This is a genomic window from Rurimicrobium arvi (assembly GCF_039540495.1).
GTDB lineage: Bacteria > Bacteroidota > Bacteroidia > Chitinophagales > Chitinophagaceae > Rurimicrobium > Rurimicrobium arvi.
This window is the reverse complement of record NZ_BAABEZ010000001.1, coordinates 288358-346028: the sequence shown is the minus strand read 5'-3', so window position 1 is coordinate 346028 and position 57671 is coordinate 288358. Positions and strand designations below refer to the sequence as shown.

44 protein-coding genes, 2 tRNA genes and 1 pseudogene (2 of these 47 only partly in view) are annotated in these 57671 nt (G+C 48.8%); 19 read left to right on the top strand and 28 right to left on the bottom strand.

Annotation, left to right across the window (positions count from 1 at the left end; all coding sequences use genetic code 11):
• The 4 genes from ABD846_RS01465 to ABD846_RS01450 all read right to left on the bottom strand — a co-directional run.
• On the bottom strand, positions 1–1484 hold the beginning of the coding sequence (locus ABD846_RS01465) for an Ig-like domain-containing protein (RefSeq protein ID WP_344821939.1). 6679 nt of this gene lie to the left of the window's left edge; only the first 1484 of its 8163 coding nucleotides appear in the window; the start codon lies at positions 1482–1484; the stop codon falls past the left edge of the window.
• Positions 1485–1889: 405 nt separating this feature from the next.
• Positions 1890–2942: a fatty acid desaturase family protein gene (locus ABD846_RS01460; protein WP_344821937.1), complete on the bottom strand. Its 1053-nt coding sequence runs from the start codon at positions 2940–2942 to the stop codon at positions 1890–1892.
• A gap of 144 nt (positions 2943–3086) precedes the next feature.
• A complete protein-coding gene (locus ABD846_RS01455) occupies positions 3087–3524 on the bottom strand; it encodes a cold-shock protein (protein WP_344821935.1) in 438 nt (145 codons plus the stop codon).
• A 3-nt stretch (positions 3525–3527) separates the two neighbouring features.
• Entirely contained in the window at positions 3528–4655 is a 1128-nt protein-coding gene (locus ABD846_RS01450) for a DEAD/DEAH box helicase (RefSeq protein ID WP_344821933.1), read from the bottom strand.
• A gap of 419 nt (positions 4656–5074) precedes the next feature.
• On the opposite strand from ABD846_RS01450, the gene ABD846_RS01445 reads away from it, so the two are divergent.
• Positions 5075–12316 (top strand): Ig-like domain-containing protein, encoded by a 7242-nt coding sequence (locus ABD846_RS01445; RefSeq protein ID WP_344821931.1) that lies wholly within the window; start codon positions 5075–5077, stop codon positions 12314–12316.
• A gap of 169 nt (positions 12317–12485) precedes the next feature.
• A complete protein-coding gene (gene map, locus ABD846_RS01440) occupies positions 12486–13250 on the top strand; it encodes a type I methionyl aminopeptidase (RefSeq protein ID WP_344821929.1) in 765 nt (254 codons plus the stop codon).
• Here the strand turns inward: map and ABD846_RS01435 are convergent.
• From ABD846_RS01435 to ABD846_RS01420, 4 genes are all read right to left on the bottom strand, one after another.
• Positions 13247–13624, bottom strand: coding sequence for a hypothetical protein (locus tag ABD846_RS01435; RefSeq protein WP_344821927.1), 378 nt, complete (start codon positions 13622–13624; stop codon positions 13247–13249). The genes map and ABD846_RS01435 overlap by 4 nt on opposite strands.
• A 214-nt stretch (positions 13625–13838) precedes the next feature.
• Positions 13839–14570, bottom strand: coding sequence for an alpha/beta fold hydrolase (locus ABD846_RS01430; RefSeq protein ID WP_344821925.1), 732 nt, complete (start codon positions 14568–14570; stop codon positions 13839–13841).
• Positions 14571–14645: 75 nt separating this feature from the next.
• Positions 14646–15290, bottom strand: coding sequence for a Crp/Fnr family transcriptional regulator (locus tag ABD846_RS01425; protein ID WP_344821923.1), 645 nt, complete (start codon positions 15288–15290; stop codon positions 14646–14648).
• 153 nt (positions 15291–15443) lie between these two features.
• Entirely contained in the window at positions 15444–17219 is a 1776-nt protein-coding gene (locus ABD846_RS01420; RefSeq protein ID WP_344821921.1) for a tail fiber domain-containing protein, read from the bottom strand.
• Between the two features lie 307 nt (positions 17220–17526).
• Between ABD846_RS01420 and ABD846_RS01415 the strand changes: the two genes are divergently transcribed.
• Positions 17527–19134, top strand: a complete 1608-nt coding sequence (locus ABD846_RS01415) for a sensor histidine kinase (protein WP_344821919.1) — start codon at positions 17527–17529, stop codon at positions 19132–19134.
• 275 nt (positions 19135–19409) lie between these two features.
• Here the strand turns inward: ABD846_RS01415 and ABD846_RS01410 are convergent, their stop codons facing one another.
• Positions 19410–20522: an HNH endonuclease gene (locus ABD846_RS01410; protein WP_344821917.1), complete on the bottom strand. Its 1113-nt coding sequence runs from the start codon at positions 20520–20522 to the stop codon at positions 19410–19412.
• 144 nt (positions 20523–20666) lie between these two features.
• Between ABD846_RS01410 and ABD846_RS01405 the strand changes: the two genes are divergently transcribed.
• The gene (locus ABD846_RS01405; protein ID WP_344821915.1) at positions 20667–21653 is read left to right on the top strand and encodes an AlbA family DNA-binding domain-containing protein; all 987 of its coding nucleotides are present in this window, start codon (positions 20667–20669) and stop codon (positions 21651–21653) included.
• A 393-nt stretch (positions 21654–22046) separates the two neighbouring features.
• Here the strand turns inward: ABD846_RS01405 and ABD846_RS01400 are convergent.
• The 8 genes and pseudogenes from ABD846_RS01400 to ABD846_RS01365 form a co-directional block, all read right to left on the bottom strand.
• Positions 22047–22178, bottom strand: a pseudogene (locus ABD846_RS01400) (DUF3871 family protein); the annotation flags it as partial.
• A 213-nt stretch (positions 22179–22391) separates the two neighbouring features.
• Positions 22392–22465: transfer RNA gene (locus ABD846_RS01395), tRNA-Pro, on the bottom strand.
• A gap of 52 nt (positions 22466–22517) precedes the next feature.
• Positions 22518–22606 (bottom strand) — tRNA-Ser (locus tag ABD846_RS01390).
• A 79-nt stretch (positions 22607–22685) separates the two neighbouring features.
• Complete coding sequence (locus ABD846_RS01385; RefSeq protein WP_344821913.1) at positions 22686–23525, bottom strand: CvfB family protein; 840 nt, start codon at positions 23523–23525, stop codon at positions 22686–22688.
• 47 nt (positions 23526–23572) lie between these two features.
• Positions 23573–26182 carry an alanine--tRNA ligase gene (alaS, locus tag ABD846_RS01380; protein WP_344821911.1) on the bottom strand — a complete coding sequence of 870 codons (2610 nt, stop codon included), beginning with the start codon at positions 26180–26182 and terminating at the stop codon, positions 23573–23575.
• Positions 26183–26224: 42 nt separating this feature from the next.
• Positions 26225–26458: a hypothetical protein gene (locus tag ABD846_RS01375; protein ID WP_344821909.1), complete on the bottom strand. Its 234-nt coding sequence runs from the start codon at positions 26456–26458 to the stop codon at positions 26225–26227.
• 87 nt (positions 26459–26545) lie between these two features.
• Positions 26546–27922, bottom strand: coding sequence for an RIP metalloprotease RseP (gene rseP / locus ABD846_RS01370; RefSeq protein WP_344821907.1), 1377 nt, complete (start codon positions 27920–27922; stop codon positions 26546–26548).
• Positions 27923–27941: 19 nt separating this feature from the next.
• Entirely contained in the window at positions 27942–29195 is a 1254-nt protein-coding gene (locus ABD846_RS01365; protein WP_344821905.1) for a 1-deoxy-D-xylulose-5-phosphate reductoisomerase, read from the bottom strand.
• A gap of 158 nt (positions 29196–29353) precedes the next feature.
• Here ABD846_RS01365 and ABD846_RS01360 point away from each other — a divergent pair, with 158 nt between their 5' ends.
• From ABD846_RS01360 to prmA, 3 genes are all read left to right on the top strand, one after another.
• Positions 29354–30358, top strand: a complete 1005-nt coding sequence (locus ABD846_RS01360) for an NAD(P)/FAD-dependent oxidoreductase (RefSeq protein WP_344821903.1) — start codon at positions 29354–29356, stop codon at positions 30356–30358.
• Between the two features lie 12 nt (positions 30359–30370).
• Complete coding sequence (locus ABD846_RS01355; RefSeq protein WP_344821901.1) at positions 30371–30700, top strand: 2Fe-2S iron-sulfur cluster-binding protein; 330 nt, start codon at positions 30371–30373, stop codon at positions 30698–30700.
• A gap of 81 nt (positions 30701–30781) precedes the next feature.
• The gene (gene prmA, locus ABD846_RS01350; protein ID WP_344821899.1) at positions 30782–31594 is read left to right on the top strand and encodes a 50S ribosomal protein L11 methyltransferase; all 813 of its coding nucleotides are present in this window, start codon (positions 30782–30784) and stop codon (positions 31592–31594) included.
• Here prmA and mutL read toward each other — a convergent pair.
• Positions 31591–33450 carry a DNA mismatch repair endonuclease MutL gene (gene mutL, locus ABD846_RS01345; RefSeq protein ID WP_344821897.1) on the bottom strand — a complete coding sequence of 620 codons (1860 nt, stop codon included), beginning with the start codon at positions 33448–33450 and terminating at the stop codon, positions 31591–31593. The genes prmA and mutL overlap by 4 nt on opposite strands.
• 168 nt (positions 33451–33618) lie before the next feature.
• Here mutL and ytxJ point away from each other — a divergent pair, with 168 nt between their 5' ends.
• From ytxJ to ABD846_RS01325, 4 genes are all read left to right on the top strand, one after another.
• Positions 33619–33945 (top strand): bacillithiol system redox-active protein YtxJ, encoded by a 327-nt coding sequence (gene ytxJ / locus ABD846_RS01340; RefSeq protein WP_344821895.1) that lies wholly within the window; start codon positions 33619–33621, stop codon positions 33943–33945.
• A 63-nt stretch (positions 33946–34008) separates the two neighbouring features.
• Positions 34009–36309 (top strand): ATP-dependent helicase, encoded by a 2301-nt coding sequence (locus tag ABD846_RS01335; RefSeq protein ID WP_344821893.1) that lies wholly within the window; start codon positions 34009–34011, stop codon positions 36307–36309.
• Between the two features lie 90 nt (positions 36310–36399).
• A complete protein-coding gene (locus ABD846_RS01330) occupies positions 36400–37167 on the top strand; it encodes an alpha/beta fold hydrolase (protein ID WP_344821891.1) in 768 nt (255 codons plus the stop codon).
• Between the two features lie 77 nt (positions 37168–37244).
• A complete protein-coding gene (locus tag ABD846_RS01325) occupies positions 37245–37907 on the top strand; it encodes a CBS domain-containing protein (protein ID WP_344821889.1) in 663 nt (220 codons plus the stop codon).
• 74 nt (positions 37908–37981) lie between these two features.
• Here the strand turns inward: ABD846_RS01325 and ABD846_RS01320 are convergent, their stop codons facing one another.
• On the bottom strand, positions 37982–38152 hold the full coding sequence (locus tag ABD846_RS01320; protein WP_344821887.1) for a phosphatidate cytidylyltransferase: 171 nt from the start codon (positions 38150–38152) through the stop codon (positions 37982–37984).
• A 210-nt stretch (positions 38153–38362) separates the two neighbouring features.
• On the opposite strand from ABD846_RS01320, the gene ABD846_RS01315 reads away from it, so the two are divergent.
• The 3 genes from ABD846_RS01315 to ABD846_RS01305 all read left to right on the top strand — a co-directional run bounded on the left by ABD846_RS01315 (position 38363) and on the right by ABD846_RS01305 (position 43275).
• A complete protein-coding gene (locus ABD846_RS01315) occupies positions 38363–40738 on the top strand; it encodes a sodium-translocating pyrophosphatase (protein WP_344821885.1) in 2376 nt (791 codons plus the stop codon).
• A 65-nt stretch (positions 40739–40803) separates the two neighbouring features.
• Positions 40804–41574 (top strand): TIGR02757 family protein, encoded by a 771-nt coding sequence (locus ABD846_RS01310; RefSeq protein WP_344821883.1) that lies wholly within the window; start codon positions 40804–40806, stop codon positions 41572–41574.
• Between the two features lie 246 nt (positions 41575–41820).
• A complete protein-coding gene (locus ABD846_RS01305) occupies positions 41821–43275 on the top strand; it encodes a T9SS type A sorting domain-containing protein (protein WP_344821881.1) in 1455 nt (484 codons plus the stop codon).
• A gap of 89 nt (positions 43276–43364) precedes the next feature.
• Here ABD846_RS01305 and ABD846_RS01300 read toward each other — a convergent pair whose 3' ends face one another.
• Entirely contained in the window at positions 43365–44336 is a 972-nt protein-coding gene (locus ABD846_RS01300; protein ID WP_344821879.1) for a tetratricopeptide repeat protein, read from the bottom strand.
• A 155-nt stretch (positions 44337–44491) separates the two neighbouring features.
• The gene (locus ABD846_RS01295) at positions 44492–45466 is read right to left on the bottom strand and encodes a GlxA family transcriptional regulator (RefSeq protein WP_344821877.1); all 975 of its coding nucleotides are present in this window, start codon (positions 45464–45466) and stop codon (positions 44492–44494) included.
• Between the two features lie 115 nt (positions 45467–45581).
• Between ABD846_RS01295 and ABD846_RS01290 the strand changes: the two genes are divergently transcribed.
• Complete coding sequence (locus tag ABD846_RS01290) at positions 45582–45908, top strand: VOC family protein (RefSeq protein ID WP_344821875.1); 327 nt, start codon at positions 45582–45584, stop codon at positions 45906–45908.
• Positions 45909–46050: 142 nt separating this feature from the next.
• On the opposite strand, the gene ABD846_RS01285 is transcribed toward ABD846_RS01290, so the two are convergent.
• Positions 46051–47103 (bottom strand): agmatinase family protein, encoded by a 1053-nt coding sequence (locus tag ABD846_RS01285; RefSeq protein ID WP_344821873.1) that lies wholly within the window; start codon positions 47101–47103, stop codon positions 46051–46053.
• A 152-nt stretch (positions 47104–47255) separates the two neighbouring features.
• On the opposite strand from ABD846_RS01285, the gene ABD846_RS01280 reads away from it, so the two are divergent.
• From ABD846_RS01280 to ABD846_RS01265, 4 genes are all read left to right on the top strand, one after another.
• Positions 47256–47651 (top strand): cytochrome c maturation protein CcmE domain-containing protein, encoded by a 396-nt coding sequence (locus ABD846_RS01280; RefSeq protein ID WP_344821871.1) that lies wholly within the window; start codon positions 47256–47258, stop codon positions 47649–47651.
• A gap of 20 nt (positions 47652–47671) precedes the next feature.
• Entirely contained in the window at positions 47672–50146 is a 2475-nt protein-coding gene (gene ccsA, locus ABD846_RS01275) for a cytochrome c biogenesis protein CcsA (RefSeq protein WP_344821869.1), read from the top strand.
• A gap of 206 nt (positions 50147–50352) precedes the next feature.
• Positions 50353–51060: an SIMPL domain-containing protein gene (locus ABD846_RS01270; RefSeq protein ID WP_344821867.1), complete on the top strand. Its 708-nt coding sequence runs from the start codon at positions 50353–50355 to the stop codon at positions 51058–51060.
• Between the two features lie 102 nt (positions 51061–51162).
• Positions 51163–51888 (top strand): CPBP family intramembrane glutamic endopeptidase, encoded by a 726-nt coding sequence (locus ABD846_RS01265; protein ID WP_344821864.1) that lies wholly within the window; start codon positions 51163–51165, stop codon positions 51886–51888.
• 12 nt (positions 51889–51900) lie between these two features.
• Here ABD846_RS01265 and ABD846_RS01260 read toward each other — a convergent pair whose 3' ends face one another.
• The 6 genes from ABD846_RS01260 to metH form a co-directional block, all read right to left on the bottom strand.
• Positions 51901–52956, bottom strand: a complete 1056-nt coding sequence (locus tag ABD846_RS01260) for a sensor histidine kinase (RefSeq protein WP_344821862.1) — start codon at positions 52954–52956, stop codon at positions 51901–51903.
• Between the two features lie 13 nt (positions 52957–52969).
• On the bottom strand, positions 52970–53659 hold the full coding sequence (locus ABD846_RS01255) for a response regulator transcription factor (protein ID WP_344821860.1): 690 nt from the start codon (positions 53657–53659) through the stop codon (positions 52970–52972).
• A 98-nt stretch (positions 53660–53757) separates the two neighbouring features.
• Positions 53758–54138, bottom strand: a complete 381-nt coding sequence (locus ABD846_RS01250) for a c-type cytochrome (protein WP_344821858.1) — start codon at positions 54136–54138, stop codon at positions 53758–53760.
• A 76-nt stretch (positions 54139–54214) separates the two neighbouring features.
• A complete protein-coding gene (gene lepB, locus ABD846_RS01245) occupies positions 54215–55405 on the bottom strand; it encodes a signal peptidase I (RefSeq protein ID WP_344821856.1) in 1191 nt (396 codons plus the stop codon).
• An 88-nt stretch (positions 55406–55493) separates the two neighbouring features.
• Positions 55494–56117: a hypothetical protein gene (locus tag ABD846_RS01240; RefSeq protein WP_344821854.1), complete on the bottom strand. Its 624-nt coding sequence runs from the start codon at positions 56115–56117 to the stop codon at positions 55494–55496.
• A 15-nt stretch (positions 56118–56132) separates the two neighbouring features.
• On the bottom strand, positions 56133–57671 hold the 3' portion of the coding sequence (gene metH / locus ABD846_RS01235) for a methionine synthase (RefSeq protein ID WP_344821852.1). It continues 1152 nt past the right edge of the window; the window shows 1539 of its 2691 coding nt (coding positions 1153–2691); its start codon lies off the right edge, out of view; it ends in the stop codon at positions 56133–56135.

The window sequence follows — 57671 nt, the reverse complement described above, 5'->3', positions numbered from 1 at the left end:
TCCTCCGCCTGACCATAAGTATAAGGACCACAGGCGTAATCTGAGGGGGTAGCCGAGTAAAACACAGAAACCACACGCATGCGCAGATAAGCGCAGGTAACAGCCGTTGCGGGAATGGTGATACTACCGCTGTGCGTCTCGGGAATACTTGTTCCGTTATGACTGAACACCTGTTCTCCTGCATCTGCAAAATCGCCGTCATTATTATAGTCGATAAATACGCGTACGTTTTGCTTGTTCAGTTCTGTGTTTACACTGATCGTATATGTATTACCTCTCCGTACACTGCTTTGCTGGGTGTAAGCATGATCTGCATAAGCGGCCTGCTCTGCGTATGCATCTCCGGTCCATACATTCATCCCGTTAAAGCTCACCATTACAGGACCCACATTGGCAATGGAAGAACTGGTAGGAGTGCAGGATACAGTTGTGATCGAACCGGAAGGACTGAGCAGACCGGCGGAAGTCTTATAGCCCACCCGTTCATTATCCAGCGTATTGAGCATACGTGTGCGCTGCCCTGCCGTAAAACGGTCAGGAGGGCATTCAGTATAATCCATGATATTATACTGCGTATAATTATAAGATCTTCCGGTACAGGAGTTGTAATCTGTTGGCGGACACCAGGTGGAGGGAAATGCAGAAGACTCACGGATATGAGGTTCCGTGTCGCAGATCAGATCGCCGGTGGTGGAGCAGGAAGTTGTGGAAGGACAGGTTGTGCCGCCTGCATCTCCTTCAAATGTATGATAGAGACCGAATGCATGTCCCAATTCATGAGACACAGTAGTTGATCCGGCGGTCACTTCGGCTGCAACCACAATCATTCCATCCTGCGAAGGGCTTCCCGGAAAATAGGCATATCCGGCGATACCACCACCGGAATACAGGTCGTTTCCGTCAATCTTGTTGACACAATAGATGTTATAATAGTCTGCAGGAGACCAACGGCTCAGAGATTTTATTGTGTTGTCGCTTACGCCGGAGCTTAAGCTGACATTCACGCCCCAGGAGGAGTAACCGGAAAGCGAACTTGCATCCACCCGTATGATACCGTTCGTCGATGCACCTGCAGGTGTTCTCCTGGCCAAAACGAATTTCAGCGGTATCCTGCAGCCTCCGTGTGTGGTGTCCGGGAACGGTGAAGCGGCTGCGTAGGAAGCGTTCAGATACGCGATCATCTGCGCGATCTTGGTGCTGTCCGGATTATACAGAGAGCCGACGCTTCCGCCTGTGTGAATCACATGAACAACGGTGGGAATTTCATACACATATCCGGCACTCGTGTAAGTAAGCATCGCTCCGGAAGCAAGAGCTGCATAGCTGGTCCATCTTGCATCCAGCCTGCGGACGGAACTGTCGTAAGATTTATTAAGTGATAGTTGGTTTTTGTGCATCACTTCGAAGGCACAACTGCCGCGATGCTGCCCGAAGGCAAGCGCACAAAAAAAGACCGGAAGCAAACCAAGTAACAGTTTTCTCATAGTAATCTGTATCGAATGAATGATTGTGTTGTATTCTTTCCCTGAGGAAAATCCCATTCATATCCCGGTATAAGCTATTGGTCAGGCACACTTCCGGCTGTCAGAAGCGTTGTGTGTAAACGAAGCAGTAAATTGTGCCATTACGGGGACTTTAACAGATCACCTGCCCCCATCTTTAGTAGTGATTATTGCACTGTAACGGAAGAATAGTAAGTGTACCCGGTATTTTGCAGGGGGAAAAAGTTCCCGTCTTTCCAAATTCAGACGGAAATGATGCACTGCAGGTGCTTTGTGCTATGATCACCTGGTTACAAAAAACCGGGTATACAGTTATGCTCCACATGTGCTGATACATACGGAGACAACCGTAAATTCACATTACGGTATACAACTAAATAAAACGAATTAGTCCTGCGACTCCGAACGGGAGCGGTAATACTGTTTGAGGAATTGCTTACGCGAATCGTGGTAGTGCGTTACTCCTCCCAGTTTATGTAAGAGGTAAATGTAGCAATATGCGAGGTCGAGCTGATAGGGCAGAAATCCCGAACGGGCGCTTCCCGGGAACAGATGATGGTTATTGTGCCATTCGCCTGCAACATAACCTGGCCAGATCTGGTTGATTGAAAGATCGTCCTTATTAAAATCAACACCCTCGGTATGTTTCAGTTTGCCTTTTCCGTGCCCTTCATAATTAAAGGTACGCACGCCGATAGTCCATACAAAAGCGGAACCGAAAATGCAGCAGACCAAAGCCATGCCGCGGTGGTCGAATCCATACTCTCCGATCAGGTAAAATACGGTTCCCCAGAACGACCAGTTCAGTACCCAGCTGAGCAACACTCTTGCCGGGTGATCTACTGATCCCCATTTACGGTACTGTTCGTAAGTGTTTGCACGTACACCGGAATGCTTCAGCAAAGCAGCGACCTTCTGGTAATCACTTTCGGAAAGATTGCGGTTGATCGGCTGATGTACGGCATCGGCCAGAAAACAATACCAGAAACCACAGGTGGCGTTGTAGGGGTCTCCGGGCTGATCGGACTTTGCATGATGCACGTGATGCGACACGGCATAAATTTCCTCGAACACCGTCTTGATCACAAGATGCTGGGTGAGCACCCGCCAGAACGCATTTTTGAATGTATACGCTTTATGAGTGCAATACCGGTGATACCAGATGGTACCATGCGTCCCCATAAGGATCATGCTGTAAACAAAACCGACGATCAGCAGCGGCCACTCGAAATAACGGAATATAAACAGCAGCAGGAACGGCAGCAGGCAAAGCAACTGAAACCAGCTTGTGAATGTCATCCAGTTCTTTACCGACCGGAATATATTCAACCGTTTCAGGAATTCGCTGAATATCTGTTTCCTCGACGGACACACGGGTTGTCCGTTCTGATCCTTCCAGCCATAGGAAGGAGGTTCGAGTATGTGATCAAAAAGATGCATGATGTATAATTAGTGATGTTGTGCCCGGTCTATGCCTGTTATACCTGCACAGACCGGGGTATTTTTTGACGGAACCGTGCTGATTCCGCTTCAGTTGCAAGATACACAGATGTCATTTAACTACATAACATCTCTAAGCCCTGCTTATTTGTACTTCCGCACATTCACGGCAATCATACCGCGTGCAGATTTTTCTTTATTGAACAAAACCCTGTCTTTTTCAGTGATCGGCTGGGCGAGCTGATTGGCATGCACGAAGATATTTTCGCGGGTTTTATCATCTGTGATAAAACCATACCCCTTAGCATCGTTGAAAAACGATACGGTTCCTTTTCTTTCCGGGTTTTCTTCCTCAACGGGCGCTGCCCCCAGGATGATATCCTCCGCGAGAATTTCCTTTTTGTTGCTCATGTCGGGCGGTACGGAACTCAGGTTTCCGTTCTCGTCCACGTAAGCCAGCATATCGTCCAGGGATTTCCCTTTTTCTTTACCGGCCTTGCGTTCCCGCATTTTCTCGACCTTCTCTTTTTTCTGTTTTGCTTTCTTTTGTGCTATTTCCTTTTTGGAAAACGATTGACTCATATATTATACCTCTGTTAATGTTATTTTACCCTCCGGCAATTGTTTGCCGATCAGTTTCTGAATACCTTTCAACGATTTCATTTCTTCCGTATCACAGAGCGAAATCGCCTCTCCGCTAAGTCCTGCCCTACCCGTACGACCGATGCGGTGTACGTAGGTTTCCGGTACTTCCGGCAACTCATAATTTACTACGCGTGGCAGTTCATCAATATCAATTCCTCTCGCTGCGATATCCGTCGCCACCAATACAAAGATGCGACTGTTCTTGAAATCTTCCAGCGCTTTCTGTCTCGCGGACTGACTTTTACTTCCGTGAATGGCTGCCGCCTGTATGCCTGCCCTGCCCAATTGCTTAACCAGCCTGTCTGCCCCGTGACGCGTACGCGTGAACACGAGCGAACGGGAACGGGTGTTGGCATGAAGCAATTGCGCCAGTAAACCTGCCTTTTCCTTTTTGTCTACAAAATAAACGGATTGCTTTACCGTATCGGCCGTGGAAGAAACCGGATTAACGGAAATCTCTTCGGGATTACGCAAAAAAGCATTCGCCAGTTTGCGGATATCTTCAGGTATCGTAGCGGAGAAAAGCAGCGTCTGCCGTTTCACAGGGAGTTTCGCAACAATCTTTTTCACATCATTTACAAAACCCATATCCAGCATACGGTCCGCTTCGTCCAGTACCAGTATCCGCAGATCGGACAAGTGCACATACCCCTGCTGCATCAGGTCGAGCAGCCGGCCGGGAGTAGCGATAAGAATATCAATTCCTTTCTGCAATGCTGCAACCTGGGGAACCTGGGACACACCGCCGAAGATCGATTTTATCTTCAGGGTAAGATTCTTTCCGTATGTGAGGCAATTTTCTTCTATCTGCAATGCCAGCTCGCGGGTAGGTGTGAGTACGAGGGCCTTAATGTTATTGTCGTTCTTAGGTTCCAGCTGTAACAATTCCAGCATCGGAATTGCAAAAGCGGCTGTTTTGCCGGTTCCGGTCTGCGCGCAGGCAAACACATCGCGTTTGTTGAGCACCGGTGGAATTGCTTTTGATTGTATAGGTGTCGGACTTGTGTAACCTGCAGCTTCTATTGCTGCTAATACCGGTTGTGACAATCCTAACTGATTAAATTTCATACTGTTTTTAACTGCCGTTGTACGGCTGGTTTGTTTATTGTACTGACGCCGTACACCGTAAAGATACACGGACGATAAGTATTGTTGATCAAATACTCCTTACCAATAAAAAGCTGATACACGGGGGAAAAACGTAAAACGGGACAGCCGGGGGGCGAAACTGAACGATAAAAAAGTGATTCCGTTGATTTCAGGACATACAAAGGCAGGAGCCTGTAATGACGTAAAGTTACGATTAAAAGACCACTTATGAAATTTATTTTAAGATCTCGTGAATAACTGTTTTTCAATACTTCACAAGACAAGTACCTACCGCGTTGATATTATTGCATTAATGAAAATTAAAAATCGGTTTTCATCTCATTATAATTTACATTTGTGATTGAAATATTAACAATTTCAATAAGGAACTCCTATTTATGAAAAGAAAATTACCAGCCATTCTGGCGATGGTATGCACTTTCTTATTGTGCCATACCATGCTGAGCGCGCAAACGATCAGCACCATTGCGGGAAGCTCAAGTTCGGGATATGCAGGGGACGGCGGTGCGGCTACCGCTGCATCATTGAACCTGCCTGCAGGTATGGCTACCGACGCAGCGGGCAATATCTATTTTGCCGATTATCTGAATAACGTGATCCGCAGGGTCGATGCCACAACCGGCATTATCACCACAGTTGCCGGATCAGGATCAGCAGGTTTCAGCGGCGACGGAGCTGCGGCCACTTCGGCCAAGATGTACCAGGTAACCGGTGTTACGGTAGATCAATCGACCGGAGACCTGTACATTTCAGACCGGGGGAATCACCGGATCCGTAAAGTAACCGCTTCCACAGGTGTGATCAGCACCATTGCCGGTACGGGTACAGCATCGCATACCGGCGACGGCGGCGCAGCCACTTCAGCCACACTGTACCTGCCTACCGATGTAAGACTGGATAACACCAATACCGTTCTGTACATCGCCTGTTTAGACAATACCGTGCGCAAAATAAACCTGAGCACAGGCATTATCACAAATGTTGCAGGTACGTCCTTCAGCTCTGGTTCCAGTGGAGACGGAGGCGCTGCAACAGCGGCTTTATTAGGTACGCCCTACATTGGTATTGATTACAGCAACAACCTGTATATATCTGATATCGGCGCGAACGTGATCCGCAAAATAGATGCGTCAACGGGCATTATTTCGAAAATAGCCGGGACAGGCACCGGTGCACACTCCGGTGACGGGGGAGCTGCAACCGCTGCATCTATCTATGCTCCGGTAGGCATATCCTTTGATGCATCGGGCAACTTATACTTTTCAGAAAACCAGGGCAATACAATCCGCAAGATAGATGCTTCAGGTATCATCACCACAATAGCCGGAACCGGCACCATGGGCTTCAGCGGAGACGGCGGCGCTCCGACTTCCGCACAGATAAATTATCCCTGGGGCACTGCGCTTCAGAATGGCAAACTGGTATTCAGCGATGGCAATAACGACCGTCTCAGGGCATTTGACGTATGTCGCTCCGTGATATTTGTGGACAGTTCTGTTGCTGTTTCAGGAACCGGCTACAGCTGGAGCAGTCCTTTCAAAACATTGAGTCAGGCGCTTGACACGGCTAACGCAGGCTCCTGTCCGGTGCAGATATGGGTTAAGAAAGGTACTTATTATCCTATGGCAGGAACAGCTGTGGCCTCCAGCCGGGACAGTTCCTTCCGTATCTATCGCAACTATATAAAAGTCTATGGCGGATTTGCGGGAACGGAAACGTCGCTGAGTGCACGCTCCGTAAGCGCCAATCCTACCATTCTTTCCGGTGACATCGGTGTGAGCGGCGACAGCAGCGACAACTGCTACCACGTTATCGCGCTGATGAGTACTGCAAGCTTCACACTGGATACAAATACCGTACTCGACGGCTTTACCGTACAAAGCGGTAACTGTAACGGCAGCACTTCTTTTTCGTCTCACGGCGCACTCTGCCAGCAGTTTGACGGAGCAGGAATCTATATCACTGCAAACGGCACGGGCGCAAACGCAAGTCCGCTCATTGCCAACTGTACCAGTAAACTGCACGCGGGCAATAACGGGGGCGGTATTTACTGCGGGGCTTACAACAGTTCCCTGTGTTATGCCGTTATCCGCAACTCCACATTTACCAATAATAAGACTTCCAATGTTGGAGGCGGGGTATGTACTTACTCAAACGGTGGTACATCTTCTCCTTCCTTCTATAATTGTACAATCTCCGGCAATATTGCTACGAGCAAAGGTGGCGGTGCTTATTCCGACGGCGGCAGTCCGCTGTACCGGAGCTGTACCTTCAGCAGCAACCGCATTACGGCTACGGGCGGAACAGACTATGGCGGCGCTTATTGCGGATTCGGAGCCAGCAGCAACCCGGACTTCGAAGTATGTACGTTCAGCAGTAACAGCAGTACTTCCTATGGCGGTGCGGTGATCGGTTACGGTACACAAAGCATCACGATCGACAGCTGTACATTTACCAGCAACAGCAGCGCCTATGGTGGCGGAGCGAGCATATTCCCTTCCACCACCGCGAATATCAGCAACACAACCTTTACGTCGAACACGGGAAGCACCGGAGCCGGTATCGAGCTGTATTATTCTGCAACTGCCAATGTAGACAATTGCGTTTTCCAGAACGGAAGTGTAAGCGCTTACGGATCGGCACTGAGAACCAACTCCACTTCAACATTTAACGTAACACGCTCCCGTTTCCTGAACGGCACGGGTGGCGCTGTAGGTGCGGTAGACAATGGAAGCGGTACCTGTAATTTCACAAACTGCGTATTTTCCGGTAACAGCACGAGCCAGGTAGGTGGTGTCATCAACAACAACTCGGGCAACGCCACCTTCACACAGTGTGTATTGACAGGCAACAGTACCACCACAACAACCAACTCGGGCGGTGGCGCCATACACGTAACCACGGGAACCGTTACGCTGAACAACAGCACGCTGTACAACAACACCACGGCCAGTACCGCAATACCCAACGGCAACGCCGTGGCGGTAGATGCAAGCGGAACGGCCATATTCAACAATACGATCGTTTGGGGCACTGCAGCTCAGCAGATCGGCGGAACCGGCACCACGACCTATAACAACAGCCTTGCTAAAGGTCTTTCCCTGACTGCACCCAGTCTCAGCAGTAATCCTCAGTTCATCAACCCGTCCGATCCGGATGGTACGGACAACACCTGGGGTACAAGCGATGACGGTCTGCACCTGACTCCCTGTTCTCCCTGTCTGAATACCGGTGACAATACGCTGGTACCGGGCACACTTACTGCAGATTATGCCTCCGCCACCCGCATTCAAAACACAACGGTGGATATGGGTGCATACGAGCACGCTTTTGCTGCACAGGGCATTCCTGATGTAACGATCACCGCGGGCGCAAACCCGATCTGTGCGGGTGCCAATGTCACCTTCAGCTATACAGCCGTATGGCCCGGCGCATCGCCTTCGTTTGCCTGGTATAAAAACGGCACACTCGTTTCATCTGCTGCCAGTTATTCCAGCACCGGCATCAGCAACAACGATACAGTGTGGGTAATAATGACAAACAACGATTGCGGACTCAGCGATACGTCCAACCGCATCGTGATGAAAACAAACGGCGGCAGGATTTACGTAGACAGCGCAGTAGCGGTAAGCGGAACGGGTTCTTCCTGGTCTTCTCCGTTCAAAACGCTCACGGAAGCGCTTACGCTCGCTAACAATACACCATCCACCTGCGCAACCGAAATCTGGGTAAGAAAAGGAACTTATTACCCGGGTACGGTACGTGACAGTTCTTTCCGTATCACACGCAACAACATTAAAGTATATGGTGGATTTGCCGGAACGGAGACCGCACTGAGCGCACGCTCGGTGAGCGGTAACCCGACACTGCTTTCGGCAGATATCGGTACAGCAGGTGATTCCACCGACAACAACTACCATGTAATGACGATCATCGGCTCTTCCAGCCAGCAGATCGACACGAACACAGTAGTTGACGGATTCACGATCTGTTACGGTAATGGCCGTTTCAGCGGATCCTTCACTTACAACGGAACAACGTTCAACAGACAAGACGGATCAGGCATCCTGATCTACGGCGGTGGCAGCGGTAACATGTGTTCTCCGCTGATCGCCAATTGTACGATCACCCGTAACGCTGCCAACTTCGGCGGTGGTATCTACGCAGCTGGATTTACCTCCGGCAGTTCGGGTCCGGTACTGCGCAACAACCAGTTTATTTCCAACACTGCTGCCAACAACGGTGGTGGCTTATTTACCAATGCTCAGGTTTCCGGCAGCAGCACCGCTACTATTGTGAGCTGTACATTCTCCGGCAACAAAGCAAGTAACGGAGGCGGTATTTACTTCCAGGGAAGCGGCGGAACGCTTTCTTCTTCTGTAAGCGGATCCACTTTCCAGAACAACAGCGCAAGTGCTGCAGGAGGCGCCGTGCAGAACAACGGCAACAGTACGATCACATACAGCAACAACGTTTTCAGCAGCAATACCGCGCCAAGTGGCGCCGCTTTGTACAATAGCAGTTCTGCGACGATCACGTACACGAGCTGCCGGATGAGCAGTAACACTGCAACTACAAATGGCGGCGGAGCGTACACAAGTTCGGGAACAGCCAACTACTCACTTTGTGTGTTCAACAGCAATACCGCCAGCGATGCAACAAGCGGGGAAGGCGGAGCGATGTTTATCAATGGAGGAACATCCACACTTACCAACTGCGTACTGGCTGCAAACAGCGCGGCAGGTACGGGCGGCGATGGCGGCGGTGCCATTAAAGTAGCAGCAGGAACCGTGAACCTGCAGAGCTCGACCCTTGCAGGAAACAGTTCGGCGAGCACTGTCAAAACCGACGCTAATACCGTAAGTACGCTGTCGGGTTCCACGACTAACATCCTGAATACGATCATCTGGGGTAGCGCCGCGGCACATGTAAATACCGCCGGAACTGTCAACTTTACAAATGCACTCGTAAAAGGAGCAACGCTCACCGCACCCAGCCTGAGCGCGAATCCCAAATTCACAAATGAAGCGGTTCCGGCCGGAGCGGATGGCATATGGCTGACAACCGATGATGGTCTGAACCTGCTGCCCTGTTCGCCTGCGATCAACGTAGCAAGTGCAGCCGCACCGTCTACAGACATACTGAACCGTGCACGCGTAAGCTTACCCGATATGGGAGCTTACGAAGAGCAGGGAGCTCCGCTGCCGGTTGCGCCAACCGTGACAAGCCCTGTTACCTATTGTCAGGGAGCTACCGCTATTGCGCTTACCGCTACAAAAACTTCCTCAACTGATACGCTGAAATGGTATGACGCCTCCATGACTTTACTGTCGGGTGCTCCTACCCCATCCACTGCAACTGCAGGCACCATCACTTATTATGTATCTCAGACAAACGTAAGCGGTTGTGAGGGAGCGAAGGCTACCATCAATGTTGTTGTCAATCCGAAACCGGCGGCACCGACCGTTACCACACCTGTCACTTATTGTGCGGGAACAACGGCAACAGCGTTAACCGCTACAGTGAGCGGAGCAGGAGATACACTCAAATGGTATAATTCGTCGGCAACGCTGCTGAGCGGAGCTCCAACACCGTCTACCGCAACAGCCGGAACCTTTACCTGGTCTGTGAGTGAGAAGAACGGCTTCGGCTGCGAAAGCAATAAAACAACGATCACTGTCAACGTAAACCCCACACCGGTCGCACCGACCGCCACTACTCCGGTGGTCTATTGCCAGGGAGCAACAGCCAGCGCATTGTCCGCGGTGCTTTCCGCAGGAAGCGATACGCTGAAATGGTATGATGCCTCATCTGCTCCGTTGAGCGCAGCACCTACCCCATCCACAGCAACTGCCGGCACGTACACCTGGTATGTATCGCAGAAAACGAGCCTGGGTTGTGAAGGACCGAAAAGAACCATTACGGTAACAGTGAACCCCACCCCTGCTATCCCTGTCGCCACCACTCCGATCACCTATTGCCAGAATGCCGTTGCTTCCGTACTTACGGCAACAGCTTCCGGTACGGGAGACACGCTGAAATGGTACGACTCTTCGCCCGCATTGCTGGGCGGAGCTCCGACACCATCCACTGCAACATCGGGAACATTTACCTGGTCTGTAAGTGAAAAGAACAGCTTCGGCTGCGAAAGCGCTAAAAAGACAATCACGGTAGTGGTAAACCCGACACCAACTGCCCCGGTAGCGGTCACTCCGGTTATTTACTGCCAGGATGATGTGGCTGTCGCACTTTCGGCTACCAAGGCCTCTGCGACCGATACTCTGAAATGGTACAACAGCAGTTCCGTAGCCCTTGGCACCACTGCTCCTACTCCGGTGACCACAACTGCCGGCACTTACACATGGCTGGTAAGCGATAAGACGTCTCTGGGATGTGAGAGTCCGAAGACTACTATCACCGTAACCGTGAATCCGAAACCGCTTGCACCAACTGTGGTCACCCCGATCAACCTTTGCGTGGGTATTGCGGCCTCACCACTTACGGCAACAGGCACTAATCTGAAATGGTATGTAACGGCCACCGGAGGAAGTGCTGCACCTTCTGTAACCCCTCCGACCGGAACAACCGGTACACTTACCTACTATGTAAGCCAGACAAACAGTTTCGGCTGTGAAGGGCCAAGAGCCAGCCTGACCGTAAACGTGCGTCCTTCGCCCGTAGTGACCATCGCAGCAAGGTCTATGCCGGCAATGGTATTCTGCGTGGGCGACAGCATGGTGCTGCAGGCAACATCTGCAACTGCCATTTCCTACCAGTGGCAGAAAGGAAGTACTCCGCTGCCGGGCGCGACGCGCGATACATTCACCGTAAGCGCTACAGCTACCTACGGCGTAATTGTAAAAGACATGTACGGATGTGCGGATACAGAAAGTGTATATGTTATGGAAAATCCATTGCCGAAACCGGCTTTGTCTCCTACAGAAGTATTGTTCTGTCCTGGCACAACCGTAATGCTGTATGCAAGTCCTAAAACCAGCGGCTACCGCTACGATTGGTATAAAGACAATGTGTTGATGGGTCTGGATACGGCTACTTACAATGTTCCTGTAGGATTACCGGGTGTTTACCAGGTAACGATCAAAGACATTTACACCTGTGTGACCAAAACAAACCTGTCTTACGTAAGCACATATCCTGCTATGACGAAACCGGAAATTGTACAGACGGGCATTTCCCTGAAAACGAAGATCGCGTACTCCGCTTATCAATGGTACCGTAATTACAAAGCGATTCCGGGAGCAAATACCCGCACCTATAACATGAGCTTCGACGGCATCTATTATGTGGTGGTACAGGACGAGAATGGTTGTGAAGGGGTATCAGATACCATTCAGTCGAATGTGCTGAAAGTAGACGAACAGTCGTTGTCATCTATCCGCCTTTATCCGAATCCGACACAAAACAGCGTGCATATCGATGCAACTGCTAAAGTGAATGTGCTGGTGTCGGATATGGCAGGACGTCAGGTACTGCAACTGAAAGAGGTGAACGAAGTGGATCTGAGTTCATTTACCGACGGTATGTACCTGTTCCGCATCAGCGATAAAGAGGGCAGATTGCTCCTCATCGAAAAAGTAAATAAAGTGAGCGGACAGTAAAAATCACTGCGTCATTTATAGTAACAGTCCGGTTCCTCAGGAGCCGGACTGTTTATTTTTACAGGAGGCAGATGACCCGGCTCCTGCATCAGCCATGAATAAACAACGTACTTTTGTTACCGCAATAACGCATCAATAGCGATCCCCGTGGATCACAAACAATACAACCATGTCGATAACATCTGAAGCGGAACTGGAAGGAATGAAGAAAGTAAGTGAGGCGGTCGCAGGCACTTTAAAAGCGATGTGCGCTTACGCGGAACCCGGTATGACCACGAAACAACTGGATGAATACGGTGCAAAAATACTGTCGGAATACGGGGCGAACTCTGCTCCATTTCTCACCTATGGATTTCCCGGCTGGACCTGCATCAGTGTCAACAATGAATTCTGTCATGGTATCCCGTCAGACAAACGCGTACTTCAGGAAGGAGATCTCATTAATATTGATGTTTCTGCGGAACTCGGCGGGTATTGGTCGGACAATGGCAATTCCTTTGTGCTTGGTACCGACATTCACCGGCATAGTAAGCTGGTAGAGGCTTCTCGGGAAATACTGCATAAGGCCATCCATCGTATACACGGCGGTGTGCGCATCTCTGAGATAGGACACCTGATCGAAACCGAGGCAAAAAAGCGAGGGTACAAGGTGGTCAAAAATCTTACCGGACACGGCGTCGGACGGAGTCTGCACGAAGAACCTGCAGAAATCACCAATTACCGTGATCCGTTCAATCTGACGCGATTCAGAAAAAATTCGGTAGTGGCGGTCGAAACTTTTATCACCACTGCATCTACCTATGCAGAAACCCTGAAAGACGGATGGACAATGGTGGGGAATCGTGGTGGATTTATGGCACAGCACGAACATACGATCATGGTAACAGACGGCGTACCATTGATCCTTACCGCCGGCAACGGAGTCTGGAACTAAAGGTTGGAAACCCGCTTCCTTCTTGCAACGAGAAAAAAGATGGTTGCAATCAACAGCAATCCACAGCTGAAAACCGGTGTCACGACGAAGATCTGCGTCACGCTCACTGCTGCCATTACTCCGCTGTACTTAACGTAAAAAATGAGTGCAGCGGTCATTATATAAATGCCGAAAGCAGCCGTGAGTATGCTGTACGCTATCAACATCTTCCAATTCCTGAAAAAAAGCGGCAGTAAAAACGGGAGATTGAACAATAACTGGCGGGCGGTTAAGTGACCATGGCCCAGGTCAGTCAATATATCATAAGCGCCCAATGCCGCCAGCGCAAACAATGCGAGGCGGAACGCTGTTTCGGATTGCAGAGTCGTAAGCATACGGTTCATGATTGATGCATCGGAATAGAAGCGTTAAAATAACGCGATAATAATACATAACCATAAAAGCGGATTTTCATTGTGGCAGCATACCGTTTTTAAAGAACATGCCGCAAAAATATACATTACGATACACGTCTGCACCAACGCTACCCTGTTTACAACACGGGAGCGTAATACATTTACGCTCCCGTGTTATGATGTCATCGGTGTGTTATTGCACTGAAGCAATATCCAGCAGCACTGCCGCAAGTTTTTCCGGCTGTGAGAAATTCGGGGTGTGGCTTGCGTTCAGCAAATAAGAGCGCTTTACTTTCCCGGTGTACATCGCTCTCTGAACGGACAAAGGAATCGCATGATCCTCCGTACACTCAATGTAGAATTTGGGGATCGCACCAAATACAGCATCGCTGACTTCGAGCTGATACGTAAGCGGAGCCGCGGGTTCGGGCACGATGTATGCTTTGGCCTGATCGAATGCTTCGCGGGGAATATCATGTGCAAAAGCATGATGCATTTCCTGCTCGCTTACAAATGCGTAGGTCTTATCTTCCGACAGGTAAAAATGATCCACAGCACTCGATCCTTCGACACCCTGTACTGCAGAAAGGAAGGATGCTCCCTGCGGCAACAGGAAAGCGGTGAGGAATACCAGCTTTCTCACTTTCTCCGGGCGCAATTCGGCAACACGGCTCACCGTAATGCCGTTAAAGCTGTGCCCGACCAGTATTACCGGTTCGTCAAGGGAGTCGAGCAAGGTTGTGATCGCTGCCACATAATGTTCCATAACGATTGCAGCTGCCGGTGTGGCATCACTTCCATGTCCTGGCAGATCAGGTGCAAACACTTTGTGTCCGTTCCCGGTTAATAAACGGGCTGTAGCATCCCATTGCCATCCGCCTAACCAGGCTGCATGCACTAATACAAACGTTTCTTTTTTTTCCATTGCTGATGATTTTTCTTTTGAAATGATTGATGAGCGAAAGTAGCAGCGGCCGGTATGGCAAACCTGTACCTTTAGTTACAGGTCAGGAAAATTCCGCAGTAATTCGATGGCTTTAAAACGGAGCTGTACCATGCCTGCAGTCTCAAACTGCTTGAGTATTTTAGAGATCACTTCTCTGGTGGTACCGAGTTCCTTGGCGAGCTGGCTATGGGATAAGCAGATCGTACGCGAGCCGTTCTGAACCGCCATAGCCCTGAGGTATGCAGAGAGGCGCTTATCTACTGTACTGAAAGCTAAATTTTTGTAGGAAAGCAGCAGGTCTTCATAACTGGAGATGAAAGAAGCTGTGGTAAAGCGGTTCCAGGAGGCGTAGCGGAAGGTCCATTGCCCGGCGTGTTGTACGGGTATTTTTATAATGGTCGTCTCTTCGACGGTCTTTGCGTAAATCAGGCTTTTGCAGTCTTTGAATATTGCAGAGAGTGATAATGCGCAGGTTTGAAACGGAGCCACGTAGTATAAAAGTATCTGCCGATCATCCTGCTCCTGCCACACGCGTACTTTTCCGGAAATCACGATGGGCAGCCATTTGATGTATTTGTCCTGCTCCACCACAAACGAATTAGCGGGCAGCGTTTGTTCCACGGCTGTTTGTAACAGCGCTTCCCGGAGTTCAGGTTCGGTGATATTCAGTGTTTTGAACAGTTGTTCGAATGCAGCCATCTCAGTAAATTGTTTTTGACGGCTTATTCTGGTAATGCGAGAGCGGATAAAGATAGAATATCGGATGCATTCAAGAGTAAAAAACGACACCGGCTATCTTTAAAAAAGCAAAAGGGGCAATTCGCCCCTTTTGCCGCACCGTAATTCCGGTCATTATGGCGCAAGTACCACCATACGTTTCGTTTCCAGAGCCTTTCCGTCAACGATCAGCGAATACAGGTACATTCCCGGCTGAAGTTCCTGCGTGTACACTGTCAATACCCCACCCGCGTTGTCTGCGTGAACAGGATATGCTTTTCTCTGTTGACCGTTAAGGTCGAAAATTCCTATAATGGCTTTCTCAGCAGCTGCCGGCAGACGATACCTGATTTCTGTATGATCAGAGAAAGGGTTCGGTGTATTCTGTTCCAGCCATACTGTTGCATCGGAATGACTCTTATCTTCTGCATTTATTTTGGTACTACCCTGCATAACCAGTTTCTTCAGTTCTTCTATCTGAGCTTGCTGCTCTTTAATAGCTTCTGTGAGCACCGGTATGATCATGTCATACGAAATACCATAAATACCCCGTTCATTCACCACGGTAGCTTCAGGAATTACCTTTTGCACGTCCTGTGCCAGGAAGCCGATTTGCTGCGCTCCATTCGTTTCAATCGACGGGTCAAAACTGTTATCCCAATTGTAGGTAACGCCATTCAGCTTTGATATTTTCTCCAATGCATTTTGCAATGGACGGACGTTGCGTTTCATTCTTTTATCTGAAAGTGCAACAAATGCCGTTGAACTGGTCCATCCGTTTACCGACAGCTTAAAAGAAGAAGGAGCGGCAGGAAGTCCCGACGTAAGCGAAGCGCCTGAAGTATATCCAAACGGACCAGAGGTTCCAATGCCTACACTTACCCCGTTATCGAATACCTGACTGCAGGTAAGATTGGAAGAGCCGGAACCGGCAACCTTTGGAATAAAATGTTGAGTCGTACAGGTACTGGTTACTCCGGATGCCGGCAGCGACATCACATGTACGTTACCTCTTGGATCAATAGAAAGGACATTGGTATCTTTTGCCGTAGGCAGGCCTTCAAAACGAATTCCACCTGTAGCGGACTGGCCGGTCACATTGATATGAAATTTTGCCGTAGGAACGAGTGTATTCCAGCCAAAGTTACCGGCGGCAGCCAGAACGCCGCATTGATTATTATTGGTGAATATACGTACGTCGTCATTGCTCAGCGTGCCGAAGATATTCCTGCCGGGAGCAAGGATACTATTGCCCTCTACTTTCCAATAACAGGTGTCGGAACAGGAGGTATTGCGTCCAGCCCCACCTTCGCCTGCGCTGCCGGATGCAGTGGAATCACGAAGCACAACCGAATCGATTAAAACTCCTCCAACAGCCTGCACAGCAGTCTTGCCCGCAAAAGCAATATCTACCGTTGCCGTACTGGGCGCAACAAATACATATCTGCTCTCCGTCCATGTATAGGCTGCTCCGGTAAACGAAGCAGACAAAAAACTTGTTGCTCCGGCCGGACCTACAGACACCTGCGCTCTTGCATTTACACTTCCGATACCACAATGTTTGCTTCTCCAGAACGAAAGAACATACGTCCTGCCTGCGATAAGGCGAATACCTCCCTGGTGAATACCCCCGTTAGAGTTGAGGTCGATATGGTGATCACCCCCACCGGGAGGACAGCCCATAGAACCGAGGGTACAACCATGCACCTTATTGTGCAGGTCTACGGTATTGCTATCCACAACCCAGTTTGCAATTGCAGCACCGGTCGGTGAAAAAGTCTGGAACTCCGGAGATCCTGCACCGAAATAAAAAGGTGCGTTATTCTCAAAGCTCGGATTGCTGATTAGATTTTGCGCCTTCAGCGATGTAGCCACAATGCTGAGTACGCTCAGAATAAGTATCTTTTTCATAAATTTTTATTTAATACTGGTTGATTTTATCGATGCACCTTAAGAAGTGCTATCGGTTACTTTTTTCTGATCAGAGAACAAATAGACGACCTGAACAGGAAAAAGCACCGGGAGATTTAATACCCGTGTCGATTTATGATACCGGCGTGTAATTGTTCAGAAAATGCGTGCGATCTGCGCGACGACTTTTACCGGGCAGCCACAGATTCCATGCTCACAAAACGTATATCTTAAAATTCTGCTTATTCTGTTTATAACATCATTTGCGAACGTGCAATATTTTAATTTGGGCTCATAATCGTTGACCATGAAAAACAGTTTTACAGGGCATGCTGCAGCAGGTGATAACTGTGACCTGATGCATGCGGTATTTCATGCGGTGCCGAATGGTGTAGCCGTAATGCAGGTCATTAAAGATGAACAAGGTAACGTAAGTGATTTTACCGTACGACTGCTGAACGACCATATGTTCAAATGGATCACCGATCGCGAGTACCAGGGAAAAAGTTGTGCAGCCGTTTTCCCGATGCTCGAAGAAACAGGTATTCTGAGCAGACTCCGGGAGCTTGCGGCTACCGATCACCACGGGAGGTTCGAAAGCTCTTACCACAACAATGGAACAGAATACTGGTTCCGGTTTAACGTCGCCCTGCAGGCGGATCTGGTCGTTGTGACAACGGAAGACATCACGGATAGGAAACAGGCGGAAATCACGCTCAGCAGGGCTTTGGAAGCTTCGGAAAAGCAAAAACGTCTGTACGATTCCATTATCGGTACGATCCCGGACCTTATCTATGTCTTTGATCTGGACTATAAATTTACCTACGCCAATAAAGCGCTCCTTGAGATGTGGGGGAAAAGCGCGGAAGACGCCATCGGAAAAGGATTGCGGGATAACGGATACGAAGAATGGCATGCCCTGATGCACGAGAGGGAGATCGACCAGGTGGCCGCTACTAAGAAACCGATCCGGGGTACCGTGTCCTTTCCGCACGCGGAACTCGGAAGGCGTATCTACGATTACATCTTTGTGCCTGTGATCAATGAAAACGGTGTTGTGGAAGCCATCGCCGGATCCACACGTGATATCACCGACATCAAACTCGCTGAAGAGCGACTGCAGGAAAGCGAGCGCCACTTCAAGCACCTGTCGGCCACACTCGAACAACAGGTGCAGGAACGCACCAGCGAACTACAGCGGTCGAACAGTGACCTGCAGAAGTTTGCTCACGTGGCATCGCATGACCTCAAGGAGCCCTTGCGAAAGGTAAAAACATTCCTGAGCCGCCTTGAAGAGCAGATGAACGATAAGCTGGACGAAGTAAGCGTAGGCTACCTGGAAAGGATACATGTGTCAACCAACCGCATGTTTACCATGATCGAAGGGGTACTGAACTATTCCACGATCAATGCGGAACAACATGAACTCGAAATAGTAGACATTAATGAAGTGGTGGCGACTATCGAAAGCGATCTCGAAATCAAGCTCGGAGAAAAAGGCGGAGTTATTGAATACAGCGACCTTCCGAACATTAACGGTATACCGGTGCTGATCTACCAGCTCTTTTACAACCTGATCTACAACTCACTGAAATTTTGCCGGGAAGGCGTGCCACCACATATTCGTATCGGGGCAACAACCGTAACAAAGGAGTCGGGACTGTACACCTGCATATCCGTCAGTGATAACGGAATAGGGTTTGATCCGTCCGAATCGTCAAAAATATTTGAGACGTTTACACGCTTACATTCAAAAGATGAGTACGAAGGAACCGGACTCGGCCTGTCTCTGTGCAAGAAGATCGTGGAAAGGCATGGAGGAGAGATTGAAGCACAGGGAAAGACGAACGAGGGGTCTACGTTTACGGTAAGCATTCCGCTTCACTCGCCGGACGGTGAACGAAAAACAGCTTAGATATGGAAAAATAAGAAAGCCTCCACTTGCGTGGAGGCTTTTTAGTGTCGGGAAGACAGGATTCGAACCTGCGACCCTCCCGCTTATTGCGGGATGCGCTGGTAAAGGGTTTCAGAACTCTGTTACTTATTGGTGTTGGAGTTGGTAGTTGGATTGGTGCTTTGAGACTTTATAGAACATTAGGGGGAAACGGAAAGATGGCATTGACTATTAAATTCAATTTACAAATCTTGTATTGGGAGGAAAATAATACCGATTTCAGCACGCTCTGATTATTACCATTTATAATTCCCTGTATAGAATGCGACCATGTCGTGAGCTATTCTACCTGAAAGTTCCTCACTCATCTGATGAGTAATTATTTTTTCATGACCATACTTCACTGCAAAAATATCATTAACTGCTGTTGAAATGATATTGTCAATTATATTATCCGTCTGAAGCTTAGTTGCAATCTTCATAAATCTGTCACTCCTATCCTTTACTTGTGGAAAATCTTTAAAATGGGTATCCATATTAACAATCTCACTTGCAGTCAAATTCAAGTCAACTACCTTATTTACTTCTTTACCGGTTAATAGATTATATGCGTAGGTATGCGAACGATTAGGTCCACAATAATCTGACGAAAGTAGCACAAGATAAGAATGAGTGCTAAAAAATTCAACGTAGCAATATAACAGCTTTTCACGCCTCTTGGCGACAACATGAAGCAAGTGAATAATCTCGTTAGCGTCCTTTCTATAGGAGTTCTTCTTAGAATGAAAATGCTTAACAACATCTAGTTTAATTTGTCCTGATACATAAGATATTAAATCCAAGACTTGTTCCCTGGAACCTTTATTTAGCATGTAAAAATTAAGTGCCGATTTTGCTATTGACCGAAAAGCAAGCTCTCCTCCAAATGTTTGGGAAAAACTAATATGCTCGTTTAACCTCTCCTTCTTATGATTAACTGCTTTCATCGCATCTTCGATATCAAGATTTGGATGTTTCCTTTTTAGGCCTGTCAATATGCTTCTCATTTCTACTTCATCTCTTGCCACTACATTATAACAGAAGCCATCAGCAATAGGCGTAGCTTCGTATTTTGGACTGGCAAACCTTGGCCTTATACCGTCGATTAAATCAATGCGTGTTCCATCAGCTAATTTACCTCCCTTAGTAGTGGGGATTTTACCATTATCGCGCTTTACCTGTAGGTAGCCTGACATAAACTGAAATTGCTGAGCAAGTTCTCCATCTGCCTCATGGCCAATTTTACTATTGCATTCATTACAAAGTAGGTTTGAGCTTTTTAATTTCCCACCCATCGCATTCAATATTATGTGCTCCTGACTCCGATTTTTATCGGTTATTTCGTTCGTGCAGACATAGCAGCTTGACATAATTTTACATTTTAAGATTTATCTAAATTACGAACAATGAAATACATCGCCTAATTCAAAAAAATAAACTATTTTTAAGTATAATCAGAAACAGCACTTAATATTGGAGCAAAAAATACAATTTCATTTAAAAAAAGTACAACAATGAAATATTCAGTTGCAATCTTTGGAAAGGATCTATACAATCTAACATATGAAGATTTAGAGCGTTTTTTTTCATCAGAAAAAGAGGAAACATTAAATCTGGAATTCAAATCTTTCAATAACCAAGGCTCCTATAAGGATAAAGAAAAGGTAATTTTTAAGAGTGTCTGCGCACTACTAAATTCAGAAGGGGGGATTATTATATGGGGAGCTCCATCTGAAACTAAGGATGCCAATGGCAATGCCAAAGCAACTGGCGCACTGACACCATTCGATGAGGGCCTTGATAGGGACAAGTTGATAAACAAAATATCTTCAAACATTATTCCCATGCCAATTGGAATAAGAGTAATGCCTTTAAAAAATGGCGACAGTAACAATGCTGTTATAGTTATAGAAGTTGATAAAAGCATTGACAGGCCGCACCAATTTGACAATAGATACTTCTTGCGACTTGATGGCCAAACAAGAATAGCCCCTCACTATCTCATCAAAGCACTCATACAGGGGAAAGATTTTCCAGTTTTGAGAGGACACATAAAGCTGAGAAGAATTACAACTTCCGCGAATAGTGTGGTTCTCACTTTTACGAAACTCCTCTTTAATACCTCCCAATTTAATAACGAAATCAACGCTTTTATATCCATCATAGCTTATCCAGGCGACATCGTTGTAAATAGGACAAATTATAACAATCGCAATGATGACACTGTGCCGATATTGACCCATGGAAGACCTCTATTGTCACACTTCGACGTTATCGTATCTAGTAAGGACTTAAATAAACCTCTTACAATTGGATTGCAATTTGGTGGCGAAAAATCTCCGTCAAAAATTTCTAGCTACGTTTATAATCTCAATACTCATTTGGCAATAGGAGATGTTGTGAACGAAGAAATTTATTTAACCAAGAAAAGCGAAAATGAACTTCCATCGGAAAAAATGAGCGGCGATGAGGACACAATAAAGACCCTGTTAAGTATGTAATCGCATTGGGCTGTTGAAAAGAAAATCCAATTAGTTACAGAAACGCTTTGCACGTTATTCGGGAAATTTGGTTGATTCATACCTAAAGTAGAAGAATCAACCAAGTTGCCAACTTTTTTGTCAATTTAATCAGAATTGTATCTCAATCGTGAAATAACTGTGCTGATACGCCTTCCCGTTAATCAGATAAAACAGCTTGGAAGCGTCATCACTGAATACTTCTTCTACAATGTAAGCTTTACGCTTTCCAGACTCGTTTGATTGACTAAACACGCGAAAGGGAGTGTACAACCTCCTGAGCTTGCCAACGGGATTAATCACCAGCACACTGTTGTGGCTGCAATAGTGGACAGAATAGGTTTATTAAGACATAGGCTATCGAATTTTATAGTCCTAGTTCAGAAACCAGTTGTATTGGCCCTGTGCCAGTGCATTCTTAATGTGGCTCACAAACTCCGTAGCATTGCAATTACGGTCAAGGAAGGTATCAATGTAGCTGCTTTTAAACGAAACAAATAAGAAATAAAAAAGCTCGTAATCAAATGACTACGGGCTTTTCTCAATTTTTTGTCGGGAAGACAGGATTATCTTCGATGTTCCTTTTAATGGGGGGAGGTCTACAGTAAGAAAAGCTTACTTCGCTGCCTTTTGTATTTGACCTTCTAATTCGAAAGCAAGCTTTCTCTTATACGGCCAAATACAAAAAGTCCACGCAATGCGTGGACTTTTCTTACTGTGTCGGGAAGACAGGATTCGAACCTGCGACCCCCTGGTCCCAAACCAGGTGCGCTACCGGCCTGCGCTACTTCCCGAGCCTTTTTGTTAAGCTCTCTAAATATTACTTCTGGCCGGAGTAATATTCAGCGGTGAGGGCGGGATTCGAACCCGCGGAACAGTTTGACCCGTTCGGCAGTTTAGCAAACTACTGGTATCGGCCACTCACCCACCTCACCTGTCCCGTTTAGGGAGTGCAAAGATAAAGGGATTACCGAAAAAACAAAATTTATCTGTAGCTTTTTTCCGCACTTTTTCTCAGACTTCCTCAGCGAGCTTGATACCACTGCGTTCCAGCGTTATCTTTTTTGCTTTGAACAATCCGCCGATCACCATTTTGAAGGTCTTTTTGCTCATTCCGAAAAAATCGTAGATCTCATCCGGTTCACTTTTATCGTGGTAAGGAAGGTAACCGTCGTTCTCCGCGAGCAGACGCAATACCTTATCCGCTTCGGTCTCCACGCGCTTATAGCCGCGTTCTCCGGGCATAATATCCAGCTTCCCTTCCGGCAACACTGCCTTTACAAAACCTTTCAGTCGATCGCCGCGCTTGAGCTCGTAAAACACATCACTGAAATGGATCAGTCCGATATTGCTTGAGTTGACGATCACTTCATAACCCAGTTCCGTCTTACGCGTCACCAGCAGGTTTACCGCATCGTTCTGCTGTACGGTAACCGGATTATGCTTCAGTTGCTGCTGGAATTTCTCTGTGGCCGCCACCCTGCCGGTCATTTCATCGATGTAGATGAGTACCGGTATTTTCATGCCTGTGTACAGCACACTCGTTTGCTGCGACAATGGAATGAACAGGTCTTTCATCAGGCCCCAGTCGAGAAAAGCACCCTGGTGCATGATGTCCTTTACTTCCAGCATTACGATATCGCCCACCACTCCTTTCGGGTGATCGGTCGTCGCGATCAGCCGTCCTTCATTATCGTGATAGATAAATACCTCAATGCTATCACCAGCTTTTAAATCGCCTGGCACCCAGCGTTTGGGCAATAATATTTCACCGGATTCGCCTCCGTCCAGGTAAGCACCGAAATCTACGGTCTTCACTACCGGGAGCATATAATATAATCCTGCCTGTATCATAAATCGTTTCTTTTAGGCCCGCAAGGGGCAAACAAAAAGCCTGTGTATTACAACAGGCCTTTAATGGTTTCTATTACTTTATTCAGTTGTGTAGTATCCTGACCTCCGGCTGTAGCCATCGTTTTCTGTCCGCCGCCGCCGCCTTTGATCAGTCCGGATATATGTTCTTTGATCAGCTTCGATGCATCCATTCCTTTGGCGGCAACTGCGTCTCCGAGCTGCAGCAATACCTGGGCTTTGCCCTCTACCGCGGCAGTGAGTATTACCACGAAATCGTCCTTTAAAGCAGCCTTCAGCGCGGGAGCCATCTTACGCAGCGCATCCGCACTGTTCACGTCCACCGTCTCTCCCACAAATGCCACACCATTGATCTGAACCGCAGCCGCAGCCAGAGTATGAGCCATCGCACCGAGTTCCTTTTGTTCGAATGCTTCCAGGCGCTTTTCGAGTGCATTTTTTTCTTCCATCAACCGTTCGACGGACTTTACGGCATCTTTGGATTTCAGCAATTCGGAGACCTGCTTTGCCTGGGTAACTTTTTCCGCGAAATACTGCATGGCCGCAGCTCCGGTCAAAGCCTCCACACGGCGGACGCCCGCCGCCACGGCACTTTCTGCCGCAATGGTAAACGCCCCGATCATGCCGGTAGATCCCACGTGCGTACCTCCGCAGAGTTCCACCGAAAAGTCAGGGTCCATGGTCACCACACGTACTTTATCTCCGTATTTTTCCCCGAACAACGCCATTGCGCCCAGCTTCAACGCCTCTTCTTTAGGCATTTCGCGGATCACTACCGGAACATTCTCCCGGATCTTCGCGTTCACGATATCCTCAACGCGATGGATTTCCACATCCGTCATTTTGCTGAAATGAGAGAAGTCGAAACGCAGCACGTCTGCATTTACCAGCGACCCCTTCTGCGCCACGTGCGCACCCAGCACTTCGCGCAGAGCAGCATGCATCAGGTGCGTGGCACTATGGTTAGACATGGTAGGCAGACGCTTGCTCCAGTCGACTTTTGCCGTCACCGGCGCCGCCATATCTGCTGCTATTTTATCCGTAAAATGGATGATCAGGTCATTCTCTTTTTTGGTGTCATTCACCACAATCGTTTCCGAACCGATCTGCAATACACCGGTATCGCCAGCCTGTCCTCCGCTCTCAGCGTAAAAAGGTGTTGTCTCCAGCACGATCTGGTATTGTTCTTTCCCCTTCGCTTTCGCTTTGCGGTAGCGCGCCACACGTGTTTCCGACTGCAGTTCTTCGTAGCCGACAAATTGCACTTTAGGAATTTCGTGTACCGTTACCCAGTCTTCCGTATCAATCGCTGTGGCCGCACGGGAGCGGTCTTTCTGCTGCTTCATTTCAGCTTCAAATGCTGGCTCGTCGATCTGCAGCTTGTTTTCAGAAGCGATCAGGCGGGTAAGGTCGATCGGGAATCCGTAAGTGTCATATAATTCAAAAGCCTCTTTACCGTTGATCATACCCTGCGACTGGCGGATGATATCATCGATCTTGCGCAGACCTTTATCCAGCGTGCGCAGGAAAGCATCTTCCTCTTCACGGATTACGCGCGTAACGAATTCTTCCTGCTGCTTCAGTTCCGGGAACACCTGCTCAAACTGTACCGCAATAACGGGCAACAGCTGATGCAGCAGAGGTTGCTTGTAGTCCAGATACGAATAATAATAACGAACCGCCCGGCGCAGGATACGGCGGATCACATAGCCTGCTCCCGTACTGCCCGGCAATTGTCCGTCTGCGATCGTGAATCCGATAGCGCGGATATGATCAGACAATACACGGAATGCAATTGCCGTACGGCTATCGCTGAAGTCATATTGTTTACCGGTAATTTTTTCGATTGCCGCGATGGTGCCGGTGAATACGTCCGTATCATAGTTGCTTTGCTTACCCTGCAATACGCGCACGAGTCGCTCGAATCCCATTCCGGTATCCACATGCATCGCAGGAAGCGGTTGCAGCGAACCGTCTTTCAGCCGGTTGAACTGCATGAATACGTTATTCCATATTTCGATCACCTGCGGATGATCTGCATTAACCAGCTGAGCACCGGGAACAGCCTCGCGCTCTTCGTCGCTGCGGCAATCCACATGTATCTCGGAGCAGGGACCGCAGGGACCCGTATCACCCATCTCCCAGAAATTGTCTTTTTTATTGCCACGGAGAATGCGCTCTTCAGCAACATATTTTTTCCACTCGTTGTATGCTTCCTCATCAAAAGGCAATTGCTCTTTAGCGTCGCCTTCAAATACCGTCACATACAGGCGGCTTTTGTCCATACCGTACACTTCCGTAAGCAGCTCCCAGCTCCAGGAAATCGCTTCCTTTTTGAAATAGTCGCCGAAGCTCCAGTTACCCAGCATCTCAAACATGGTATGATGGTAGGTATCCACACCCACCTCTTCAAGATCGTTATGCTTACCGCTTACACGCAGACATTTCTGCGTATCGGCAACGCGCTTGTCCACCGCCTCTTTATTACCCAGGAAATAATCCTTGAACTGGTTCATACCGGCATTGGTGAACAGCAATGTCGGGTCGTTCTTTACTACGATGGGAGCAGAAGGCACGATAGCGTGGCCTTTGGAGCGAAAAAACTCAAGAAATTTACTGCGTATCTCTGATGATGTCATTGTATGAAAATAGTCCGCGAAGGTACTGCTTTTATTGTGTTCTTATACGTTTCCGGGCTTACGGTCCGACCCGGAACGGGTTGATCCCGGAGGGAACTTTTTCGATATAAAACAGGTTGAGATGCCTGTAAGCACAGCAAATACCACCGCGGATAAGGCAGCCTTCAGAAAGGCAGGACGCTCATGATCAGATTCGACCAACAGCAGTTGCAGCACAAAGTACACCACAGCTGTGATAAGGAATTGCAATAATAATTGCTTTTTTGCCGGAGTCATATCGCTCGTTTTATCACTCAAAAATACAAATTAAAAAAGCGACCCGCATGGAACGGATCGCTTTCAAAAATTCAATGAGCCCGGAATTTAGCGCAGCGCTTTGACAATATCCATGCCGTTAGCGTATAGCATCAGTCCGAGCAGCAGCACCAACCCGATGGTGGTGGCCACTTCCATCACCTTGTCGCTCACTTTACGGCCTGTGATCATTTCCCAGATCAGGAAAATCACATATCCACCGTCGAGCCCCGGGATCGGAAGCAGGTTCATAAACGCAAGTATGATCGAAATAAATGCCGTGAACATCCAGAAAGCGTGCCAGTCGAACTCGCCGGGGAACTGGCTGGCAAAGGTTCCGATACCGCCTACGCTTTCGGAAGCTTTGATCTCTTTGGATGTAAATAATAATTTTAACTGGTACCAGTAATCCACAAACTGCTCCCCGGTGAAACGCACCCCGCGTGCAATAGCAGCGCCCATGGAGTATTCCACGTCTTTAAAATGGAACAATTGCTCGGGGCTGACCGTACGAAAGCCGAACACCTTGTCTTTAGGCAATACGCCGGATAAGAGTGCGGTGTCACCCCCTGCATGCACAACAGTCAGCACCACCGGCTGTCCGGCCAGGTGCTGCTTTTTTTCGTTGAATTTGCTGATATCCGCAAAAGGCTCACCATTGAGCTTCCGGATTGTATCGCCGTTACGCAGGCCTATCGAATAGCCGAAAGAACCGGAACTGCAGGAATCCACGACCATCGGGATGACCGGTGTCGCAAACAATGACTTTGCCTTTACCATGCTCCGGATCGTGCCGGAAGGTACCGTAACATCGGTAAGCGCTCCGGCTCTTTTCACCTGTATGGTCTTTGCGTTATGCAGCAGAATGCCTTTGGTGACCTCATTCATTTTGGAAACAGGCTTTCCGTCCAGCGCCATGATCATATCGCCGTTGCGCAGTCCCAGCTTATACCCCACAGAATCCACCTGTATACCGTATTTCATTTCCTGAAGCGGCAGATAGCTTTCGCCCCAGTATTTGAAGATGCCCACGTAGATAATAATAGCGACCAGCACGTTCACGATGATCCCCCCCAGCATGATCAGCGTGCGCTGCCAGGCCTTTTTGGAACGGTATTCCCAGGGTTGCGGAGGCAGGGCGAGCTGGTCTTTATCCATACTCTCATCCACCATACCTGCGATCTTCACATACCCACCGAGCGGGAACCAGCCGATACCATAGGTGGTGTCTCCCTTTGTCTTTTTGAACAAAGAAAAGTTCAGCACGTTACCAAACGGAAACAGGAAGTCGAAAAACAGGTAAAATTTCTCAACGCGCGTCTTGAATAACCGGGCAAAAACAAAGTGCCCGAGTTCGTGCAGAATAATCAGAAGGGATAGTGCGGCAAATAACTGCAGGCCTTTCACCTGCCATTGTGCCATTAAAAAAAAGCTGTGTGCGTACATTCAGTGTTGTTATAATTAATTAGTGCGTTGCGAGCGGACTCTGCTTTACAAATTCTTCCGCATAGCGTCTTGCTTCCGCATCGCTGCGTTCGTAATCCTCCATTGCAGGACGTTCCACGAAATCGACTTTCTGCATGGTCTTTTCAATGATATCGCTCATTTCGAGGAAATCCACACGGTTTTGCAGGAAAGCCTGAACAGTTATTTCATTAGCGGCATTCAGCACGCAGGGCATATTGCCGCCTTTGAACATCGCGTCGCGCGCGAGTGCAAGATTACGGAAAGTTTTATAATCAGGTTCTTCGAAGGTAAGTGTATTGAATTGTTTGAAATCATAACGCTTGAATGCGTTCGGAATGCGCTTCGGGAAAGCCATCGCGTACTGTATCGGCAGCTTCATATCGGGAATGCCCAGTTGTGCCTTCAGCGATCCGTCGTTGAACTGCACGAATGAATGGACGGCGCTCTGAGGATGCACGACCACGTCGATCTGCTCATTCTTCAGTCCGAACAGCCATTTCGCTTCGATCATTTCCAGTCCTTTGTTCATCAGCGTGGCACTGTCGATCGTGATCTTGGCGCCCATAGTCCAGTTAGGGTGCTGCATGGCGTGTGAGGCCTTTACATTCACCAGGAAATTCGGCTTCTTACCGCGGAAAGGTCCGCCGCTGGCAGTCAGGATCACCTTATCCACGCTATCGGGATGCTCTCCCACGAGGCACTGGAACAATGCGGAATGCTCACTGTCTACCGGTACGAGCAGCGAACGGCGTTCTGCAGCACGCTGCATCACCAGGTCTCCGGCCACCACCAGGGTCTCCTTGTTGGCCAGCGCGACATGCTTGCCTGCGCTTACTGCCGCGAAGGTGGAATGTAACCCGGCGAAGCCCACAATTGCGCCCAGCACAATGTCTACGGTCTCCCACTGCACCACATCACACAACGCTTCCTGTCCGAAAAATACTTTTATGGGACTCGAGGATAACGCACTTTTCACTTTTTCAAAACTCGGCTGGTGTGTCAGCACCACTGCATTGGGTTTATACATTTTTGCCTGCTCGATCAGAAGATCGGCATTGGCATGTGCAGATAATACCTCAACCTGGAACATATCAGGATGAGCCGAGACAACTTCAAGGGCTTGGGTTCCGATGGATCCGGTGGATCCGAGTATAGCAATTCTCTTCATTTTATTGGCAGGATGCCTGCCGAGAGGGAGTACCCCACCGGCCAGACGATAATCGCTGCGAAGATAACCGTTTCTATACCGCAAACGGCCTGCTATTTTCATTAAAGAAAAACTAAATTGGTAAAATAGATATTCATAATCACCGCTTTGCTTTTTCAGGGGGCAATTAACTTTTTTGCTAAGGGGCATTTGCTATCTTTGCGAAAATTTTTCAAAAAATCATTTTCCTATAATTTTTCATAATGATTCACACTGATATATGCATTGTGGGCGCAGGGCCGGTAGGCTTGTTTGCCGTATTCGAAGCCGGACTGCTCAAAATGCGTTGCCATCTGATTGATGCGTTGCCACAGATCGGCGGGCAGCTGTCAGAGATTTATCCGCAAAAACCTATTTACGATATTCCGGGCTACCCCACTGTAAATGCGCAGGAACTCGTTGACAATCTGCGCAAACAGATCGATCCGTTCCACCCTACTTTCACACTGGGTGAGCGCGTGGAAAAGCTGGAACGTCAGGAAGACAAATCATTTATTGTAACGACCAGCGATCAGACTCAGATCCATTGCAAAGTGGTGGTGATCGCAGGCGGATTGGGTTGTTTTGAGCCACGCAAACCGGCTGTGGAGCGTCTGGAGGAATTTGAAGGCCGTGGTGTTGCCTATATGGTGAAAAACCCGGAAACCTTCCGCGATAAAAATATTGTGCTGGCCGGCGGTGGCGATTCTGCACTCGACTGGACGATCTTCCTTTCCGATGTAGCGAAAAAAGTGACCTTGGTTCACCGGGGTGAAACATTCCGCGGCGCACCCGATTCTGCAGAAAAGGTATTCCACCTTGCTCAGGAAGGAAAGATCAACCTGATCCTGAAATCAAATGTGACCAAAATCAACGGTAACGGTGTGCTGAATGAAGTGACCATCACCGGAAACGACAGCTCCGAATTCACTATGGAGGCCGATTACCTGATACCGCTGTTCGGCCTGAGCCCCAAACTGGGACCTATTGCCGACTGGGGACTGAATATCGAAAAATCTGCGATCCAGGTAAATACTTTTGATTATTCGACAAACGTGGAAGGTATTTTTGCAATCGGTGATATCAATACGTATCCCGGCAAACTGAAACTCATTCTTTGCGGATTCCATGAAGCAGCGCTGATGTGTCAGAGCGCCTTCAAATATGTGTATCCCGATCAGAAGCTGAGCTTCAAATACACTACTGTAAACGGTATTAACGAATTCTAATTTTTACCCGGAATGGCATTGATCAAATTTAAAGTAGAAGACCGCGATGGTTCCGTACAGGAGCTGGAAATCCCGGACGATATGAGCCTGAGCCTGATGGAGGCGCTGAAAGCAAGTGAATATCATATTCTCGCCACCTGCGGCGGTATGGCACTTTGTGCCACTTGCCACGTGCAGGTGATGGAGGGGTTTGATAATCTCCCGATCTCCAACAGCGACGAACTCGATATGCTGGATACCCTCCCGGATGTGACAGATATCAGCCGCCTGGCCTGCCAGTTGCGCATCAATGAAAAACTCAGCGGCGCCTACTTCAAAATTGTGGGAGCCACCGAAGAATAAAAACAATCATTTCAGGATAACAAGAAAAAGCTGCTTACGCGTAAGTGGCTTTTTCTTTTAGCAGCCCTTAAACAGCGTCGAATGAATTATTACAAGCTGACCGTCTCCATTGCAGAAAGCGATGAACGCGATATACTCATAGCAAGCCTGGCCGAAAACGGCGCTGAAGGCTTCGAAGAACTCAGCGATGAGCTGATTGTGTTCGTTCCCGAATCGGAATTCAATGCAGGCGTATTTGCAGAATTGATCAGCTGCGAATGGAACCAGGAAGTGATCGAACCGAAAAACTGGAATGCCGAGTGGGAATCCAATTTCGAACCTGTGATCGTTGGCGATTTCTGCGCGGTAAGAGCACATTTTCATCCGGCATTCCCACAGGTGGCACACGAAATTGTGATCACTCCCAAAATGTCATTCGGCACCGGTCACCATGCCACCACAAGGCTGATGATGGAACAGATGGGCGATATTGATTTTAAGGGCAAAAAAGTACTGGATTTCGGAACAGGCACCGGCGTGCTTGCAATCCTTGCGGAAAAACTCGGAGCTGTAGACATAATGGCAATCGATAACGACTCCTGGTCGATAGAAAATGCGCAGGAGAACTGTGCGACCAATGCCTGTGCGAGTGTGCGTGTAAGCGATACGGATATCGAGGCGATCCCTGCGGGAACAACATTCGACGTGATCCTTGCGAATATCAACCGCAACATCCTGCTGCAGTATATGCAGACCATGCAACGATTACTGAAAGCCGGCGGCACACTGCTGATGAGCGGATTGCTTACCGAAGACGAAACGGTGATACGCGAATCCGCGGCTGCTGCGGGATTCAGCTGGGAAGGGACACACACCCGCAACAACTGGATCTGTATCCGCTGTGCAAGGCCTTAGGACAACCATTTGTCCAGGTCGTCTTTGGGCAATACCCCGAATATCTTTTTAGCGAACGGACTGAACTCCGGTTGCATACAGGCAAACAGTTCGTCTATGAGCGCCTGCTGATTCTCGTGCGCCGAATAATCTGTGGCTGCCATTGCCATACGCCGGGCCAGCCTTGCGATCATCGTGTGCGCGTTAGCGTTGTCCATGTCCTGATTTTCCTGTTTGTTGCGCTCCAGCAATTCATCGAGCATGAGCTTTTCTTCACCAGATTGCACACCTACAGGAATACCCTGTACCACAAATGTCTGCTTGCCGAAATGGTGTATATCGAATCCTATCCGCTGCAGGTCGGGCAACAGCTCCGTCAGTACCGGCTCGTCCTGCGGCATCACTTCGTAGCTGATCGGGAACAGCAATTGCTGCGACGCTGCTTTGCCATCTTCCCACCTGGCCATAAAGCGCTCGTACCAGATGCGCTCCAGTGCCCTGCGGATATGGATATACATCAGTCCCGACTTCACCGTGCTGACCAGATATGTGTTCTGCACCAGCAGTACGTGCTGGCGTGCCGTTGAAGCGGCGGTAGGATGTGCGGACGGGAATACCTGCTGTTGTACAGCCTGCGATTGCGGTTCCGGTGCTCCGGCATTCAGGAAGCCCGCCTGCGTGGGAATTGATGCAGCAGAATCGTAAAGTTCCTTCCAGCGCTGCATCGAGTCTTTTTTCTCGATCATATGCGCCTGGTTACGGTCGCGGAAAGTGCTGCTCAGGTATCCGCTGGACGCACGGTCCACATCTTTCTGACTCTGGGGCATCTGTACCGAAGGCAGGTGCTGTATTTCCGCGCTCAGGTCGAAATCAAGGGCAGGCGCCATATTGTTCCGGGCCAGGGCTGCTTTCACAGCGGAATTCAGATAAGCATACATCAGCTTATCATCTTCAAATTTCACTTCCTGCTTGGTGGGATGCACATTCACATCCACGCGGGCCGGATCTATTTCAAGGAACAGGAAAAATACGGGAAACTGGTCTTTCGGGATCAGTCCTTCATAAGCCTGTGTAAGCGCGTGATTCAGGTAGTTGGAGCGGATAAAACGTTTGTTGAGGAAAAAATACTGCATGCCGCGCGTCTTCATCGCAGCATCCGGGCGCCCCACAAAACCCTGTATGTTCAGGAAATCCGTCTGCTCCGAGACGGGCACCAGTTTCTTATCATAGCTATTGCCGAACAACGACACAATGCGTGCCTTCAGGCTCCCGGGAGTGAGGCGGTACTGATCCACCCCATTGCTCTGGTAACGAAAACCGATCTCCGGGAAAGCCAGCACCACACGGGTAAATTCGTCGAGTATATTGCGCAGTTCGGTGGTGTTGCTCTTGAGGAAGTTGCGGCGGGCCGGCACGTTAAAGAATAGGTTCTTCAGGCAGATATTGGTTCCTTCCGGTATCGCACAGGGTTCCTGACTCTTCACTTCCGTTCCTTCAATCACAATATGCGTGCCGAGTTCGGTTCCCCGCTGCCGTGTTTTCATTTCCATCTGTCCTACGGCAGCCATAGAAGCAAGCGCTTCGCCCCGGAAGCCCATTGTGCGGATAGAAAACAGGTCTTCAATCTTATTGATCTTGGAGGTGGCGTGGCGTTCGAAGCTCATGCGCGCATCGGTGGGGGACATGCCCTTTCCGTTATCGATCACCTGCACCAGCTCCTTACCGGCATCGCGGATCACCAGCTGTACCTCCGTGGCACCTGCATCCACCGCATTCTCCAGCAGTTCTTTCACCGCCGAAGCCGGACGCTGGATCACTTCACCCGCCGCTATCTGGTTGGCTATATGATCGGAAAGAAGATGGATAATGTCTGCCACAGGTCAAAATTTAGACCGCGAAGTTACAAAACCCGCAACGGAAAAGGCAGCGGTAATACTTCTAACCTAACGGCTCCCGGTTCATCATTCTTTTCAATACCGGGATATAACGCTCGGGGCGCCGATGTCAGGAATATTCGCCAACTTCGCAGTATAATCGTAGCAAAGATGAACTGGATTCCGCTGACCGAAGCCGATCAATTAACAAAAATCAAATCCGACAGTCATGATCACCCCGTGGTGATCTTCAAACACAGCACCCGCTGCAGTATCAGTCATATGGCGAAAACCCGTATGGACCGGGGTACTGCTATCGAAGGTGTGGATTATTACTACCTGGATCTGCTGACCTATCGTCCGATCTCAAACCTGGTCGCGGAAACATTTGCAGTGCATCATGAATCGCCTCAGCTGCTGCTGATCAGAAACGGCGAATGTGTGTACGAAGAAACACACAACGGTATTGATCCTGAGGAACTGCGGGAGCAGGTGTAAGATTACATTTCCGAATACCTTATCTGTATCTTTTGCGGGCAGTCTGTGCTATTTTTGCAGCTTATGCAGCAGAATTACCTGGATGGGTTGAATGACAGCCAAAGAAAAGCCGTAGAGCATATCAATGGCCCCCTGATGATCGTGGCCGGCGCCGGTAGCGGAAAGACCAAAGTGCTCACTACGCGCATCGCACACCTGATCAGAAGCGGCGTCGACTCTTTCCGGATCCTGGCACTGACGTTTACGAACAAAGCTGCCGCTGAAATGAAGGAGCGTATCGGGCATATCCTCGGCAACTCGGAAGCGCGCAACCTGTTTATCGGTACCTTCCACTCCGTATTTGCCAAAATACTGAGGGTGGAGGCAGATAAACTCGGGTATCCCCGCAACTTCACCATCTATGATACGGATGACGCGAAAAGCGTGATCAAGACGATCCTCACGGAACTGAACCTCGACGATAAATCTTACAAACCGGCGTTTGTGCTCAACCGTATTTCTGCAGCGAAGAATGCTTTGATCGGACCGGCTGAGTATGCCGAAGACCGCCTCATACGCCAGGAAGACGAGCGCTCGAACCGTCCGCTGATCCACGAAATATACAAGCGCTACGCGATCCGCTGCTACCGCAATGGCGCCATGGACTTTGATGATCTGCTGTTCAAGATGTATGAATTGCTTGTGCGGTTTCCCGAAGTATTGTCCAAGTATCAGAATAAATTCCAGTATATCCTGATCGATGAGTACCAGGATACGAACACATCCCAGTACCAGATCATCAAGATGCTCGGTGCCGTGCATGAGAATATCTGTGTGGTAGGCGACGATGCACAAAGTATTTATTCCTTCCGCGGTGCGACCGTGCAGAACATTTTACAGTTCAAAGACGATTACCAGGACGTGAATGTGGTGAAGCTGGAGCAGAACTACAGGAGTACACAGAGCATCCTGAATGTTGCGAACCGTGTGATCTCCAACAACAAAAACCAGATCGAGAAATCACTCTGGACGGACAATGGCACCGGTGAAAAGATCCGCATTGTACGTACGATGACCGATAACGATGAAGGCCGGTACATCGCCGATACGATTTCGGAAATGAAGTTGCGCTACCATTACGCCAACAAAGATTTCGCGATCCTTTACCGTACGAACGCCCAGTCGCGCGCATTTGAGGAAAGCCTGCGCAAGAAAAACATACCCTATAAAATTTACGGCGGACTCTCCTTCTACCAACGCAAGGAGGTGAAGGATATGCTTGCATACCTGCGCCTGATCGTGAATCCGCGTGATGAAGAAAACATCAAACGGGTGATCAATTACCCTGTGAGGGGAATAGGCAAAACAAGCCTCGACCGGATGCTTATCATTGCGGGCGAACATAACATTCCGCTCTGGGAAGTAATGCACAACCCTGTCGGCGCAGGCCTGAAAGGCGCTGCAGCGGCGGCAGTAGAGAACTTCGTAATCATGATCAAGAGTTTCCAGACGAGCCTCGAGAAGGATAATGCTTACGATATTGCTTTCAACGCAGGTAAACATACAGGGCTGGTACGCGAATTGTACAACGACAAATCCGTGGAAGGTCTGGCGCGCTATGAAAACATACAGGAATTACTGAACTCCATTAAAGAGTTTACCGAAACCCCGGATGAGGAAGGCGAACTGACCGATAAGAGCCTGGGCAGCTACCTGCAGCAGATCACACTGCTTACGGAAGTGGGAAAGGAAGACGACGAAAACCAGGATGTGGTGCGCCTGATGACGATACATGCGGCGAAGGGACTGGAATACCCCTGCGTGTTCTCGGTAGGATTGGAGGAAAACCTGTTCCCGAGCACGATGAGCCTGTATGACCGCGAGGGACTTGAAGAAGAACGCCGCTTGTTCTACGTAGCGGTGACACGTGCGAAAGAACGTCTCTGGATCACCTATGCAAACAGCCGCTACCGTTTCGGCAACCTTGTGTCGAATGAACCGAGCCGTTTCCTGGATGAGATCCCGTCTGAATATTCGGAGACAGCTTACACCGGCACTGCAGGCAATCAGCAGCGCCCGTCATTCGGGCCGAGGTTTGCACAGAAGGAACAATCGTTCGAGAAAGTGCCGTCCCTGAAACAGCTTGCGGATAAGCTTCAGAAAAACACATCCACAGCAGCACATACGCCGTCAGCGGATTTCGCAGCGGACGATCCGGCCGAGATACAAAAAGGCATGAAAGTGGAACATCAGAAATTTGGCTTCGGTCAGGTCCTCACAATAGAAGGCAGCAGCAATAACCCGATTGCAACGATCGACTTCGGTGCAGGGCATGGTCAGAAAAAGATCATGCTGTTCTACGCAAAACTCCGGATAGTGCGTTAAGCCTGTATGAAGATTGATTCCGGTGCAGAAAAAAAATCATTTTTTTAAGGCAAGAATTGTACTTTTAGCGCATCACACAATTTGAAGTTGATGGAATACGAAATCAAAACGCTTGGGAAATTCCGGTATGTTGAAGAGGGCGAAGGCGAACCATTGGTGTTGCTTCATGGCCTTTTTGGCGCCTTAAGCAATTTCATGGATTTGGTGGACCATTTTAAGAAGACACACAAGGTTATCATTCCCATTCTGCCTTTATACGATCTGTCGTTGCTGGAAACTTCGGTTTCCGGACTGCAGCGGCACTTTACCAAATTCGTCGAAGCGAAAGGACTGAAAAAAATGCACTTGCTCGGAAATTCTCTGGGCGGTCATATTGCGCTGGTGTATACGCTCAAGCACCAGGATATGCTGAGCAGCCTGATACTTACGGGCAGCTCGGGTCTGTTTGAAAACGGAATGGGCGAAACATATCCGAAACGCGGCGATTACGAATTCATCCGCAAGAAAACAGAGCTTACATTTTACGATCCGAAGATTGCCACGAAAGAGCTTGTGGATGAAGTGTACGGTATCGTGAACAACCGTCTGAAAGTTATCAAGATCATAGCGCTGGCCAAATCGGCCATACGCCACAATCTCGGGGAAGAACTCCGGGAGATCACAGTGCCTACCTGCCTGATATGGGGACAGAATGATACGATCACTCCGCCGATGGTGGCTGAGGAATTCCATAAGCTGTTACCTGCATCAGAACTGCATTGGATCGACAAGTGCGGGCATGCTGCGATGATGGAAGTTCCGGGCGAGTTCAATGTGATTCTGACCGATTTCCTGAGCAGGCATAAAAATCCTGCATAGCATCATATACGATTACTATACGCAGTGCGTTAAACTAAAAGAGCGTTTGACTCATCTAATCCGCAAACCCTCACTTTATGCTGCTTAATAAATTGCTTTCGTCAGAGGTTCCCGTTATCAGTGGTTCGGATGACATGGAATATATCAAATCCCTTTTCTTCGCATCGGAGCTGAAACAACTGCCGGTGGTGGAATCTGGTCGCTATCTCGGACTGCTGGAACTGGAAGAACTGCAGGAGCATGAAGATGATCCGGTGGAAATGAACCCGCATCTGTACGAGCATTTCCGTCCCGCCATCTCGATTCTCGCCCACCCTTTCGAAGCGATACGCGTCCTCCATCAGCACGAGCTGTCTGTTCTTCCGGTTCTGTTCGAAGACGGAGAATATGCAGGGTGCGTCACTAAAGACACTTTGCTGAAATACCTGATAGACAGCATCAGCACCGAAGTAAGCGGAGGTATCATCGTGCTCGAAATGGACACGCGCGATTACAGCCTTGCACAGATCGCTAGAATCTGCGAAAATGAGCAGGTGATGATCCTCGGCGTTCATGCAGTAACGAACCCCGGAACTGCAAAACTCGAAGTGACGATAAAAACCAACAGCCTCGACCTCGCAGGCGTGGTTCAGGCGCTTGAACGTTTTGAATACACCGTGATGGATACATTCGGCGACCGTAAGATCGAAAACGATATTATGGATCGCTACAAATTACTGATGAACTACCTCAACATGTAGTAACAAAAATACCGGGCTCTGTCGGACAGAGTCAGAGGCAAAAGCTACCGGCATAAGCGGTAGCTTTTATTTTTTTATTTTCCGGAACGGCCAAACAGGGCGGCCACAATTACAATCAGCACTACAACAATCAATACCCCTACCCATACTCCGGTTTTGAAAATTCCTCCGATCACTTCGCATGAAGAGAAGCCGGCAAGCGCAGCCAGCAGTAAAACGTTTAAAAATATAATGTGCTTTTTCATAGTGTAAAGCTCCTTTTGCGCGCTTACAACTTCGTTACAGAAATTTTATACAGGTCTTATATATTACCCATTTGGTGCGCGGTTTACAGCGTATATATCTACTGAGCGAAACTATTGTGCAGACAGCTTACAGATTTATATTTTCCTCTTGGATTTTCTTGGTAAAGCGGCTACATTTGTCCGTCTTATTTTTTAACAATTTTATAAATTATGCACTCATTATTCTACCTGGTACCAGTCTTCGGGATAGTCGCATTATTATTCACGTTCATCAAAAGTGCGTGGGTAACGAAGCAAAGCGACGGCGGAGACCGCATGCGTGAAATTTCCAAGTACATCGCAGAAGGGGCAATGGCCTTCCTGAAAGCAGAGTACAAAATCCTGTCCTATTTCGTGATCATTGCGGCCATTCTGCTTGGCATTATGGGGTCCAGCAATGAAAAGTCGCACTGGTCTATTGCACTGGCATTTGTGATTGGTGCGGTATTCAGCGCGCTTGCGGGCTTTATCGGAATGCGTATCGCAACCAAGTCGAACGTGCGTACGGCGGAAGCCGCTAAAACAAGTCTGAGCAAAGCACTGAAGGTTTCCTTCACCGGCGGTTCTGTAATGGGTATGGGCGTTGCGGGTCTGGCAGTACTCGGACTCGGTTCTTTATTTATTATCCTGAAAACAATTTTCGCTCCTGAGGCCGGTGTCGATTCCGTAGAAATGGAGCGTACGATTGAGATCCTTACCGGATTCTCTTTGGGTGCGGAAAGCATTGCCTTGTTTGCCCGTGTGGGCGGTGGTATCTACACCAAAGCTGCGGACGTAGGTGCTGACCTGGTAGGAAAAGTAGAGGCAGGCATTCCGGAAGATGATCCGCGTAATCCGGCCACCATCGCAGATAACGTAGGAGACAATGTGGGAGACGTAGCCGGTATGGGCGCGGATCTGTTCGGTTCTTATGTGGCAACGGTACTGGCAACAATGGTACTGGGTCGTGAAACCACTTCCATGGATAACTTCGGCGGAATGGCGCCTATCCTGCTTCCGATGCTGATTGCAGGTCTGGGTATCATTTTCTCTATGGTGGGTACCTGGTTCGTGCGTATCTCGGATACTGCGGGCATCAATACTGCACCGGTGCAGAGAGCACTTAATATGGGCAACTGGGGATCAATCGTGCTTACTGCGGTATCTTCTGTTTTCCTTGTAAAATACCTGATGCCGGAATCGATGACGCTGCGCGGACATGAGTTTACGCAGAACGGTGTGATCGGCGCTATCATGGTCGGTCTGGCTGTAGGTACCCTGATGAGCATCATCACAGAATATTATACCGCGATGGGCAAGCGCCCGGTAATGAGCATCATCCGTCAGTCTTCGACAGGTCATGCCACGAACATCATCGGCGGACTTTCCGTAGGTATGGAATCCACATTCCTTCCGATCCTCGTACTTGCTGCGGGCATTTTCGGTTCTTATATCTGTGCCGGTCTTTACGGAGTGGCTATTGCCGCTGCGGGTATGATGGCTACTACTGCTATGCAACTGGCGATCGATGCGTTCGGGCCTATCGCAGATAACGCGGGGGGTATTGCCGAAATGAGTGAATTGCCGGCCGAGGTTCGAGAAAGAACCGACGTACTCGATGCTGTGGGTAACACAACCGCTGCAACCGGTAAAGGTTTTGCGATCGCCTCTGCTGCGCTTACTTCCCTGGCGCTGTTTGCGGCATTCGTTGGTATTGCCAAGATCGATGGCATTGACATTTATCGTGCAGATGTACTTGCCGGTTTATTTGTCGGTGGCATGATCCCCTTCATCTTCTCTTCTCTGGCGATCACTGCAGTAGGTAAAGCGGCAATGGCCATGGTGGAAGAAGTACGTCGCCAGTTCCGTGAGATCCCGGGTATTATGGAAGGAACGGGCAAACCTGAATATGAGAAATGTGTGGCGATTTCCACAGAAGCGTCCATCAAAAAAATGATGCTGCCCGGAGCGATTGCTATCGTCTCTCCGCTGATCATCGGCTTTGTCTTCGGACCTGAAGTACTGGGAGGATTTCTGGCAGGTGCCACCGTAAGTGGTGTACTGATGGGTATGTTCCAGAACAATGCCGGAGGCGCCTGGGATAACGCGAAAAAATCTTTTGAAAAAGGTGTGGATATCAACGGACAGATTTACTATAAAAAATCCGAACCACACAAAGCTTCCGTAACCGGTGATACGGTTGGAGATCCGTTTAAAGATACATCCGGTCCGTCCATGAACATCCTGATCAAACTGATGTCTATCGTTGCGCTGGTAATTGCACCCACCCTTGCCACGCTGCATAAAGACAGCATCCGCATGCACCAGCAGGAGAAAAAAGCAATGCTGGAACAACTCATCAGCGGCGAAGCATCTGCAAAGCCTGCCTGTTGTGAGGGAAGCACCGCTACAGACTGCTGTAAAGAAGAGAATGGCGTGGTGACCTGCAGCGGTGGTGCAGATTGTCCCTGTCCCAACTGCACTGAGAAAGAAAATACCGGCGCTCCGGCCATCGAAGCTACGCCTGCATCAGGCACCAATGCTCCGGCTCCCGCCCCTGCACAATAAACACCTTTAAAAAACACACAATCAAGTCCTGTCCGGGTTTACCTTTGGACAGGACTTTGTGTTTTATGGAAGATTCATTACGGCTGCTGCTGGAGGCCAAAGCGAAACAATACAACCAGCCCGGATTTATTCAGAAAGACCCTGTAAGTGTTCCGCGCCGCTTTCAGCACAAGCAGGATATAGAAATCGCCGCTCTTTTTGCGGCTGTGCTGGCATGGGGTAACCGCACCGCTATCATCAACAGCAGCAATCGTATAATGGACTGGATGGACAATGCCCCGCATGCGTTTATCCTGCATCACAATGCTGCAGATCTCAAACCTATGCTGCAGTTCGCGCACCGTACGTTTAACGCAACCGACCTGTTATACTTTATCCTTTTCCTGCGCCATCACTATACGCATCATGAAAGTCTGGAGGCTGCATTTGTACCAGCCGCCCGTTACCGCGAAACCGATACCGGTCCGGCCCTGATTCATTTCCATAATTACTTCTTCAGCCTGGAGCACCCCGAGCGCACGCGCAAGCACATTGCTACTCCTCAACGGCAATCCGCCTGCAAACGCATCAATATGTTCCTGCGCTGGATGGTACGGCAGGACGATCAGGGTGTGGACTTCGGACTCTGGAAAAAGATAAAACCGGCGCAACTGGTATGCCCGCTGGACGTGCATGTGGCGCAGGTGGCTTTCCGGTTCGGATTGTTGCCCGATACAAAATCAAACTGGAAGAATGCGGTTGCGCTTACGGAGCAACTCCGGAGTATCAACGAAGCAGATCCCTGCCTCTATGATTTTGCTTTGTTCGGACTGGGCGCAGAGGAGCGTTTCCGGTAAATACGTGCCAGCTCATCATAATAAATATAAAAAATACTTAAATATTAAATACACCTACTCCGAAGCCAACGCTAACGGGGCCTCCGGCGTCTTTAGAAACGGGCCGTGAATTGCATGATTTTTTTTAAATTTTAAAAAATATTACTAACAAACAGGTCACTACCTGCGTCTCTGTAAGATGTATTCATAAAAAACGATTCTGAAAACTCAAAAATCCACCTTTTTAATCCTGAAAAAAGTTTACCCATGAGCAAGCAAACATTCTGGGCCGCATGCATCCTGTTGCTGGCCGCATTTCTTTCAGCCGGGCATAGTTATGCCGGTTGTAAACTGCCTGGAGGATGGACACAAATAGACAGTTGTCCTGTATTTCAATTCGAGGGCAATAAACCTTTAGACAGTTCCGGTAAGCCCTATACCGACAGTTGCCTTAAATATACCTGGAATTTTGGCGACAGCGCTACTGCATCAGGCCGGATCGTTACGCATACTTATACCAAAAACGGCACCTACTATGTGTGCCTGAAAATTCAGGACTTATGCCGTGGGTGCGACACTACTATCTGCAAAACCGTCACAGTCTCCTGCTATTACCCTACCAAGTGTAAAATGCCGCGCGGATGGTCGCAGATAGACAGTTGTCCTTTCTACCATTTTGAAGGCAACAACCCGCTTGATTCCTCCGGTAAACCATACACCAACCCCTGCCTGAAATATACCTGGAACTTCGGGGATGGTTATACGGCCAGCGGGCGCATCGCATCTCATACGTACTCCACGGGCGGCACTTACAACGTATGTATGACCGTCCTGGACACCTGTAAAGGCTGCGACACGATCATCTGCAAGAAAGTATATGTGAGCTGTATCAGTTCCGGATGTACACTGCCTGTGGGCTGGTCATCGTCCGACAGCTGTGGTCATTTCTCCTTTGAAGGAAAAAATCCGGTGGACTCCAGCGGAAAACCGTACACGGATTCGTGCCTGCAATACACCTGGACCTTCGGGGATGGCACTTCCGGAACAGGCCGTCTTATTACCCACACTTATACCGCAACCGGCACTTATATTGTCTGCCTTAAAGTAAAAAATCTATGCTTCGGCTGTGATACCACCATCTGCAAAAAAGTTTCGGTAACGTGTGTCAGTGCACCCAAAGCCTGCAATTTACCGGACGGATGGTCCTCTAAATCTGACTCCTGCAGCAACTGGACATTTGAAGGACATCGTCCGCTGGATGCAAGCGGAAAACCTTACACCGACAGCTGCCTCGTATACTTGTGGTCGTTCGGCGATTCCAGTGTGGCTACCGGACGTGTGGTAAGTCACCATTATGCAACAGTGGGTAAATACACGGTTTGCCTGCGCATTATCGATACCTGCCGTGGTTGCGATACCATGATCTGCAATTCCGTGGGTATCCCCTGCTACAGCCCCGCCCTTACAACGGATATCCAATCTGTTTCCGGTGAAGCAAGCACTCTGAGCGTATTCCCGAATCCTGCCAATGGCAACTTTACGATCCGCAGTGCAGGCCGGCAGCAGTACCGCGTGTTTGATGCGTTCGGAAGGATGGTGATGAGTGGTCAGTTTACGGACAGGATCAGCCTGTCGGCTTCAGAGCTCAGCACAGGAGTGTACAGCGTTCAATGTATCAGTAACGATCAGGTACAGCAGACAAGACTCGTAATTACGAGGTAGGAAGCAATACAGTATCAATGCAAACAGGCCCGGAACCACTGTTCCGGGCCTGTTTTGCATTATCATATTTACTTGTAAATGCGGTGACCTTATCTGTTTACAACTCTTCCGGTTTTGAAAAAGTTTGTCCATTTACGTTTCTGTTCGGGTCTGATTGAGGATTGCTTCACTGCTCTGAAGTTTGTGTATAAGGCTGTTTTGCCCTGTGTGATATACCAAAGTTGTGATTCGGGCGTATTATCCTCTTTGAAACCAGGCGATTCAATCATAAAAATGATCCAGGGATAAGTAACATGCTCGTCTTTCTCAATAAAAGTAAGCTTTGCGTTGGGTGCATGCTGCTTTGCCTGATCAAACATCATCGTCATTGCCTGATCCATTGGAATATTCTTTGCACCTTTAATGGACATCATGGTTCCCATTTCGGTCCAGGACTCCAGCGTTTCGTCAGCATGAATTATTTCGACCAAAGCTATTTTCTCATTTTCCTGACTATTCCCGACTTTCCAGTTTTCGTTATCGGGCCAGTCTAGCATTAATGATTCAACAGACAATTGCGTATTATCGCAATATTGAGAAATATATTTGTCCGCTTGTTTATCTCCGATTTGTTTTGCCTTATTAAAGTCGTCGCAGGCACCCTCTTTATTGCCGGATTGCGCCCTGATTTGTCCGCGAAGCGTTAACGCATTCGGAGTGGACGGATCCAGATCAATTGTCTTGTCCAGATCAGCCAATGCATTTACATATTTTTCCTGACTCACCGATACCGAAGCCCGGCCATAATAGGCCTTTTCAAAATCAGGATCCAGTTCGATAGCCTTGCTGAAGTCTGCTGTTGCAGATTGAAAATCCTTAACGGCGAGCTCACAGTTACCCCGGTTATAGTAGGCATCCCTATTTGCTTTATCCTCTTTTATCGCCAGATCGTATTCTTTAATGGCCCCTTTAAAGTCTTGGTGTTTGTGCTTCTCTATTCCGCGCTGAAGATAATCCTGAGAATTCTGTCCAAACGTCTTCAACGAGCATAGGATCGCAACCGGCAGTAATATTTTTTTCATTTTCATTGATCGATAAGGGCGAGACCAAATATACATCGTACACGCATCACGGGGACATCCAAATTTTTAAGCGCCCGGCGGCAGACGGTTTGCAATTATCCTTTCCCGTTACGACATAGCTCCCTGCCTTATTCAGCAGAAAATCACTGACTGCCTTACAGAGTTCGGGCCGCATACTTTCTACGGTATTCCGTCGGAGTCAGGTCTGTGTACTTTTTAAAGACTTTTCTGAATGAATCTACATCGTTATAGCCCGTTTCATAAACAATTTCATTCACGGTTTTTCTTCCTGCTTCGAGGTGCTTTTTAGCGAATTCCACTTTGACCCGTTGAATGTAGGTTACGATCGAGTTTCCCGTACATTTCCGGAACCGTCGTTCAAAGGTGCGCCTTCCAACATTGACCATCCGGCAAAGGTCTTCGAGTGTATATACGTCCGTTGGGTGACTTTCTATCCGGTTTTGTACCTGCAATACCGCTTCATCTCCATGGTTCTTTTGCCCGATAAATATTGCATAGGGATTCTGGCTTTTACGCTCTATATCGATCTCGAACATTTTGGATGCGAGTATCGAGATTTCCCTGCCGCAATGCTTTTCGAAAATGTACAGTATCAGATTCAGGTAGGCGTAGCTGCCGCCGCAGGTATAAATGCCGCCTTCGTCGGTTATAATCGCATCATCGATAACATTCACGTTTGGAAACATCGCGGCAAACTCATTCCTGGCCGCCCAGTGAACAGCGCACTTGCGTCCGTCCAGAAGCCCGATCGAAGCCAGATAAAAAGAGCCCACGCACAGGCACACAATTTCTGCGCCTCCCCTGTATTGGTCGATAAGCCAATCTGTATATGGTTCATTTTCGCGGATCGCTGTTTGAAAATTGCCGCACAGTAAGGGCAACACAATCACATCGGTTTTCCTGAGATTCTGAATTGTCTTATCTGAGCTAATGGTGTATAGTCCGCCGGAAAGTTTCGTCTGTTCTGTAAGGCCCACCACCTCAATATCATAGAAGACGGGCTTCCCCTGATATCTCATAAAGTCGTTTACCCGGCTGAACAACTGATACGCGCTGTCGATACTTGTCAGTGTACCGTCGTGAAGCGGCAAAATGGACACATGTTTCATCTGCGGAAGTTACAACATCCGGCTGTCGCAAACAGCCGGTGGTATTGTCGCTTCCGCCCGCCTGTTCACAGACTTACCCTGAATACCTTTGCGTGGTAACCATAAAAAGACACATATGAAATCGGTAGAAATTATCATGATACCTGTTGCGGACAGGCAAAAAGCAAAAGAGTTTTACCTGAGCCTCGGCTTTGAAGTGCTTGTGGAAGCACCCGGCGCACATGGTGACACCTGGATACAGATGGGACTTCCCGGCTGTGATACAACGATTTCACTGGCAAGCTTTCAGGGGATCATCTGTGCTACAGACAATATTGCAGAAGCGGTAAGAGACTTTGAACAAAAAGGGATTGCTATGGGCAAGATCGATGAAACTCCCTGGGGGAAATTTGCATGGTTTAAAGACCCGGACGGGAACAGCTTTTGTCTTCACCAAAAATAGCCGGGCTGTCCGTGTAACATTTCTTCTCCGGACAGCAGTTCCGAAGTACCGGAACTTTGAGCGTCAGTTGAAGGCTGCACCCTATTGCGCAAACAAAAAGCCGCCCCGGACAACAGGGCGGCTTTCTTTTATAAAATCTATTTTAACGGTCTTTACTCGCCACTAAATAGTTACACATTTTATACAGCACACGCGCACCTATGATCGCATCGATGCCATCCGTGGTATGCTCGCCGCAGGATACTTCGTTGAGATCGAAGCCGATGATCTTACGACCGCTCTGGTGTACTTTTTTAAACAGGTAAAATACCTGCTCCAGTTCAAAACCACCCGGAACCGGCGTTCCCGTATCCGGGCACAGTTTCGGATCCAGTCCGTCGATATCAAAGCTGATATATACTTTCTGTGGCAGGGCAGCAACGATCTCGTCGCAGATAGTCTTCCAGGTCTCTCCTTCATACTGCCGCGCTTTAATATCCGCATCGAAGAAAGTCCTGATGCGGTCGCTGTTATCGTCGATGACCGCCACTTCCTCATCACAATAATCGCGGATACCCACCTGTACGAGTTTTTTCATCTGGGGTACTTCTTTCAGCACGTTGAACATGATTGATGCATGTGAATAGGTAAATCCTTCGTATGCATCACGCAGATCGGCATGCGCATCGATCTGCAGGATACCGAACTCCTCGTGCTGATCGGCCACCGCACGGATCAATCCGAGCGGAGTACTGTGGTCGCCCCCTACCAGGGCCACAAGCTTTCCTTCTTTCAGGAGGTTTGCCGACATTTCATACACCCAGTCGCACATCATCCTGGTACCTTCATTCACTTCTTTCCGCTTACCGGCGAGCTGATTGTTACAGTTCACATCGCCGCCCTCAGAAAGACAGGAGATAATGAGCTCTGCACACTGACGCAGGTAATTGCTTTTCTTACGGATATTCCGGTCTTCCGGGAGCATGTAATACCCCTGCTTCCAGGCATCCTTCACATCAGCATCGTACAAGTCTACCTGCAGCGACTCTTTAAAAATGTTTTCGGGACCCCGGGCGGTACCATTACGGTAGGAAACCGTTACTTCCCAGGGTACAGGCAGCAGTACGAGTGCGGCATCATCAATTGAAAAAGGAAGGCCAAAAATATTATTGGTCTTCAGTCCCACAGAATTGGGGTCGAATTTGGACAGGTCCACAGATAATATATTTTTTTTAGCAATGACCCTTACGGGCGAAGTGCAAAATTAAAACTAAAATCAATCCCACAATAGAAACGATTAACTTTGCGAAGCCTTAAAAAAGGTAATTTTGTGAACATCAGGGACATCCGTTCCGCACACCATTTTTTATGAAAAAGACACACATCGCCCTGCTGATCCTTGTGGCGGCTGCCGTTTGCCTTATTGTCGTTATGTTCGGCGATTTCAGTACTTACGAAACCTTTGGCACCGCAGCACAAAACCCTGAAAAACAACTGTATGTAATCGGTGTTCTGGAAGGCGACCGCAAAATTCAATATGATCCGCAGATCGATCCGAACCATTGCAGCTTTATGGTGAAGGACAAATCGGGTGAAGTGCGTAAAGTGATCTTTAACGGTGAGAAGCCCAGGGATATTGAAAAATCGGAGCAAATTGTCATGCGTGGAAAGATGGAAGGCGATGCATTCCGTTGCAACCAGATACAGATGAAATGCCCGAGCAAGTATAAGAACGATCAGATCGCCACGGGTAACGCTTCCTAATTTCACTTAAACACAAGCTTTTGCAGACACAATATATCGGAGAACACCTGCTGCCCGGCCAATGGGGGCATTTGTTCGTGGTTCTTTCTTTTGTAGCGTCCCTGTTGAGTATGTTCGCGTACTTTTCAGCCGCCCGCACCGAATCGAAAGATCCGGTAGCCAGCCAACGCTGGATGAGCCTGGCAAGGAACAGCTTCATCATTCATACAGCATCCATTATCGCGATATTCATCACGCTGTATTATATCATTACGCATCATCTGTTTGAATACCATTACGCTTACGCGCACTCCGATAAAAGTCTGCCCTCAAAATACCTGCTTTCCTGCTTCTGGGAAGGCCAGCAGGGAAGTTTCCTGCTCTGGTCGTTCTGGCACAGCATGCTGGGCATCGTAGTGATGTTCTCGGCTAAGGGATTGGAAAGCCGCACGATGACGGTTATTGCACTGGTGCAGGCCTGCCTTGCCACAACGGTATTGGGTATTTACCTGCCCGGGGATATACAGATCGGCACTTCTCCTTTCCTGCTGCTGCGTCATCAGATGCAGGCGGCTCCTATATTCCAGCAGGCCAATTACCTGAGCCTGATACAGGACGGGAATGGGTTGAATGTACTGTTGCAGAACTACTGGATGGTGATCCATCCCCCTGTATTGTTCCTGGGCTTTGCCTCCACGCTGATCCCTTTTGCATTCGCGATTGCCGCTTTATGGAAAGGGGAATATCAATCGTTTGTAAAGCCGACGCTTACCTGGTCTCTGTTTTCCGGTGCTGTGCTCGGAACGGGTATCATGATGGGAGGAGCATGGGCGTATGAATCCCTAAACTTCGGCGGTTACTGGGCATGGGATCCCGTGGAGAACGCGTCGCTGGTTCCCTGGCTGATCATGGTGGCTGCACTGCATACGATATTAGTGTACCGCTCCACCGGCCGCAGCCTGAAGATCACGTTCCTGTTTTATATTCTTTGCTATGTGGCTATCTGGTATTCCACTTTCCTTACGCGTACCGGCGTGCTCGGCGACACTTCGGTGCATGCGTTTACAGGTGAGGGAAAATCGCTTTACTGGCAACTGCTTATTTTCATTGCCTTGATCGGTTTGCCGGGAATCATCCTGCTGATCCGCAGAGGCAAAACAATACCGACCGTAAAAACGGAAGAGCAGTTATGGACACGTGAATTCTGGATGTTCATCGGCTCTTTCCTGTTGCTGCTGTCTTCCATTCAGATCAGCATTTCCACGTCAATACCTATATGGGCACCGCTGGCCAAAAAAATAACCGGCAAGGATATAGCCCCCCCTGTAGACCCTGTTGCACATTACAACAATATCCAGATATGGGTGGCGATACTCATTGCGCTGCTCTGCGGAGGCGTCTTATATCTTAAGTACAGACAAACACAACTCAGCAAAATCGCCGGCCGTATGGGTGTTGTGGCGCTGGTAGCTGCAGTACTCACCACAGTGATTGCATGGAGTATGCAGATCAGCGGCTGGCAGTTCATTGTGTTACTGTCCACCACTTGTTTCTGTCTTACCGCAACGGTTTTCTATGCGTTCGGCATGCAAAAATCTTTCAGGAAAATGGGTCCGTCGCTGTCGCATTTCGGTTTTGCCGTATTGTTGCTCGGTATCCTGATCACGGGTCGCAAGAAAGAAATCATTTCGCTGAACACACTTGGTTCGTTCCTGCCGCTGGGCAAAACAGACATGCGTGAAGCAGCTAAAGAAAGTCGCGAAAACGTGATGCTCTATGAAGGTGTTCCGGTAGCGATGGGCGACTATTGGGCCATCTATCAGGGAGATTCCACCTCTACGAGCGATCCCCGCGTATTCTACAAAGTACGTTACGAACGGCGCGACTCTGCCACCAATAAATTGCTGGAAGCTTTCACGCTCTACCCGGATGTATTCATGAACCCGAAAGGGCAGCAGGGACTCTCCCCCAACCCGGATTCAAAACATTATATCAACCGCGACATCTTTACCTATGTAAGCTCCGTAAGCAGTAAACCTAACGAGGCGCTAAACCAGCAGGATACGTTCCGCAGCTTCCGTCTGCGCCGGGGAGATACGGTGTATCTGAGTAATGCATTTGTGGTATTCCGTGATTTCAATACGCATGTTTCGGATCCGAGATACAAGTCACAGACGGGCGATGTAAGTGTGGCCGCTGTAGTGGATGTGTATAACCTGGAAGGTTTGTTGCAGACCGCACAGCCGGTCTATTATATCCGCGGCCAGGCAGAACATTTCATTGATGATACCCTGTCGAACAGCATCGGTAAGGTAATCCGTCTGGGAAAAATCATCCCCGAAGAAGAAAAAGCAGAGCTGAAAATACTGGATGTTACAGATGCCAAGCGCTGGATCGTACTGAAGGCGATCGTATTCCCGCATATCAATCTGGTGTGGGCAGGAACGATCATCATGGTACTCGGCTTCCTGCTCAGTATGGCCAGAGCGCGTAGTAAACGTAAGGAATCTGCATAAACGTGAAAACGTTATCCATTGTATAGCATTGCGTCCTGCCTCTGAGGCGGGACGTTTTTTTAGCGCGTTACCCCAAATGAGCGAAGCCGCATATCAGCCGCAGCAGTCTGTTTGCAATCGGTATCAAATAAGGCAAAGACATCTTGTGATTTTCTCACGAATACCGGAACTTCGTATCCTCACATTCACCCCACAAAATAAAAACTATGAAGCATTTACTGACGATGGTACTATTGTGTACCGGCACACTGACATTCGCGCAAACAAGAACGGTGGAGCAGTTGGAACCGCCTTATGTTGAAGTAACCGGAACCGCGGAAAAAGAAGTTGTACCGGATGAGATCTACATCAGTATTCGCCTGCAGGAGGAATACAACAAGAATAAAGTTACTATTGAAGAACAGGAAGCGAAGCTCAAAAGTTCGTTGCAATCACTGGGCATCGATTTGTCTAACCTGTATCTGTCAGATGCAAACGCCGACTATGTAAAAGTACGCTGGGCGAAAAAAGATGTGCTGACTGCGAAAGATTATACGCTAAAAGTGAGCAGCGCGGCGGCTGTGGGACAGGTATTCCCGGAACTGGACAGATTGCAGATCAAAGACGCGTCGATAGCGCGCGTTGACTATTCCAAAATGGACAGTTTGAAAAAAGCCATAAAGATAGAAGCCATAAAAGCGGCGAAAGACAAGGCCGACTACCTGCTGCGTGCAGTGGGCGAGCAGGTGGGCAAACCACTTATCGTTAAGGAAAACGACTACTACCCCGGCGTTATGCTGGCGAATGTGGTCATGAACAAGCGCGAGTCTGAACCGAACAGCGACGGCATGACGCGTTCAGAGGACAGCAGCGAAATCCAATTTCAGAAAATGAAGATACAGGCCAGTATGCTTGTCCGGTTTTCCATCAAATAATCATAGCTGAAGCGCGGTTATCGTTAATCAAAGGTCCTGCCGGCGTTACGGATCAGGAGCAGATCATCGCACGCTGAAAACAATCAGTATTAAGCCCTTTCCATGAACGCACACAAATCCGCTCCCGCAATAAACCTGCTGAAGATTTTATTGTTTTATGCAACCGTTCTTACCGCAACGTATTTCGCCAGGAAGCTTCCCAACCTGCTGGAGCTGCTGTTGGGGCAGGTGACAGATGTACAATTTCCGTTTAATTACAATCACGGCCTTGTAACGGCAGCAGTTGCACTGTTGTTTTATCGTTACGGCGGTATAAGGCAACAGATCACGTTGCTGGGTGATCGGCCAGTCCGGAGCCTGTTATTTCCGCTGGTGCTGCTGGGCTGCTATACTGTTTACGGTATCTCCAACCATCACGGTATGAACCGGCATGTATGGGCCTTCCTGTTCTGTTCGCTTGCCCTCGTCTACAATATTATGGAAGAGTATGCCTGGCGGGGCTATCTGATCGACAGTCTGGGGCGTACAAACTACGTAGTGAAAAGTATTGTCTCCGGGGTGCTATGGAGTTTCTGGCACCTGCTGGTATTCCGCAGCTTCGATCAGTACGGAGGTTTCTGGATTTTCTTCGCCCTGTGCATCGTATTCTCGTTTATACTGAGCTTCGCGGCAGAACGTACGAAGTCCGTACTTGTGGCCGCCAGTATCCATGCTTTTATCGTTCAGATCAATATAGTAGCGTTGGTGTGCATCGCTCTGTTCGCGCTGCTGTTGCTGGGCTGGAACAAGCAACTGTTCCGGGTGAGCGGGAAACGCAAACGCTTCTGATGCGTAAATGCATTATCCCCTTCGCTCCAATGTAAAGCCGAATGAAGATCCCACACCGAGTTTGGAACGGACGTTGATCGTCTGACCATGAGCATCGATAATATGCTTCACGATCGCGAGTCCGAGGCCCGTCCCGCCTATGGCGCTGTTACGGCTTCTGTCGGCACGGTAAAAACGTTCGAAGATGCGGGGTAAATGTTCTTCAGCGATACCTGGTCCGTCGTCAGATACTTCCACATATACGCGGTTATCGTCCAACTGATAAAATCCTACCGATACTGTACCACCTTCATTCCCGTATTTGATTGCATTCTCAATCAGGTTCACCAATGCCTGGCGGATCTTCCCTTTGTCGGCAAACACCTTCAATGCTCCTTCCGTGCCCTTCTTAAACTCCAGCTTCATATGCCGCGACTGTGTCTTGAGTGAGAACTCCTCGAAAATATCCTTTGCGAGGTCCTGGATCACAAAAGCTTCGGGTGTGAGCGGCATACGCCCGGATTCCAGCTTGGAAATCTCATCGACATCGTCTACCAGTCGCACGAGCCGGTCGATACTTTTGGCCGCATTGGAAAGAAACTTTTTACTTACGGCAGCATCGTCTATTGCGCCGTTCAGCAATGTCTCCACATAACCCTGTATGGTAAAAATCGGTGTGCGGAGCTCATGCGACAGGTTCATCAGGAATTCTTTCCGGAATTCTTCATTCATCTGCAACGATTCTACCTCATCACGTTTCTGCTTTGCCCATTGCTGCACATCGGCGCTTACCTCTTCGATGGATTTCTGCGGCAGGATATTGGAATAGAAAAATTCCTCGCGCTTGGTGGCTTTGGTCTGATAAATGAACTTATAGATGAGCTTGATCTTGCGGTACACGAACCGTTCCACCGTATAGTAGTACAAGGCAAATACCACAACAAAAGCGCCGAGCGTAATGAGCCCGGCGTCTTTGACATCTTTGGTGGCAATAAAGGTAATCAGCGCCATGAGCAGCGCCACCAGCATAGCGGTGACGAATGCAAGCAGACGCAGTGAAACATTTTTCCCGGCAAGTAATGAAGACATATACCGGATAAAATTATTCCATTTCGAACTTATATCCTACTCCCTTCACGGTAGTAATAAAATCGACGCCGGCTTTCTGGCGGATCTTACGGATGTGTACGTCAATCGTACGGTCGCCCACGATCACTTCGGTACCCCACACACGTTGTAAGATTTCATTGCGGAGGAATACTCTTCCCGGCTTGGATGCCAGCAGCGAGAGTAATTCGAATTCCTTTTTGGCCAATACAATATCCTGGCCTTTATAGGTGACAGTGAATTTTGTTTTGTTGATCTCCAGGTCGCCCAGCGTGATCTTTTCTTCCGCTTCACGGTCTTTCTTCATACGGCGCAGCACCGCGCTTACGCGTGTTGCCAGCAATTCAGGCTTTATCGGCTTGGTGATGTAATCATCCGCGCCAGTCTGCAACCCCGTGATTTCAGATTTTTCATCTCTCAGCGCGGTAAGGAAGATAACCGGTGTTTCCTCAAAATCCGGCATGATCCTGAGCTCACGCAGCGTGGTGAGACCGTCCTTTACAGGCATCATCATATCCAGCAGAATGAGATCCGGTCGGAACGTCTTCGCTTTGCGAATGGCTTCCGAGCCATTGTTGGCGGTCTCTATGAGATAGCCTTTGTTCTTAAGATTGTAGCTAATAAATTCGATGATGTCCGGTTCATCATCTACAATCAGAATTTTTTCCGGTAATTCCTGCATCATATCAGGTTGCAATGTTACCACCGAGTTTTCATTTTAAAGGTTAGTCTACGATTATGTAATTATTAAGCCTGTATTACCGAAATATTAACTGCTCTAAGTTACTGCAAATATGCCGTTACGGCGTCGAGTTCTTCGGGCGACAATCCTTCAAAAGAAGGCATTACAGATTGGTTCCATTTGGCATACAGCTCATTTGCATAGGGATCGCCTGTTTTGATAAAGGCCTGCGAGTTGCGGATGAACGACTTCAGGCGTGTGCTGTCATTATTCCATCGGGCCACCACTCCCTGCAGGGCGGGACCGATCTTATTTTCTTTAAAATCGTGGCACATCGCGCATTTCTCCGCAAATATGGCTTCGCCGGACACACCTTTTGCATCGGCACCGCCAGCCTGAGGTGCTTCGGACGAACCGCCGCAGGAAAGGACCAGTAGTGCAATACTCAGGGTGCTGAGCACAATGGTTGTTCTGAGTTTCATGTTTCGAAATTATCCCCAAAAATAAAGCGCCTTACACAATGTAAGGCGCTTTTCTGGTCAGTAACTATATATTTCGCTATTTACTCAGGGAACTTACGCTGCGCAGCAGTCGTTTCCAGCGCAGATGCAGCAGGCTTCCCTCGTAACTCAGCCACACGAATGAAGCTTTCCCCACAATATGATCTTCCGGCACAAAACCGAAGTAGCGGGAATCCGCAGACTCGTGGCGGTTGTCACCCATCATCCAGTAGTAATCCATTTTAAACGTATACGTATTCGTCTCCTTGCCGTTGATAAAGAATCTGCCACCCCTGTCTTCAAAAGCATTCCCTTCATAGTTGAAGATCACACGACGGTATAAGGCGATATTCTCCGGAGTAAGCGTAACGGTCGCTCCTTTTGCAGGAATAACGATGGGGCCGAAATTATCCCGGTTCCACTTAAAGTGTTCCACATCTTTAGGGAAGATATTGAGTTCATACGCACTCGGAGCAGCCACATCAGGCTCTACCGATACCACGCTTGCGTTACCGCGAACCAGGTCTACCTTATCGAAAGGAATGTTCAGGCGGTATTTATTGCCTGCCGCTTCGCGGAGCGAAATGCCATTCTCATCCAGGAAATCGCTGGACAAGCCTAATCCTTTCGTAGTAACGATGTAGTGCATCTGCGAATGTGGGAACACTTCAGCCGGCTTGTCATTCAGGTACAATTGCCCGTTTACGATCTGTACTTTATCGCCGGGTATTGCCACGCAGCGTTTGATGTAATTCTCTTTTTTGTCTACCGGACGTGTGATGATCGTGTAGGTGGATTTCACTGCAGCGCTGCCTCCTTCTGCCAGACAGATATCGTAATAATCCTCGTTAGGTCGTTCCGCCACCACAGTGTCACCATCGGGGAAGTTGAATACCACTACGTCGTTACGTTTTACGTTGCCGAAACCGGGAAGACGTTTGTAATTCCAGTGTACGGCTTCTGTGTAGGACTTACCACCCGTAAGCGGCATGGTGTTATGAACAAGCGGAAATGCCAGGGGTGTGTTCGGCACACGAGGCCCGTATGCCGTCTTGGAGACGAAGAGGAAATCGTTGATCAGCATACTTCCTTCCATGGACCCGGTGGGAATGGTGTATGCTTCAATGAAGAACGTGCGGATGATCGTCGCGGCAACAATCGCGAAAAGAGCGGCATCGAACCATTCTCTCCAGACCGGCTTTTTCTTTTTGTTAGGGTCTTTTTTCTTTTTCCAGAAAGCTAATTGCATATAAAATTATTTTCCTCGTAAACTCAAATGTACAGACTTTCAGTATCTGTGTCGGTATAGAATCGGTAATATGTCGGTTGAACGCATTTTAGTGCAGATAAAGCAGTGCGCCGATCTGGGCAGACAGTCCGAGGGCAAAGCCTATCCACAGCTCCTTCCAGCTGTGGGCGCCCAACGATCTGCGGGCCCAGAACACCAGTATTGCGGCGGCGGATACGAGCGCTAATGCGAGCGGAAGGAAGGAGGCCTTCAGGATACACAATACCAGAACAAAGCCCAGTGCGGAGCCCACGCCGGACGTATGCATCGATATCTTAAAGAAAATCGTGCACATGAACACAGCGATGATACCCCAGAAATTACCGAGCAACAGAATCCTGGCAGCTTCAGGCGCATGCACATTCTTTGCTACCAGATAGGGCCAGAAATAAAACACCATCACCCCTATAAGCGGGATCACGCGCTCCTTTACATCCTTCAGCAGTATACTTTTGATGAACCCGAGGCCTTTCAGCAAGGCCAGCAGCAACAACGGGAACATGATCGTATTGATCACCATCATGCCCAGCCAGCCGGTCAGTTGCTTTTGCGGAATGCCGGAAAAATATTCCGGTGCCACCTGATACATCAGCAGGCAACAGTACAGGGGCATAAACACCGGGTGCAGCAGCACCGAGAGCGCATTGGCCAGGAAACGTAAGGGAGTTGCCATTGTTTGTGTCATTTGTTATTCTTCTAAGTTAGCGGAAAGCCATTGCTGCACCTGCTCTACCGGCATATTTTTACGGCGTGCATAATCGGCTACCTGGTCCGGCAGTATCTTACCCACACCGAAATAAATACTCTGGGGATGACTGAAGTACCAGCCACATACAGACGCAGCAGGACTCATCGCGAGCGATTCCGTGAGTGTGATACCTGCATGCTCCGTTGCCCCGAGCAAATCGAACAATTTCAGCTTTTCGGTATGGTCCGGGCAAGCCGGATAGCCCGGAGCGGGGCGTATACCGCGGTATGTCTCTTTGATCAGTTCTTCAGCGCTCAGCGCCTCTTCCGGAACGTAGCCCCAGAACTCGCGGCGTGTGCGCAGATGCAGCACTTCTGCAAAGGCCTCGGCGAGCCTGTCGGCCAATGCCTGCAGCATAATTTTACTGTAATCGTCGTGCGCTGCATTGAACCGTGGTATATGCGGCTCTATGCCATGAATGCTTACCGCAAACGCACCTATATGATCGTCCTTACCACTGGTGGCAGGAGCAATGAAATCGCTGAGTGAGAACTGTGGCTGCCCCGCAGCTTTCTTAATCTGCTGACGCAGGCTTTCCAGGCGCAACGGTTTCCCGTCTGCGTCCTTCTCATCCGCAAGCTCGATGGTGTCCGGAGCAATGGCAGCCGCTTTCCAGAAACCCACCACACCCCTGGCCGTAAGCCATTGTTCGCTGATGATGGTGTCCAGCATGCGCTGCGCATCTTCAAACAGCCGCGTAGCTTCTGCTCCCTGGCGTTCGTCGCTCAGTATCTGCGGATATTTTCCGCGCATTTCCCAGGTAATGAAGAAAGGCGTCCAGTCGATATACCGGCGGATTTCATTCAGGTCATATGCGTCGAAGACGCGGGTGCCGGTAAACGAAGGCTGTGGCGGCGTATATCCTTCCCAGTCGATCTCCATTGTCTGCCGTTGCGCATCGGCAAAGGGCAGGTATTCTTTCACACCTCTTTTTGCGGCGAAATCTGCCCGCAGTTTTTCATAATCTGTTTTTACCTCGCTGAGGAACACCGGTTTCGTTTCTTCGTTAAGGAGGTTACCTGCCACGGTCACGGAGCGGCTCGCATCGAGCACATACACCACCCCGTTGTCGTATTGTTCCGCAATCTTCACAGCCGTATGCGTGCGGGAAGTGGTGGCACCGCCTATCAGCAGAGGTTGCTGCATATTGCGGCGTTTCATTTCGCGCGCCACATGCACCATTTCGTCCAGAGACGGAGTAATCAGCCCACTCAATCCGATAATATCCACATTGAGTTCGCGGGCTTTATCCAGTATTTTATCTGCAGGCACCATCACGCCGAGATCAATGATCTCATAACCGTTACATGCAAGCACTACGCCCACGATGTTCTTTCCGATATCGTGCACATCACCTTTTACGGTTGCGAGTAATATCTTCGGAGCGCCGCCCTCCCCGGCATTCGGGTTATCCAGCTTTTCCTGCTCAATGAACGGCGTGAGCCAGGCCACGCTCTTCTTCATTACACGCGCACTTTT

Excerpts from the sequence above, each read along its gene's own strand:
- ABD846_RS01460 (WP_344821937.1), bottom strand. The coding sequence starts at position 2,942 with ATGCATCTTTTTGATCACATACTCGAACCTCCTTCCTATGGCTGGAAG.
- ABD846_RS01455 (WP_344821935.1), bottom strand. The coding sequence starts at position 3,524 with ATGAGTCAATCGTTTTCCAAAAAGGAAATAGCACAAAAGAAAGCAAAA.
- ABD846_RS01450 (WP_344821933.1), bottom strand. The coding sequence starts at position 4,655 with ATGAAATTTAATCAGTTAGGATTGTCACAACCGGTATTAGCAGCAATA.
- ABD846_RS01445 (WP_344821931.1), top strand. The coding sequence starts at position 5,075 with ATGAAAAGAAAATTACCAGCCATTCTGGCGATGGTATGCACTTTCTTA.
- map (WP_344821929.1), top strand. The coding sequence starts at position 12,486 with ATGTCGATAACATCTGAAGCGGAACTGGAAGGAATGAAGAAAGTAAGT.
- ABD846_RS01435 (WP_344821927.1), bottom strand. The coding sequence starts at position 13,624 with ATGCTTACGACTCTGCAATCCGAAACAGCGTTCCGCCTCGCATTGTTT.
- ABD846_RS01430 (WP_344821925.1), bottom strand. The coding sequence starts at position 14,570 with ATGGAAAAAAAAGAAACGTTTGTATTAGTGCATGCAGCCTGGTTAGGC.
- ABD846_RS01425 (WP_344821923.1), bottom strand. The coding sequence starts at position 15,290 with ATGGCTGCATTCGAACAACTGTTCAAAACACTGAATATCACCGAACCT.
- ABD846_RS01420 (WP_344821921.1), bottom strand. The coding sequence starts at position 17,219 with ATGAAAAAGATACTTATTCTGAGCGTACTCAGCATTGTGGCTACATCG.
- ABD846_RS01415 (WP_344821919.1), top strand. The coding sequence starts at position 17,527 with ATGAAAAACAGTTTTACAGGGCATGCTGCAGCAGGTGATAACTGTGAC.
- ABD846_RS01410 (WP_344821917.1), bottom strand. The coding sequence starts at position 20,522 with ATGTCAAGCTGCTATGTCTGCACGAACGAAATAACCGATAAAAATCGG.
- ABD846_RS01405 (WP_344821915.1), top strand. The coding sequence starts at position 20,667 with ATGAAATATTCAGTTGCAATCTTTGGAAAGGATCTATACAATCTAACA.
- ABD846_RS01385 (WP_344821913.1), bottom strand. The coding sequence starts at position 23,525 with ATGATACAGGCAGGATTATATTATATGCTCCCGGTAGTGAAGACCGTA.
- alaS (WP_344821911.1), bottom strand. The coding sequence starts at position 26,182 with ATGACATCATCAGAGATACGCAGTAAATTTCTTGAGTTTTTTCGCTCC.
- ABD846_RS01375 (WP_344821909.1), bottom strand. The coding sequence starts at position 26,458 with ATGACTCCGGCAAAAAAGCAATTATTATTGCAATTCCTTATCACAGCT.
- rseP (WP_344821907.1), bottom strand. The coding sequence starts at position 27,922 with ATGTACGCACACAGCTTTTTTTTAATGGCACAATGGCAGGTGAAAGGC.
- ABD846_RS01360 (WP_344821903.1), top strand. The coding sequence starts at position 29,354 with ATGATTCACACTGATATATGCATTGTGGGCGCAGGGCCGGTAGGCTTG.
- ABD846_RS01355 (WP_344821901.1), top strand. The coding sequence starts at position 30,371 with ATGGCATTGATCAAATTTAAAGTAGAAGACCGCGATGGTTCCGTACAG.
- prmA (WP_344821899.1), top strand. The coding sequence starts at position 30,782 with ATGAATTATTACAAGCTGACCGTCTCCATTGCAGAAAGCGATGAACGC.
- ytxJ (WP_344821895.1), top strand. The coding sequence starts at position 33,619 with ATGAACTGGATTCCGCTGACCGAAGCCGATCAATTAACAAAAATCAAA.
- ABD846_RS01335 (WP_344821893.1), top strand. The coding sequence starts at position 34,009 with ATGCAGCAGAATTACCTGGATGGGTTGAATGACAGCCAAAGAAAAGCC.
- ABD846_RS01330 (WP_344821891.1), top strand. The coding sequence starts at position 36,400 with ATGGAATACGAAATCAAAACGCTTGGGAAATTCCGGTATGTTGAAGAG.
- ABD846_RS01325 (WP_344821889.1), top strand. The coding sequence starts at position 37,245 with ATGCTGCTTAATAAATTGCTTTCGTCAGAGGTTCCCGTTATCAGTGGT.
- ABD846_RS01320 (WP_344821887.1), bottom strand. The coding sequence starts at position 38,152 with ATGAAAAAGCACATTATATTTTTAAACGTTTTACTGCTGGCTGCGCTT.
- ABD846_RS01315 (WP_344821885.1), top strand. The coding sequence starts at position 38,363 with ATGCACTCATTATTCTACCTGGTACCAGTCTTCGGGATAGTCGCATTA.
- ABD846_RS01310 (WP_344821883.1), top strand. The coding sequence starts at position 40,804 with ATGGAAGATTCATTACGGCTGCTGCTGGAGGCCAAAGCGAAACAATAC.
- ABD846_RS01305 (WP_344821881.1), top strand. The coding sequence starts at position 41,821 with ATGAGCAAGCAAACATTCTGGGCCGCATGCATCCTGTTGCTGGCCGCA.
- ABD846_RS01300 (WP_344821879.1), bottom strand. The coding sequence starts at position 44,336 with ATGAAAAAAATATTACTGCCGGTTGCGATCCTATGCTCGTTGAAGACG.
- ABD846_RS01295 (WP_344821877.1), bottom strand. The coding sequence starts at position 45,466 with ATGAAACATGTGTCCATTTTGCCGCTTCACGACGGTACACTGACAAGT.
- ABD846_RS01290 (WP_344821875.1), top strand. The coding sequence starts at position 45,582 with ATGAAATCGGTAGAAATTATCATGATACCTGTTGCGGACAGGCAAAAA.
- ABD846_RS01280 (WP_344821871.1), top strand. The coding sequence starts at position 47,256 with ATGAAAAAGACACACATCGCCCTGCTGATCCTTGTGGCGGCTGCCGTT.
- ABD846_RS01270 (WP_344821867.1), top strand. The coding sequence starts at position 50,353 with ATGAAGCATTTACTGACGATGGTACTATTGTGTACCGGCACACTGACA.
- ABD846_RS01265 (WP_344821864.1), top strand. The coding sequence starts at position 51,163 with ATGAACGCACACAAATCCGCTCCCGCAATAAACCTGCTGAAGATTTTA.
- ABD846_RS01260 (WP_344821862.1), bottom strand. The coding sequence starts at position 52,956 with ATGTCTTCATTACTTGCCGGGAAAAATGTTTCACTGCGTCTGCTTGCA.
- ABD846_RS01255 (WP_344821860.1), bottom strand. The coding sequence starts at position 53,659 with ATGATGCAGGAATTACCGGAAAAAATTCTGATTGTAGATGATGAACCG.
- ABD846_RS01250 (WP_344821858.1), bottom strand. The coding sequence starts at position 54,138 with ATGAAACTCAGAACAACCATTGTGCTCAGCACCCTGAGTATTGCACTA.
- lepB (WP_344821856.1), bottom strand. The coding sequence starts at position 55,405 with ATGCAATTAGCTTTCTGGAAAAAGAAAAAAGACCCTAACAAAAAGAAA.
- ABD846_RS01240 (WP_344821854.1), bottom strand. The coding sequence starts at position 56,117 with ATGGCAACTCCCTTACGTTTCCTGGCCAATGCGCTCTCGGTGCTGCTG.